The 57,671-nt window shown below is 44.6% G+C and carries 54 protein-coding genes and 1 other RNA gene (2 of these 55 cut by a window edge); 26 read left to right on the forward strand and 29 right to left on the reverse strand.

The window, feature by feature from the left end; translation table 11 throughout:
* From prpB to C9I43_RS14845, 5 genes are all read left to right on the forward strand, one after another.
* On the forward strand, nt 1–278 hold the 3' portion of the coding sequence (gene prpB / locus C9I43_RS14825; protein WP_076500728.1) for a methylisocitrate lyase. 601 nt of this gene lie to the left of the window's left edge; 278 of the gene's 879 nt are visible here — the last part of the coding sequence; the start codon falls outside the window, past its left edge; its stop codon occupies nt 276–278.
* A gap of 134 nt (nt 279–412) precedes the next feature.
* A complete protein-coding gene (gene prpC / locus C9I43_RS14830; protein WP_107884238.1) occupies nt 413–1,540 on the forward strand; it encodes a bifunctional 2-methylcitrate synthase/citrate synthase in 1,128 nt (375 codons plus the stop codon).
* 82 nt (nt 1,541–1,622) lie between these two features.
* A complete protein-coding gene (gene acnD / locus C9I43_RS14835) occupies nt 1,623–4,226 on the forward strand; it encodes a Fe/S-dependent 2-methylisocitrate dehydratase AcnD (protein ID WP_107884240.1) in 2,604 nt (867 codons plus the stop codon).
* Between the two features lie 92 nt (nt 4,227–4,318).
* Nucleotides 4,319–5,524 carry a 2-methylaconitate cis-trans isomerase PrpF gene (prpF, locus tag C9I43_RS14840; protein WP_107884242.1) on the forward strand — a complete coding sequence of 402 codons (1,206 nt, stop codon included), beginning with the start codon at nt 4,319–4,321 and terminating at the stop codon, nt 5,522–5,524.
* A 374-nt stretch (nt 5,525–5,898) separates the two neighbouring features.
* Nucleotides 5,899–10,431: an EAL domain-containing protein gene (locus C9I43_RS14845; RefSeq protein ID WP_107884244.1), complete on the forward strand. Its 4,533-nt coding sequence runs from the start codon at nt 5,899–5,901 to the stop codon at nt 10,429–10,431.
* Between the two features lie 198 nt (nt 10,432–10,629).
* On the opposite strand, the gene C9I43_RS14850 is transcribed toward C9I43_RS14845, so the two are convergent.
* The 3 genes from C9I43_RS14850 to C9I43_RS14860 form a co-directional block, all read right to left on the reverse strand.
* Nucleotides 10,630–11,721, reverse strand: coding sequence for a branched-chain amino acid aminotransferase (locus tag C9I43_RS14850; RefSeq protein ID WP_107884246.1), 1,092 nt, complete (start codon nt 11,719–11,721; stop codon nt 10,630–10,632).
* 193 nt (nt 11,722–11,914) lie between these two features.
* Complete coding sequence (locus C9I43_RS14855) at nt 11,915–12,268, reverse strand: RidA family protein (RefSeq protein WP_107884248.1); 354 nt, start codon at nt 12,266–12,268, stop codon at nt 11,915–11,917.
* A gap of 78 nt (nt 12,269–12,346) precedes the next feature.
* On the reverse strand, nt 12,347–13,840 hold the full coding sequence (locus C9I43_RS14860; protein WP_107884250.1) for a Na+/H+ antiporter NhaC family protein: 1,494 nt from the start codon (nt 13,838–13,840) through the stop codon (nt 12,347–12,349).
* A 179-nt stretch (nt 13,841–14,019) separates the two neighbouring features.
* On the opposite strand from C9I43_RS14860, the gene C9I43_RS14865 reads away from it, so the two are divergent.
* Nucleotides 14,020–14,241: a cell division protein ZapB gene (locus C9I43_RS14865; protein ID WP_076500738.1), complete on the forward strand. Its 222-nt coding sequence runs from the start codon at nt 14,020–14,022 to the stop codon at nt 14,239–14,241.
* Nucleotides 14,242–14,310: 69 nt separating this feature from the next.
* On the opposite strand, the gene C9I43_RS14870 is transcribed toward C9I43_RS14865, so the two are convergent.
* The 7 genes from C9I43_RS14870 to C9I43_RS14900 form a co-directional block, all read right to left on the reverse strand.
* A complete protein-coding gene (locus tag C9I43_RS14870; RefSeq protein ID WP_076500740.1) occupies nt 14,311–14,523 on the reverse strand; it encodes a DUF1107 domain-containing protein in 213 nt (70 codons plus the stop codon).
* Nucleotides 14,524–15,007: 484 nt separating this feature from the next.
* Nucleotides 15,008–15,616: a thiol:disulfide interchange protein DsbA/DsbL gene (locus C9I43_RS14875; RefSeq protein ID WP_076500742.1), complete on the reverse strand. Its 609-nt coding sequence runs from the start codon at nt 15,614–15,616 to the stop codon at nt 15,008–15,010.
* 136 nt (nt 15,617–15,752) lie between these two features.
* On the reverse strand, nt 15,753–16,778 hold the full coding sequence (locus C9I43_RS14880; protein ID WP_107884252.1) for a serine/threonine protein kinase: 1,026 nt from the start codon (nt 16,776–16,778) through the stop codon (nt 15,753–15,755).
* Nucleotide 16,779: 1 nt separating this feature from the next.
* Nucleotides 16,780–17,097 (reverse strand): DUF3630 family protein, encoded by a 318-nt coding sequence (locus tag C9I43_RS14885; protein ID WP_107884254.1) that lies wholly within the window; start codon nt 17,095–17,097, stop codon nt 16,780–16,782.
* 13 nt (nt 17,098–17,110) lie between these two features.
* On the reverse strand, nt 17,111–18,565 hold the full coding sequence (locus tag C9I43_RS14890; RefSeq protein WP_107884256.1) for a protein adenylyltransferase SelO: 1,455 nt from the start codon (nt 18,563–18,565) through the stop codon (nt 17,111–17,113).
* Nucleotides 18,566–18,575: 10 nt separating this feature from the next.
* On the reverse strand, nt 18,576–18,887 hold the full coding sequence (locus C9I43_RS14895) for a hypothetical protein (protein ID WP_107884258.1): 312 nt from the start codon (nt 18,885–18,887) through the stop codon (nt 18,576–18,578).
* A gap of 145 nt (nt 18,888–19,032) precedes the next feature.
* A complete protein-coding gene (locus C9I43_RS14900; RefSeq protein WP_076500752.1) occupies nt 19,033–19,884 on the reverse strand; it encodes a hypothetical protein in 852 nt (283 codons plus the stop codon).
* A 273-nt stretch (nt 19,885–20,157) separates the two neighbouring features.
* On the opposite strand from C9I43_RS14900, the gene C9I43_RS14905 reads away from it, so the two are divergent.
* The 4 genes from C9I43_RS14905 (at nt 20,158) to C9I43_RS14920 (ending at nt 22,803) form a co-directional block, all read left to right on the forward strand.
* Nucleotides 20,158–20,517, forward strand: coding sequence for a DsrE/DsrF/TusD sulfur relay family protein (locus C9I43_RS14905; RefSeq protein ID WP_107884260.1), 360 nt, complete (start codon nt 20,158–20,160; stop codon nt 20,515–20,517).
* A 137-nt stretch (nt 20,518–20,654) separates the two neighbouring features.
* A complete protein-coding gene (locus C9I43_RS14910) occupies nt 20,655–21,053 on the forward strand; it encodes a nitrous oxide-stimulated promoter family protein (RefSeq protein ID WP_076500756.1) in 399 nt (132 codons plus the stop codon).
* Nucleotides 21,054–21,160: 107 nt separating this feature from the next.
* Entirely contained in the window at nt 21,161–22,045 is an 885-nt protein-coding gene (locus C9I43_RS14915) for a hypothetical protein (RefSeq protein ID WP_076500766.1), read from the forward strand.
* Nucleotides 22,046–22,218: 173 nt separating this feature from the next.
* Complete coding sequence (locus C9I43_RS14920) at nt 22,219–22,803, forward strand: YSC84-related protein (RefSeq protein WP_107884262.1); 585 nt, start codon at nt 22,219–22,221, stop codon at nt 22,801–22,803.
* Nucleotides 22,804–22,917: 114 nt separating this feature from the next.
* Here the strand turns inward: C9I43_RS14920 and C9I43_RS14925 are convergent, their stop codons facing one another.
* The 6 genes from C9I43_RS14925 to C9I43_RS14950 all read right to left on the reverse strand — a co-directional run bounded on the left by C9I43_RS14925 (nt 22,918) and on the right by C9I43_RS14950 (nt 27,971).
* Nucleotides 22,918–23,523, reverse strand: coding sequence for a hypothetical protein (locus C9I43_RS14925; protein ID WP_107884264.1), 606 nt, complete (start codon nt 23,521–23,523; stop codon nt 22,918–22,920).
* Between the two features lie 94 nt (nt 23,524–23,617).
* Nucleotides 23,618–24,655 (reverse strand): acyltransferase family protein, encoded by a 1,038-nt coding sequence (locus C9I43_RS14930; RefSeq protein WP_107884266.1) that lies wholly within the window; start codon nt 24,653–24,655, stop codon nt 23,618–23,620.
* Between the two features lie 2 nt (nt 24,656–24,657).
* Nucleotides 24,658–26,055, reverse strand: coding sequence for a hypothetical protein (locus C9I43_RS14935; protein WP_107884268.1), 1,398 nt, complete (start codon nt 26,053–26,055; stop codon nt 24,658–24,660).
* Between the two features lie 193 nt (nt 26,056–26,248).
* Nucleotides 26,249–26,599, reverse strand: a complete 351-nt coding sequence (locus C9I43_RS14940) for a YkvA family protein (protein WP_076500779.1) — start codon at nt 26,597–26,599, stop codon at nt 26,249–26,251.
* Nucleotides 26,600–26,648: 49 nt separating this feature from the next.
* Nucleotides 26,649–27,407 (reverse strand): helix-turn-helix transcriptional regulator, encoded by a 759-nt coding sequence (locus tag C9I43_RS14945; RefSeq protein ID WP_076500782.1) that lies wholly within the window; start codon nt 27,405–27,407, stop codon nt 26,649–26,651.
* Nucleotides 27,408–27,431: 24 nt separating this feature from the next.
* Nucleotides 27,432–27,971 carry a YbhB/YbcL family Raf kinase inhibitor-like protein gene (locus C9I43_RS14950; protein ID WP_107884270.1) on the reverse strand — a complete coding sequence of 180 codons (540 nt, stop codon included), beginning with the start codon at nt 27,969–27,971 and terminating at the stop codon, nt 27,432–27,434.
* Nucleotides 27,972–28,474: 503 nt separating this feature from the next.
* Between C9I43_RS14950 and speFL the strand changes: the two genes are divergently transcribed.
* From speFL to potE, 3 genes are all read left to right on the forward strand, one after another.
* Nucleotides 28,475–28,558, forward strand: coding sequence for a leader peptide SpeFL (gene speFL, locus C9I43_RS19250; RefSeq protein WP_373455356.1), 84 nt, complete (start codon nt 28,475–28,477; stop codon nt 28,556–28,558).
* 319 nt (nt 28,559–28,877) lie between these two features.
* On the forward strand, nt 28,878–31,040 hold the full coding sequence (speF, locus tag C9I43_RS14960; RefSeq protein WP_107884274.1) for an ornithine decarboxylase SpeF: 2,163 nt from the start codon (nt 28,878–28,880) through the stop codon (nt 31,038–31,040).
* Between the two features lie 86 nt (nt 31,041–31,126).
* Complete coding sequence (potE, locus tag C9I43_RS14965; RefSeq protein WP_107884276.1) at nt 31,127–32,446, forward strand: putrescine-ornithine antiporter; 1,320 nt, start codon at nt 31,127–31,129, stop codon at nt 32,444–32,446.
* Between the two features lie 179 nt (nt 32,447–32,625).
* Here potE and C9I43_RS14970 read toward each other — a convergent pair whose 3' ends face one another.
* Entirely contained in the window at nt 32,626–33,150 is a 525-nt protein-coding gene (locus tag C9I43_RS14970; protein ID WP_107884278.1) for a gluconokinase, read from the reverse strand.
* Nucleotides 33,151–33,273: 123 nt separating this feature from the next.
* Here C9I43_RS14970 and gntU point away from each other — a divergent pair, with 123 nt between their 5' ends.
* Entirely contained in the window at nt 33,274–34,617 is a 1,344-nt protein-coding gene (gene gntU / locus C9I43_RS14975; RefSeq protein ID WP_107884279.1) for a gluconate transporter, read from the forward strand.
* Nucleotides 34,618–34,656: 39 nt separating this feature from the next.
* On the opposite strand, the gene gntR is transcribed toward gntU, so the two are convergent.
* The 3 genes from gntR to C9I43_RS14990 all read right to left on the reverse strand — a co-directional run bounded on the left by gntR (nt 34,657) and on the right by C9I43_RS14990 (nt 39,110).
* Nucleotides 34,657–35,655, reverse strand: a complete 999-nt coding sequence (gene gntR, locus C9I43_RS14980; protein WP_107884281.1) for a gluconate operon transcriptional repressor GntR — start codon at nt 35,653–35,655, stop codon at nt 34,657–34,659.
* Nucleotides 35,656–36,033: 378 nt separating this feature from the next.
* Nucleotides 36,034–38,490 carry a YgiQ family radical SAM protein gene (locus tag C9I43_RS14985; protein ID WP_107884283.1) on the reverse strand — a complete coding sequence of 819 codons (2,457 nt, stop codon included), beginning with the start codon at nt 38,488–38,490 and terminating at the stop codon, nt 36,034–36,036.
* Nucleotides 38,491–38,696: 206 nt separating this feature from the next.
* Nucleotides 38,697–39,110 (reverse strand): MAPEG family protein, encoded by a 414-nt coding sequence (locus tag C9I43_RS14990; RefSeq protein WP_107884285.1) that lies wholly within the window; start codon nt 39,108–39,110, stop codon nt 38,697–38,699.
* 157 nt (nt 39,111–39,267) lie between these two features.
* Here C9I43_RS14990 and C9I43_RS14995 point away from each other — a divergent pair, with 157 nt between their 5' ends.
* The 5 genes from C9I43_RS14995 to C9I43_RS15015 all read left to right on the forward strand — a co-directional run bounded on the left by C9I43_RS14995 (nt 39,268) and on the right by C9I43_RS15015 (nt 43,895).
* Nucleotides 39,268–40,488: a threonine/serine exporter family protein gene (locus tag C9I43_RS14995; protein WP_107884287.1), complete on the forward strand. Its 1,221-nt coding sequence runs from the start codon at nt 39,268–39,270 to the stop codon at nt 40,486–40,488.
* Nucleotides 40,489–40,670: 182 nt separating this feature from the next.
* A complete protein-coding gene (locus tag C9I43_RS15000) occupies nt 40,671–42,308 on the forward strand; it encodes a BamA/TamA family outer membrane protein (protein ID WP_107884289.1) in 1,638 nt (545 codons plus the stop codon).
* A gap of 497 nt (nt 42,309–42,805) precedes the next feature.
* Nucleotides 42,806–43,135 carry a DUF883 domain-containing protein gene (locus tag C9I43_RS15005; protein WP_076500802.1) on the forward strand — a complete coding sequence of 110 codons (330 nt, stop codon included), beginning with the start codon at nt 42,806–42,808 and terminating at the stop codon, nt 43,133–43,135.
* A 9-nt stretch (nt 43,136–43,144) separates the two neighbouring features.
* Nucleotides 43,145–43,693 (forward strand): hypothetical protein, encoded by a 549-nt coding sequence (locus C9I43_RS15010; RefSeq protein ID WP_107884291.1) that lies wholly within the window; start codon nt 43,145–43,147, stop codon nt 43,691–43,693.
* Nucleotides 43,647–43,895, forward strand: a complete 249-nt coding sequence (locus C9I43_RS15015; RefSeq protein WP_076500806.1) for a hypothetical protein — start codon at nt 43,647–43,649, stop codon at nt 43,893–43,895. Before C9I43_RS15010 ends, C9I43_RS15015 begins: the two co-directional genes overlap by 47 nt.
* A 222-nt stretch (nt 43,896–44,117) precedes the next feature.
* On the opposite strand, the gene rnpB is transcribed toward C9I43_RS15015, so the two are convergent.
* Nucleotides 44,118–44,469, reverse strand: an RNA gene (gene rnpB, locus C9I43_RS15020) — RNase P RNA component class A.
* A gap of 65 nt (nt 44,470–44,534) precedes the next feature.
* Nucleotides 44,535–45,377 (reverse strand): 16S rRNA (cytidine(1402)-2'-O)-methyltransferase, encoded by an 843-nt coding sequence (gene rsmI, locus C9I43_RS15025; RefSeq protein ID WP_076500808.1) that lies wholly within the window; start codon nt 45,375–45,377, stop codon nt 44,535–44,537.
* 87 nt (nt 45,378–45,464) lie between these two features.
* On the opposite strand from rsmI, the gene C9I43_RS15030 reads away from it, so the two are divergent.
* The 4 genes from C9I43_RS15030 (at nt 45,465) to dolP (ending at nt 48,961) form a co-directional block, all read left to right on the forward strand.
* Complete coding sequence (locus C9I43_RS15030) at nt 45,465–47,372, forward strand: penicillin-binding protein activator (RefSeq protein ID WP_107884293.1); 1,908 nt, start codon at nt 45,465–45,467, stop codon at nt 47,370–47,372.
* The gene (locus C9I43_RS15035) at nt 47,369–47,695 is read left to right on the forward strand and encodes a YraN family protein (protein ID WP_076500812.1); all 327 of its coding nucleotides are present in this window, start codon (nt 47,369–47,371) and stop codon (nt 47,693–47,695) included. Before C9I43_RS15030 ends, C9I43_RS15035 begins: the two co-directional genes overlap by 4 nt.
* A 109-nt stretch (nt 47,696–47,804) precedes the next feature.
* Nucleotides 47,805–48,398: a phosphoheptose isomerase gene (locus tag C9I43_RS15040; RefSeq protein WP_076500813.1), complete on the forward strand. Its 594-nt coding sequence runs from the start codon at nt 47,805–47,807 to the stop codon at nt 48,396–48,398.
* On the forward strand, nt 48,395–48,961 hold the full coding sequence (gene dolP, locus C9I43_RS15045; protein ID WP_076500815.1) for a division/outer membrane stress-associated lipid-binding lipoprotein: 567 nt from the start codon (nt 48,395–48,397) through the stop codon (nt 48,959–48,961). Before C9I43_RS15040 ends, dolP begins: the two co-directional genes overlap by 4 nt.
* Nucleotides 48,962–49,034: 73 nt before the next feature.
* Here the strand turns inward: dolP and C9I43_RS15050 are convergent, their stop codons facing one another.
* Nucleotides 49,035–49,943: a DMT family transporter gene (locus C9I43_RS15050; RefSeq protein WP_107884295.1), complete on the reverse strand. Its 909-nt coding sequence runs from the start codon at nt 49,941–49,943 to the stop codon at nt 49,035–49,037.
* 120 nt (nt 49,944–50,063) lie between these two features.
* Between C9I43_RS15050 and C9I43_RS15055 the strand changes: the two genes are divergently transcribed.
* Nucleotides 50,064–50,936 carry a LysR substrate-binding domain-containing protein gene (locus C9I43_RS15055; protein ID WP_181317921.1) on the forward strand — a complete coding sequence of 291 codons (873 nt, stop codon included), beginning with the start codon at nt 50,064–50,066 and terminating at the stop codon, nt 50,934–50,936.
* Between the two features lie 57 nt (nt 50,937–50,993).
* On the opposite strand, the gene trpS is transcribed toward C9I43_RS15055, so the two are convergent.
* The 3 genes from trpS to rpe form a co-directional block, all read right to left on the reverse strand.
* Nucleotides 50,994–51,992, reverse strand: coding sequence for a tryptophan--tRNA ligase (trpS, locus tag C9I43_RS15060; RefSeq protein WP_107884299.1), 999 nt, complete (start codon nt 51,990–51,992; stop codon nt 50,994–50,996).
* Nucleotides 51,993–52,064: 72 nt separating this feature from the next.
* Nucleotides 52,065–52,745 (reverse strand): phosphoglycolate phosphatase, encoded by a 681-nt coding sequence (locus C9I43_RS15065; protein WP_076500823.1) that lies wholly within the window; start codon nt 52,743–52,745, stop codon nt 52,065–52,067.
* A 2-nt stretch (nt 52,746–52,747) separates the two neighbouring features.
* Complete coding sequence (gene rpe, locus C9I43_RS15070; RefSeq protein WP_076500824.1) at nt 52,748–53,422, reverse strand: ribulose-phosphate 3-epimerase; 675 nt, start codon at nt 53,420–53,422, stop codon at nt 52,748–52,750.
* Between the two features lie 275 nt (nt 53,423–53,697).
* On the opposite strand from rpe, the gene C9I43_RS15075 reads away from it, so the two are divergent.
* Entirely contained in the window at nt 53,698–54,063 is a 366-nt protein-coding gene (locus C9I43_RS15075; RefSeq protein ID WP_076500825.1) for a hypothetical protein, read from the forward strand.
* The gene (locus C9I43_RS15080; RefSeq protein ID WP_076500826.1) at nt 54,063–54,248 is read left to right on the forward strand and encodes a DUF2970 domain-containing protein; all 186 of its coding nucleotides are present in this window, start codon (nt 54,063–54,065) and stop codon (nt 54,246–54,248) included. Before C9I43_RS15075 ends, C9I43_RS15080 begins: the two co-directional genes overlap by 1 nt.
* 19 nt (nt 54,249–54,267) lie before the next feature.
* On the opposite strand, the gene C9I43_RS15085 is transcribed toward C9I43_RS15080, so the two are convergent.
* The 3 genes in view from C9I43_RS15085 to aroB are tightly spaced (at most 48 nt apart) and all read right to left on the reverse strand, a layout consistent with a single transcriptional unit that may run on beyond the window.
* A complete protein-coding gene (locus tag C9I43_RS15085) occupies nt 54,268–55,107 on the reverse strand; it encodes a Dam family site-specific DNA-(adenine-N6)-methyltransferase (protein ID WP_107884301.1) in 840 nt (279 codons plus the stop codon).
* Between the two features lie 48 nt (nt 55,108–55,155).
* Nucleotides 55,156–56,595: an AAA family ATPase gene (locus C9I43_RS15090; protein ID WP_076500828.1), complete on the reverse strand. Its 1,440-nt coding sequence runs from the start codon at nt 56,593–56,595 to the stop codon at nt 55,156–55,158.
* Between the two features lie 18 nt (nt 56,596–56,613).
* Nucleotides 56,614–57,671, reverse strand: the 3' portion of a protein-coding gene (gene aroB, locus C9I43_RS15095) for a 3-dehydroquinate synthase (protein ID WP_107884303.1). 19 nt of this gene lie beyond the right edge of the window; the window shows 1,058 of its 1,077 coding nt (coding positions 20–1,077); its start codon lies beyond the right edge, outside the window — the gene reads right to left on this strand; the stop codon is at nt 56,614–56,616.

Genomic DNA, 57,671 nt, shown 5'->3' on the forward strand with positions numbered 1-57,671 from the left:
TAAAAGCACCGATTTTGGCCAACATGACTGAATTTGGACAAACCCAGCTATTTAATAAAGAAGAACTGGCGCAAGCGGGCGCCGACATGGTGCTTTATCCACTCGGTACTTTCCGTGCAGCCAACCAAGCAGCACTGAACGTGATGCAAGCGCTGATGAATGATGGTCATCAACGCAACGTGTTAGACACAATGCAAACTCGTAACGATTTGTATAAATACTTGGGCTACCACGCCTTTGAAGACAAGTTAGATCAACTGTTTAGCCAAGATAAATAACTGGCTAACTGCACCCTACAATGCAGCGTAAACAGGAAGTACAACCTTAACCAATAAATGTTGGCGCACTAGCACCTTACCTAAACTGCAATGCATCAACGATAACCAAACAGAGTTAACGGAAGGGAAACATTATGTCAGAAGCTAAAAAACTAAGTGGTGCAGGATTACGCGGCCAAAGCGCAGGCGAAACGGCATTAAGCACAGTGGGCGTATCGGGCAGCGGCCTAACATACCGCGGTTATGATGTGAAAGATCTTGGTGAAAATGCCACCTTCGAAGAAGTCGCTTATCTGATTCTTTACGGCGAGCTACCCACTCAAGCTCAGCTTGACGCCTATAAAACCAAACTCAAAGGCATGCGCGGCTTACCGCAAGCCTTAAAAGAAGTATTAGAGCGCATTCCTGCCGATGCTCACCCTATGGATGTGATGCGTACTGGTTGCTCTATGCTAGGTAACTTAGAAGCCGAGCACAGCTTTAGCCAGCAAAGTGAAATATCTGACCGCTTACTGGCTGCATTCCCATCGTTTATTTGTTACTGGTATCGCTTTAGCCACGATGGCGTGCGTATTGAAACCGAAACCGATGACGCTCAAATTGGCGCGCACTTTTTACATTTATTACACGGTAAAGCACCCTCTGCACTGCACGCTAAAGTGATGGACGTATCGTTAATTCTTTATGCAGAACATGAATTTAACGCATCAACCTTTACCGCTCGCGTATGTGCTTCAACCCTGTCTGACATGCACTCGTGCGTAACAGGCGCCATTGGTTCACTGCGTGGTCCGCTACATGGCGGCGCGAACGAAGCGGCGATGGAACTGATCCAAGACATGAAAGATGAAGCCGATGCGCGCGACATCTTAATGGGCAAACTGGAGCGTAAAGATAAGATCATGGGCTTTGGCCACGCGATTTATCGCGACAGTGACCCACGTAATGCCATCATCAAAGAATGGTCAGAAAAACTGGCTGCCGCCAACGGTGACGACCGCCTATACCGCGTATCGGTTGCCTGTGAAGCACTAATGTGGGAACAGAAAAAGCTTTTCTGTAACGCGGACTTTTTCCACGCCAGCGCGTACCACTACATGGACATTCCGACTAAATTGTTTACGCCAATCTTTGTCTGTTCACGCCTAACTGGCTGGGCTGCGCACGTGATGGAACAACGCTCTAACAACCGCATCATCCGCCCAAGTGCCGATTATGTGGGCGTAGCGCCACGCAAAGTGGTACCAATTGCAAACCGTTAAGCAAAATTGACCACACCATGGCGCGAGACCTCTGTTAAAACAAAGTCTCGCGCCAACTTCATTTTCCGAAATGGATGATGTTATGAGCACTGCTATGAATACCCAATATCGCAAGCCCTTACCTGGCACTCAGCTCGATTACTTCGATACCCGTGAAGCAATTGAAGCCATTACACCTGGCGCGTATGCCAAGCTACCTTATACCTGCCGCGTATTAGCGGAAAACTTAGTCCGTCGCTGCCCGCCTGCCGATTTAACCGCCTCACTTAAGCAGCTTATTGAATCAAAACAAGAACTGGATTTCCCTTGGTTTCCTGCCCGCGTGGTCTGCCACGACATTTTAGGGCAAACCGCCTTAGTTGACCTTGCGGGTCTGCGTGATGCGATTGCCGCTAAAGGTGGCGACCCTGCCAAAGTAAACCCTGTAGTGCCAACACAATTAATTGTGGATCATTCGCTAGCAGTTGAGTTTGGTGGTTTTGATAAAGACGCTTTTGCTAAAAACCGCGCCATCGAAGACAGACGCAACGAAGACAGATTCCATTTTATTAATTGGACGCAAAAAGCGTTTAAAAACATTGATGTTATCCCTCAGGGTAACGGCATCATGCACCAAATAAACTTAGAGCGTATGTCACCAGTGATCCACGCCCGCGAAGGTGTCGCATTCCCTGATACCTTAGTTGGCACCGACAGCCACACGCCACATGTTGACGCGCTAGGCGTTATCGCCATTGGTGTCGGCGGCTTAGAAGCCGAAAGTGTGATGTTAGGGCGCGCATCGTACATGCGCCTGCCTGACATTATCGGCGTTGAGCTAACCGGCAGACCGCAAGCTGGCATTACCGCCACCGATATCGTATTGGCCTTAACCGAGTTTTTACGCGCACAAAAAGTGGTGTCTTCTTATTTAGAGTTCTTCGGTGAAGGCGCAGCAGCACTGACACTGGGCGATCGCGCCACGATTTCAAACATGACGCCTGAATTTGGTGCCACTGCGGCCATGTTCTATATCGACCAGCAAACGCTTGATTATTTGACCTTAACTGGCCGCGAAGCCGAGCAAGTCAAACTGGTTGAAACCTATGCCAAAACCGCAGGTTTGTGGGCCGATAGCTTGACTGAAGTGCACTATCCACGCGTATTGCGTTTTGATTTATCCTCAGTGGTACGCACGATTGCCGGGCCATCAAACCCACACGCAAGAGTGCCAACATCAGAACTTGCTGAGCGCGGTATTAGTGGCATAGTCGAAAACGAACCCGGTTTAATGCCAGATGGCGCTGTGATTATCGCAGCAATTACCAGCTGCACTAACACCAGTAACCCGCGCAACGTGATTGCCGCAGGCCTCATTGCCCGCAACGCCAACGCCAAAGGCTTAACCCGCAAACCTTGGGTCAAAACCTCACTCGCCCCAGGCTCTAAAGCAGTACAATTATATTTAGAAGAAGCCAAGTTATTACCAGAGCTTGAACAGCTCGGTTTTGGTATCGTCGGCTTTGCCTGCACCACGTGTAACGGCATGAGCGGCGCGCTCGATCCCATCATCCAAAAAGAAGTCATCGATCGCGACTTGTACGCCACCGCGGTGTTATCGGGTAACCGTAACTTTGATGGCCGTATTCACCCCTATGCCAAACAAGCTTTCTTAGCATCGCCGCCATTAGTGGTGGCTTATGCCATTGCCGGCACCATACGTTTTGATATCGAAAAAGATGTATTGGGATTAGATCAACACGGTAAACCAGTCAGACTTATCGATATTTGGCCATCGGATGAAGAAATCGATGCCGTGATTGCTAAAAGCGTTAAGCCTGAACAGTTCCGTAAAGTGTACGAGCCTATGTTTGATGTCGCAGTGGATTATGGCGAGCAAATTAGCCCACTGTATGATTGGCGCGCACAATCAACCTATATTCGCCGCCCACCTTATTGGGAAGGCGCATTGGCGGGCGAGCGTACACTCAAAGGCATGCGCCCATTAGCTGTGCTAGGCGACAACATCACCACCGACCATTTATCGCCATCCAACGCCATTATGATGGACAGCGCTGCAGGCGAATACCTGCACAAAATGGGCTTACCAGAAGAGGATTTTAACTCCTACGCGACCCATCGTGGCGACCACTTAACAGCCCAACGCGCCACGTTTGCTAACCCTAAGCTTAAAAACGAAATGGCGATTATTGATGGCAAAGTGCAGCAAGGCTCCCTAACGCGTATCGAGCCTGAAGGCCAAGTGACGCGCATGTGGGAAGCGATTGAAACCTATATGCAGCGCAAGCAGCCGCTAATCATCATAGCGGGCGCTGACTACGGCCAAGGGTCGTCCCGCGACTGGGCCGCCAAAGGCGTGCGTTTAGCTGGCGTTGAAGCCATTGTTGCCGAAGGCTTTGAACGTATTCATCGCACTAACTTAGTGGGTATGGGCGTGTTGCCGCTGGAATTTAAAGCAGGTGAGAACCGCGCCACCTACGCCATTGATGGTACCGAAGTGTTCGATGTACTCGGCACGCCAGCGCCAAGAGCAGATTTAACGGTTGTTATCACTCGTAAAAATGGTGAACGCATCGAAGTGCCCGTAACGTGTCGTCTCGATACCGCCGAAGAAGTGTCAATTTACGAAGCGGGCGGAGTGTTGCAACGCTTCGCGCAGGATTTTTTAGAATCGAACCTTACCTAAGCTGACGCTTAATATTCGTTAGCTAAACCGAGTGCCAGCGACTTCACCATTAAGTCGTTGGCGCTCATTTTGAATCCTTTTGGAGTCAATGTATGACTACTACAACAACCCACGCGCCGCAAATTAAAATCGCCGCGACTTATATGCGTGGCGGCACCAGCAAGGGCGTGTTTTTCCGTCTGCAGGATTTGCCTAAAGCCGCACAAGTTGCCGGCCCTGCACGCGACGCCCTATTACTGCGGGTGATTGGTAGCCCAGACCCTTACGCTAAGCAAATCGATGGCATGGGCGGCGCGACCTCAAGCACCAGTAAAACAGTGATTTTATCTAAGAGCAGCCAAACCGATCACGACGTTGATTACCTGTTCGGTCAAGTCGCCATCGATAAACCCTTTGTCGATTGGAGCGGTAACTGCGGTAACTTGACTGCCGCTGTCGGCGCCTTTGCTATCAGCAATGGTTTAATTGATAGCACGCGTATTCCGCTAAATGGCATCTGCACGGTACGTATTTGGCAAGCCAACATAAGCAAAACCATTATCGCCCATGTGCCCATCACTAATGGTGAAGTGCAAGAAACTGGCGATTTTGAGTTAGACGGCGTGACCTTTCCCGCCGCCGAAGTGCAAATCGAATTTATCAATCCAGCCGATGACGATGGCGAAGGTGGCAGTAGCATGTTCCCCACGGGTAATGTGGTCGATGTGTTAGAAGTGTCCGGCATCGGCAGTTTTAACGCCACTATGATCAACGCGGGTATCCCGACTATTTTTATTAATGCCGAAGATTTAGGTTATACAGGCACTGAATTGCAAGATGATATTAATAGCGATAATGCCGCGCTGGCTAAGTTTGAAACAATTCGTGCTTATGGCGCGCTGCGTATGGGCTTAATTAACCACATAGATGAAGCCGCGACTCGCCAACACACGCCCAAAGTGGCTTTTGTTGCTAAACCCCAAACCTATGTGTCGTCGAGTGGCAAAACCGTCAATGTAAGCGACATCGACTTATTAGTGCGCGCCCTGTCCATGGGCAAACTGCACCACGCGATGATGGGCACAGCTGCGGTAGCTATTGGCACCTCAGCAGCTATTCCTGGCACCTTAGTTAACTTAGCCGCTGGCGGAGACACCAAGGGCAAAATAGATGCGGTCCGCTTTGGTCACCCATCGGGCACGTTGCGTGTTGGGGCAGAGGCGTCAATGGTTGGCGGCGAATGGACAGTCGTTAAAGCCATTATGAGTCGCAGCGCTCGCGTATTAATGGAAGGCTCTGTACGAGTACCTGCGGTATAAAACCAGAGTAATTACAAATGTTCAACCAAAGACCTTGCTTCTCCCCCCTTCCGGCAAGGTCTTTTCTTTATTATCTGCATTCAGCTCCAAGCATTATGATTTACAATAACGGTTAAGCTGCCTATAAATCTATACGAGATAATATGTTGGCATCGATAAATAATGCTAAGCTTCTCAGCTTTACTCAACATCATTAATTTGCAGTATTAGATAACAATGTGCGCGAGCATTATCTTAAAAATATTCAGAGTGATATTGGGACGATTTAATTTTTTAAACGACTCCATTGCTTTAGAGTCAACGCTATAAAAATCTTTAATCTCTTGATTGAGCACTAAACTGACTAAATACTCATTGAATTAGGTGGAATTTTTTTGATAGGGATGAATTTAAACCAATTATTCCATAGACTAATTCTATGCTGCCTAGTAGTGCTAAGTGTATTGGGGAGTCCTTCGAATGGATTCGCCGAGCCATTGGCTTCAGTTAATAGCCAACTTAAATTTGAGCATCTTCGCAGTGAAGATGGCTTAAACCAAAATTCAATTACCAGCTTATTTATGGACAAAGCTGGCATGCTTTGGATTGGCACTCAAGATGGTTTACATAGCTATAACGGTTATGATTTCAGTATTTTTACACATGCCCCTAATGATCCAAGCAGTATTTCAGAGAGTTATATTTCCGATATCATCCAAGATCCCGAGGGTTACATTTGGGTTTCAACCTTTAGTCAGGGGATAAATCGGCTCGATCTTAATACTGGAACCTTTCAGCATTTTGGCGAAGAACAAGGCCTCACAGAGCTACGCACGACTAAACTTAACCTAGTAGGTAACACTCTCTGGATAGGTACTAAAGCAGGTTTATTCTCGCTTTCAATTAAAAATCAGCATATTACCCGATTCAATCTCAGCAATGGGAATAACCTCGCCCCTAACATAACCAGCCTTGCCAATGTCGATAACACTTTCTTACTTGCAGGCACTGAAAATAGTGGTGTTTTTGCCGTTAGCGCCGATACCATAACCCATTTAAATCTGCCCCCAAATACTACGATCAATCAAATTAAGGCAAACTCTGCCAGTGAGATTACTTTGGCGATGGGTAATCAGTTATGGCATTACAACCTCGTGACACAGCAAGGTCATATGCTTTGGCAAACCGATGATACCGTGCCTTATATCAAGGATTTCATCCAGACCGAACAAGGAGACTTTTGGGCAGTAGGGCCTGAGGCTGGGCTTATCCAATTAACTCAGAAACAATCCGTATTTGAAGCAAGTTATCACAAATTTGACTCAAAGCGGGCAGACAGTATTAGTGCAAATAACATATTAAGTTTACTGCAAGATCCCTTCGGGAATTTGTGGTTAGGAACCAATTACTCAGGTCTAGACCAGCTCAACAAACGGCATCAATATTTTCAGCATATTTTTGAATATAACGCCGAGTTGCCACAGCAGGGCAATAACATTCGCAGTTTATTTCGCAGTCAAGATAATACCCTATGGGTGGGTACTGAAGGTGCGGGACTAAAACGCCAACGACCTAATGGTCGCTACGAACATTTCACGTCGCTATTTGCCCAAGCATTAGGGCGTGATACACGTAGCTTAGACCTGATTATAAGAGACATTACTCAAGATAAAGACGGTGTGCTCTGGTTTGCCAGTAACTATGGACTAGGGCGGTTTTCCCCAAATGGGCAATTCAGTTTACTTAACATGGCTAAAACCGCCACAAAAGATGTTGATGCTAATTATATCCGCAGTTTAGCTATTGATGATCAAGGCGATCTCTGGATCGCAACCAGCCATGCACTGTATCGAAAAGCCGCTAACTCAAATAAATTTATTGCTATACCGTTAGCTAATATTAAGCATTTTTATCCCGACCAAAATCGGATTTTAATCCTGCGAACACAAAAAAACATACTCTGGCTGGGTACACTTAATGGACTGCTTAAACTGGATATGCAAACTGGGATTGCCCAAGTTTACGCTCACCAATCTTTAGATAAAAAAAGTTTAATCAATAACCGTATCCGCGATATTTTAGTGACGACATCGGGCGATGTGTGGTTTGCCACCCATGGCGGGATCAGTAAACTTTCAGCTCAAGACCCCAATGCAGGCTTTAGCCATTACACCCGAGAACAAGGCTTACCAAGCGATACTATCTATGCCTTACTCGAGGATGACCTACATAATATTTGGTTTAGTAGTAATGCAGGCATAAGCAAACTTAATCCTGCAACAAATCACATCATTACATTCAATGAACAAGAGGGTCTACAAGCACTTGAGTTTAATGGCGGAGTAAAACTAAAAGATAGTAATGGTGCACTATGGTTTGGGGGTATTCGCGGTATTAATCGCTTCGAGCCAACACTGATCCCCGATAAAAGACCCGATGTTAAAGTTGCCCTTACCGGTTATAGCATTGCAGGAAAAGGACACTCGATTCTTAATCTAGGTAGCCCACCCGATATCGTGATGGACTATAGCGAGCAACTGATTAGTTTTAAAGTCACCTCATTAGATTTTAGCTACACAAGCAAAAACCATTTTAGTTATTGCCTCGAAGGATTCGATAGCCAATGGCACAATTTGCCTAGTGGTAATGAAATTACCTTTACCAATATCAATCCCGGTCATTATCGGCTGCACGTCAAACATGCATTGCAGTACAACACGACTGGTGATTATGCATTAGTTGTTAATCTTACGGTGCGACCACCATTTTACCGGACTAAAACGGCATATTTTTTATACACTATTACCAGTATCGGGCTGCTTATTTGGATCCTCCGCTGGCGTAAGAAAAAGCGCCAACAACAAAAAGAGTTTGAAACCAGTATCCGAGCCTCAGAAGAACGGCTAAAGCTCGCACTCTGGGCATCTGGCGATGGAATGTGGGACTGGAATATTAAAGAAAATAAAGTCTACCGCACCAATATGGACTCCTCTATTCCACATGCTGATGGTGATGATTTAGCCCATGAAAATATGCACCCAGAGGACAGGGAAAAGTTCACCATTGAGCTTAATGAGCACCTCCAAGGTCGTACACCATTTTTTGAAACAGAGTACCGTATCGAATGTTCAGCGGGTAACTGGATATGGATTTTAGACCGCGGCAAAGTGGTTGAGAAAGATAATCTCGGCCATCCAATACGCATGGCAGGAACTAACCGTAATATTACCTCTCGAAAATTAATTGAGAACGAGTTAGTTCTTTCATCACAAGTGCTTAATAGCATGAACGAGGCTGTTGTCGTTGCTGATTTAAACTATCGGATCCGCTCGGTGAATCCCGCCTTTTGTACTATTACTGGCTATACAGAGCGCCAAATCAACAACAAGCACTTTATTCATTTGGCCTATAATCAACAGCAGCGAGAGTTATTTACCACCATAGAGCAACAGCTACTGCACCATAAACATTGGGTCGGTGAAATTTGGATCCGTAACAAACATCACCGCGCAATTTTAGTCTGGCTTGAGATTAATCAAGTCATCGATATCAAGGGTGAAACCAGCCATTTTGTCGCCGTTTTTACCGACATCACAGAGCGGAAAAAAGTAGAAGAAGACCTGCGTTTTCTGGCGAGCTTCGATACTTTAACGGGCTTACCTAATCGCACTTTATTCCAAGACAGACTCAGCCACGCGATTTCTCACACCCACAGAACCCAAAATATTGTTGCCTTATTATTTTTAGATCTCGATCGCTTTAAGCACATTAACGATTCGATGGGGCACCCAGTCGGCGACATGCTACTCAAGGCTGTTGCACGACGTTTACAAAATGCGGTGCGGGATGGTGATACTGTTGCGCGTTTGGGTGGTGATGAATTTACTATTATTTTAGAAGGTGTTGCGACAATAAAAGCTGTAACTGTCATTGCAGAAAAAGTACTCAAAGCCTTCCAAGCTCCCTTTTTACTAGATGATAAATCACTCACAATTTCGACCTCTATCGGTATTAGCCTTTACCCCAGCGACGCTGAAGATGCAGACTCACTGATCAAGTTTGCCGATACCGCGATGTACCATGCTAAATCGTCCGGTCGCAATAACTTCCAATTTTATACCCATAAATTAAATCAGATTGCCACTCGCCATGTACAACTCGAAGCAGGCTTAAAGCAGGCAATTCAACGCAATGAGCTCAGCCTAGTTTATCAACCTAAGTTCTGCGTACAAGATGGGTCACTCACTGGACTAGAAGCACTCTTGCGTTGGCATCACAGCGAATTAGGGCCGGTGTCGCCCGTAGAATTTATTCCTCTGGCGGAAGAAACTGGCATTATTACTCAGATTGGCCACTGGGTTATTAATCACGCTTGCCAACAGCTAGCACAATGGAATGATCTGGGATTCGACGGTATCACCATTGCGGTTAACCTCTCTGCGCGCCAGCTCAAAGCCGATATTATCTCTACGATTGAAGTGGCTTTAGCGGTATCAGGCCTACCCGCACAATCGCTTGAACTCGAACTCACTGAATCGATGATCATGGGTAATCCACAGGAGTCGGTCAGTATTTTATCTCAACTTAAGGCCCTTGGATTAACCATCGCCGTGGATGATTTTGGCACTGGTTATTCGAGCTTAAGCTATTTAAAACGCTTCCCGATAGACACTTTAAAAATCGACCGTGAATTTGTTCGAGATATTACCCATGATCCCGACGATGCCGCTATTACCAGCGCCATTATTGCCTTGGCTCACAGCTTAGAGTTAAACGTGGTTGCTGAAGGTGTAGAAACTCAAGATCAACTTAACTTCTTAGCGCTGCAAGGATGCGATCAGGTTCAAGGCTTTTTACTCAGCAAGCCATTAACTGCTGATGACTTTTTAACTTTTCTTAAAAAACAGCCTAAAAAAACACCACGTTAATATGTAACCTGAACTAGGGATAAGCTCTGCTTATCTACAGGTTATTTTTGCGAATAAGGTAATAAGATTAATTAGTTACCACAGCCACTATCCCGAGTTCAGGTTATGCAATAAAACGTTCAGGTTAGTGACTTATCACGCTGAATTTAAGTGAATAAAAAAGGCTCCTAGGAGCCTTTAATCATCAATGTAACCGCCCTACTTTGCTAAACGTTCAACACGCTTAACCCAGCCTGCAGGCCCTTGAGTATGGCCCTTTTGGATATCGGTATACAGTTTATAAATACGTTGTACGTGCTCACCCACTTCGCCATTACCTACGGTGACGATGCGGCCATCTTCAAAAATATAGGAGCCAACCGCCGACACCACTGCTGCCGTACCAAAACCTCCCGCTTCGATAATCTCACCAGATTCAATATCGGCGATAAACTTATCGAGCATAACTGTCTCTTGGCGCACTTCACAACCTAACAACTCACCCAATTCCATGATGGATTGTGAGGTAATGGATTTCAAGATGGTGTCGGTAAAGGTTGGGATAATCACAGTGCCATCTTTCAGGATATGAAAATGGTTCATCGCACCAGCTTCTTCAAGCTGTTGATTGGTAGAATCTAAATACAACACTTGTGAAGCACCAAACTGCGCTGCCGCTTTACCTGCACGCAACGAAGCAGCGTAGTTACCCGCTGCTTTTGAAGCGCCAGTACCACCTGATACCGCCCGGTGGAACGTTTTACTGATAAGTAAACGTATGCCTTTGTTCACACCAGCCGCGTAATAAGCACCACTGGGGCTTAACACCACACAGAAGGTATAACGCGAACTTGGGCTAACAGATAGACGGTCTTCAGTTGCAAAAATAAAGGGCCGAATATACAGACACGCACCTTCTTGCATTGGGAACCACAGACGATCAACATCGATCAACGCATTGATCGCATCCATTTGCATTTGTTCGTTAATATTAGGAATACAGACGATATCAGCGGAGCAATTCATTCGCTCTGCATTTTTATTAATCCGGAAAGTGTAAATCTCACCATCTTCATGCATAAAGGCCTTTGCGCCTTCGAAGATTGACTGGCCATAATGCAACGCCATTGCACCCGGTGCCATTTCAAATGGACCATAGGGAACGATACGCGGATCGCGCCATTCACCATCACTATAATCCATCAAAAACATATGATCGGTTCTGAGGCTACCGAAGCCCACATTACCCTCGGGCTCAAATTGCTCAGTACGGCGCTCGGACGCAGGTTTTAAATTGTAAGTTATTTCCATCGCATACCACCTTATTTACTGAACAAGCAGACTAGGGAGCGACAGGAATAAAGTCAATAGAAGCGCATGCGCTTCAAGGCCTAACCGATAAAAAAATATTATTATACTCATTTTCAACCGTTAATAACTGGTCATAATATCTCGGTATTAGCTATGTCAGCGCCACCGTACTCTGCCCTTTAGCGCGTATTTCTTACTCCGCAACAGCCGCAATAACCGAGACTTCAACTAAATACTCAGGTTCTGCAATCGCCGCTTGTACGCAAGCTCGAGCAGGCGCATGGCCTTTAGGAACCCAAGCATCCCACACGGCATTCATCGCATCATAATCTGCCATATCTTTCAAATAAATAGTCGCTGATAATAAGTGTTCGCGTGAACTGCCCGCCTGCGCGAGCAAGGTATCCACTTCCTCGAGCATAGTGACGGTTTGTTCCGTAATATTTTGGTACTTATCTTTCGCCACTTGGCCACATAAATACACTGCACCTTGGTGGATCACTACGCTACTCATGCGAGCACCAACATCTAAACGGGTAATACTCATATTAATCATCTCTTAAATCAGTACATTTGAATAAAGGGTTCAATTCAAACCTTAGGGCATTCTAGTGATATTTAAGCTTTATGTCTGCGCGATTAACTTAGGCCAAGGCGTGTAAAAACGCGCCATCAAGATAAATAAACCCACACTACAGCTAACCACTCCCAACCACACTAATGGTGTTGGTACGGCTAAATTCACTAATTGAAATCCAATCAAGGCCGAACATGCAGCGATTAACGCAAAGGGCAGTTGAGTCACCACATGGTCATGGGGTGCGCAACCTGAACTGGTGGCACTGAGCACGCTAGTATCTGAGATGGGCGAACAGTGATCGCCAAAAACTGACCCCGCCATCACAGCGCTCAATACCGGCAATAACAGATGAGGGTCAAGGTTATGCGCAATCTCAGCGCCAATAGGGATCATAATGGCGAACGTGCCCCAACTCGAGCCCGTGGCAAAAGCCATAATTGCACAAAGTAAAAACATTCCCGCTACCAGCAAGTGCGGAGAAAGATAAGCCTTAGCCCAAGCCGCCAATAATTTTGCGACACCAAGATCTTGGATCACAGCGCCAATCATCCAAGTGCAGAGTAAAATCGCAATGGCGAAGGCGATCATGCGCACCCCGTGGCTCAAATCCCCCACTAACGCCATTAAACCTCGCCCAGACAAGCCCAACATCACTAGAGTGACCAAGGTCGCCAACAAACAAGCATCACGCATAGAAGCGCCAATATCAGCTTTAGCCAACCATAGCGACACATCCCAACCTGCGACTTGTTGAGCCCCAGACCACAAAGTTAGGCCCACAGATGCCAATAACAGAGTCAGCATCGGGATAGCGAGTAGCCAAGGATTACCCTTGGTCTCGACTGCACTAGAGGGCTCCACCACGGTCGCAGCAACAAAAGGTCGAAACCCGACGCCATACCAAGCAACCAGCACCGACAAACCTAAGGTCACGATCGCGTAAAAGTTAAATAAGGCCACTTCAATAAATGCTTCTAACGGCGATATAGGTAAAAAACTGATCCCTGCGATAAGCGCCATCACATAAGGGCCCCAACTGGAGAAAGGGAGTAACGAACATAGAGGCGAAGCATTTGAATCAACCAAATAGGCAAGTTGTTCATGGCGAATACCATAACGCTGGCTCAGAGGCTGGCAAACATGGCCAACTGCCAAACAACTAAAGATTCCGTCAATAAACACTAACCAACCAAGAAATACGACGCCAAGGCGCGCCTGACGCTCAGTGCGGATACGGCTATATAACCAATCACCAAACTGACCAACTGCGCCACCACGAGATAACAATTGTGTCATGCTGCCGAGCAGTAACATGGCTAACAGCACATTGAGATGCCACGCTTGCCAAGCTCCTTGTGCATAAAATTGCTTAACAGCAATATCAAACAAATACCGTCCCGTTTGCAGCAGGTCATACTGAGCAATCAATAGCGCGCCAGAAACAATACCGACACCTAAAGCCACCAGCGTTCGACGTAGAACTAAGGCTAAAATTAAGGTCAGCAATAACGGCAGTATGGTGAGCAGACTAGATGGCATGAACCATTCCGATAAAAAATAAAACCAAGAATACTAACGAGTTAATAACAAATGCAAAAAAATTTAATTTAGAACGCCGTAATAGTACGTTTTTTAACCAAACGACAAGAATTGCTATTCCTTAAGTTCAAGGCACTGCTAGAATCACAGTCCCATCCAGAAACCATAGGACTCTCCAGATGAGCCTTGAATTACTGTCCAAACTGGAAACCAAAATCCAGGCTGCACTCGAAACTATCGAGCTTCTAAAAATGGAGCTTGAAGAAGAGAAGCAAAAAGCGTCGACCTTAAATGAACGCAATCAGCAATTGAATGACCAAAACCAACAACTACAGGAAGAACTCACTTCTTGGAACGAAAAAGTGACTGGTCTTGTTGGTTTGCTAAACAGCGAAATCTAAACTGTGCGGCGCAAAACTGATACTGATTAAATGAGATATCGGTTAAGCGAGTTCTTAATCGAACCCGTCTTAAATCGAATGAGTTTGATAATTCTGCGCTTCAATGAGTTCGTTCAGTTCTAAAATAGCCTGCTTAACCTTTGGCAGGCTTTTTCTTGGTAGTAAAAACCGTCCCCGCTCAAATTCTAGCCGCCCTAAATCTTTAACCCAAATAACACCAGTAAGAAAAATACGCGCATGTTTAACGATTAGTTTAGGGGCGTAAACGGGGAAAACTCTCATATGACCACCTATAAACATTCTGATTGTTATTGATTCCCCATTTTAGACATGAGCTTTACCGTTTGAGTTGCATCGTTGGCTGACTATTTTTCACTTTTGAGTGCTTAAAAATTTCAATCACCTGATTTAATTAAACTATCAATATTGAACTTAACTACAAAAAAGCTAAAAGCCATAAAAATGACGCTTGCCAATTTTTTGACGCTCTGTTAAATTAACCATGTTACTCAGGGTGAAAAAGAGCCCCTTGGCTCAAGTCCGTACTTTCTTTTACAAGAAGTACGGTTTTTTTTGCCTATTTTTTATCAAAATATTCAATAAATTATGTTCTTAAACGCTTAACTCGACGCCGCCAACTCGCGCCAGTACTCAATATTGGCTATTACGGCAATAAAAAAAGGAGCCATTAGGCTCCTTTAAACAACACTATGGATACGCGACTATCATCCGCTCGTATAACGGCGAAATGATAACGTCATTAGCACTATTTCTTCGCTAGGTAGAATGCGATATCTAATAGCTCATCGTAGGATTTGATTGAACCGGTTTCAACACGATATTTACCATTAACCACTAGAGCTGGTACGCCAGTTAACTTAGCGTTTTCAGTATCACGCTTCATCTTAGCCATTTGCGCTTTTACCATGAAGGATTCTGCAGCTGCATCGAAGGTTTTACCATCCACACCGTTAGCAACAAAAAGAGCGCGAACATCATCACGACTGGTGAAATGCTGCTTCTTATCATGGATAGCTGAAAAGATTGCGCTATCGATTTTATCATCGACATTTAATTGGTGCGCCACAGCAAATGCGCGTGACATTTCTACCCCCATCTCTTTACCAATAAAATCAACGTGTGCTTGGTTAAAAGCTACGCCTTCAGGTTTATCAGCAATAATTTTTGGCACAACCGTTTTAGAAAAGTTATAACAATGTGGACAATAGAAGGAGAAAAACTCAGTAATTTCTGGTTTTGCCGTCGCAGGGCCGTCATTAATCACAGTGTAATGAACACCTTCTTGATAATCTGCAGCGAATACGGCCATTGGCGCCAGTAACAAGGCCGCAGCCATAAGTAATGCTTTTTTCATGAAAATTCCTTAAATCAATCTTATAAATAGGTTCACTAGGCTGGAGACTAACACATTCTCTTTTTTGAGTGTAACTCACGCCTAAGAGTTCAATTTAATATCACTGCGACGATTGTACATGGCTAAATATTGAACATTAATAAGGTACTAAACTCAAAGGGGGTTCGCCCAGTGCATATAGCTGTTCTTTGAACGATAAAATTTGCTGCTCCCAGTATTTCTCACCCCCAAACCAAGGAAAGTTCATCGGGAAAGCTGGATCGTCCCAGCGGCGGCCAATCCAGGCGTTATAGTGCACCATTCGCAGTGCCCTCAGCGGCTCAATCAAGGCAAGCTGCCTAGTATCAAACTCACAGAACTCTTCATAGGCCTCGAGTAAGATTTCAAGCTGCATTAATTGCTGCGCTCTATCGCCAGTTAGCATCATCCATAAATCTTGAATGGCCGGCCCCATACGCGCATCGTCTAAGTCGACAAATCCAGGGCCATCGGGCGTCCACAAAATATTGCCTGGGTGTAAATCCCCATGCAAACGAATTGCCGCAAAACTTTGTCGCTCCCAAATTGCATTCGCCTTAGCTAACACTTGCTCTACCACGGTAAAAAAAGGCAAACGTAAGCTGCTAGGCACGAGATCTGATTGTTTTAACCACGCCAGCGGCTCGGCCCCTAAAATCTGTGGATTTAAGGGTTCACGCTCAGCAAATGAGGTTTGCGCGGCGTACTGGTGTATGCGACCGATAAATCGACCGACTGACTCTAGTTGTTCTAAATTATCGACCTCAAAAGCTCGGCCGCCCAAAGACGGAAACAGCGTAAATCGAAAACCTTGGTACTTATGCAATGTGCGGCCTTCGATAATCACAGGCACCGCCATTGGAATGTCCTCAGCAGCGAGCGCTAACGCATAGTCATGTTCTTCTTGGATCTGTGCGTCGCTCCAACGATCGGGGCGATAAAACTTCACCACATAACGTAACCCTTCATCACTACGAAACTGATATACACGGTTCTCATAGCTATTAAGCGCGAGCAAACCCGTTTCAGGGTACACACCTAAGCTTTCAATGGCATCTAAGATCAAATCTGGCGTTAACGCTTGGAAATGGAATGCTGCACCGCTGGTATTGGTTATCGTCGGCGGCGTCATATTCTGATTCATATTAGTTCACTCTTAGATGAGGTTTAAGCACAGTGGCGAAGTATTCTAACACCTCAAAATCAGCTTCATTTTCAGTTGAAAGCCAGCAAATATTGCCGTAAAACTCATAATTGAGCCATAACAGGCTCCCTTCAAATGCTAATAACCATTGATGCCTATCGGCGCCCCACTGACGCTCACCCACAGTGCAATCGAGTATCGCTGCAAGTGGCTCAGCAAAATCGACAAAACGATCAAAATCAATATCGGCGCTAATTGATAAACTTAACGCCTCTTTATCTAAGCGAATGGCTTGTATCTGAGTGCTAGCTAATTTCATGTTTTTTATCCAATCAACTACTACATGACATAATCAAACCTTGGCCCCAGTCCGGTGGACGTTTAGCTAAGTCTTCATCTTCTATGTGTTCTGCAAAAGGCTGGCTTAAAATTTTCTGCAATCGGTGCAATGGCGCAAGATTACCCTCTTCCACCGCAATTATCGCCTCTTGGGCTAAATAGTTACGCAAAATATATTTTGGATTCACTGCATTACGCTCAGTTTGCCATTCATCCACATCAGCCACTGTACCTAATCGCTGTTGATAGGCTTGATACCAAGTATCAAATTGCGCCACATCAATAAAATCATCCCGTAAACCGCTGTGTTGACTGGTCGGGTCGACCTTACCTAATTGACGCCATGTCTGAGTGTAATCGAGTTGATTTTTTTCCATTAGCACAGTCAAACGACCAATAAGCTCAAGGTCTTGCTTATCCTGCTCTGGCGTTGGTTTAACTAATGTTGGCAGACCTAATTTTGCGCGCATCAAATGTAAATAAGGCTGAACTAGCGCCTCTTGATACTGATTAAGGATGGCAATTAAATCATCAGATGGGATAACAGGTGTCAATGCTTGCGCTAAGCGTTGTAGGTTCCATAATCCAACACCCGGCTGCTGACCAAAAGCATAACGCCCCTCTGAATCAGAGTGATTACAGATAAAATCTTCTTGGAAGGTATCTAAAAATGCAAAAGGGCCAAAATCAAAACTGTCACCCAGAATCGACATATTGTCGGTGTTCATCACCCCGTGGGCAAAACCTACCGCTTGCCAATGGGCAATCATTTTGGCTGTATCTTGCACCACCTGTAAAAACCACGCTTTATAACCTGCAGCATCACAACTCAAATGAGGATAATGCTGAGTGATCGTGAAATTAAGTAATTGAATCAGTTTATCAGCGCGGCCACGTTCGCTATGGCAAAAAAACTCAAAATGACCAAAGCGAATGTGACTACGAGCTAGACGTACAGTAATCGCTGCCGTTTCTTGGCTCTCACGCCAAACGGGTAAGTCTGAGCCAATCACGGCCAAAGCACGCGTAGTGGGAACTTGCAAAGCATACAGCGCTTCTGAGACTAAAAACTCGCGTACCGCTGAGCGCATCACCGCACGGCCATCACCACGGCGCGAGTATGGTGTTGGGCCGCCGCCCTTAAGCGCGACATCCCACGTACCGTTTGGGCCAACCGCTTCGCCGAGGATAATTGAGCGTCCATCGCCTAAGCGCGGCGTATAACCACCAAACTGGTGGCCGCTATATACTTGGGCGTAGTAAGTTGCACCATCGATAGCAGCATTGGCAGATAAACCGAGTAATAGCTCATCGGTTGGCTGAGTTAAGCCAATTAATTGCGCAGCATCGTCACTCCACGCTAGCCACTGGGGATTGGTGATCCCCTGTGGATAAACCTGCGAGTAAAACTCTGGCAGCTGGGTAAAAAAATCCTGTTTAAATTTCATCATTACCCACCTATTGGCTCAAGGTTTTGCAAACCAGCACCGACTTATCGTCAAATTCACATAAATGCCCACACTGGTAGACGCCAAGGCCAAAACCACTCACACCAGAGCTACTTAAACGCTGCATGCCGTGTGCCTTACTTTGGCATTGCTCTAGTGTTTCATAGTAACCATTAATCGCTTCAGCCTGTAAAGGCATCACCGGAATGGCACTCGCATCGGGATAATAAAACAGTGTCCATTCTGCCGTTTTAGTACAACCACTGAGTAGCAGCATTCCAAGCACTAATAAGACATTTGCTAAGCTATAACTTAGTTTCATTTTCCCCTACTTAAGCCCATAAAATAGGCCCATAAAAAAAGCGAACCTTGGTTCGCCTTTTGCGCATCAGTTAAGGAGGATTCTACACTGCCTAGACGAGGTAAATAACCGCTTTTCGCCTAAGGGTTTAATCCACACACTTATGTTAAGTTGTAGCTGCTTTAGTCTGAGCTTTTTCTATTCGAGCAATACGACCTTCAAAGCCCGTTACCGTGCCATCGCTCAGCCCAAATTCTAATGCTTTACGGCATAGGGCAATAGCAGCATCGAACGCTTGAGTATCATTAAGCAGCGTCGCCAAATGGAGGAAACCTGTGGATTTAAGCTCAGCAGTTTTACCTTGCTCAGCAGTTACCGCTTGGAATAATGCAATATATTCCTGTACCAACTGAGCGCCATAATTACGATAATCAGCAGATTTACGCTGCTTGTAGCACTCACCCACCATATTTTGTAATGCACTGTAACGCTCGTTTACTGAGGTTGCCGCTTGGTACTCTTTAAAAGCGCGCATTAAAGTCACATTCGCCCAATCGCCGGGGGCCTGGGCGCCAGTCGCTACTGGCGCAGCAGTTTGAATTTCAGCCTTAAGTACGTCGGCACCTGCGGCTTCGGCTTGTTCATCTACATCTGTTGAACCTAAGATGATTACCGCTTGTTCGTTATGCGTCGCGGGAATATCGACTTCAATAATATCAGTATCAATATCGACCGAAATATTAATAGCACTCTGCACATACTCGGGGTCACGTGGCATCAATTCAGCTTCAACTTCAATCACCGTTTCCACCACTGGAGTCACTACTGCTAGATCAACAGGCTCCATCTGCTCGGGTTCTGCTGCAGGTGAGCTAGGTACTTCTTCGCGAGGAACAACCGGCGTAATTGGCGCCGATTTAGGCTGCGACGCTTCTTGCTCTTCCTTCGCTAATCGCTGTGTGCGACGAAATAAAAACACACCGATTGCGATCAGTATCAATATGACTAAAATCTTCATTGTTATTCACCTTTGATGACGGCTTCTCGACAGAAGCAATGTCAATGGGTATGCCAAAGCCCGTTAACATCGGAACAATGACAACCGAATCCACCTGAAATTGAGCAGAGATTAACCGCTATTAAAGTCCATTGTGTCGGTGTAAATCAAGTGTTTATACTTTTTTATACGATCTAGCACTCAAATAGTTATAGCCAATTACGTTAAACTGCTACACACCAGTTCACTTATAAATCCCATGTCACTGTGAACTACAGATTAAGGACAACCCTAATGCAACGTATTCTTATTGTCGCCCACGCTAGCCCCTACGGAACAGAAAAGTTATTTAATAGCTTACGCATCGCATTAGCACTGAAGGATCAAGATGAGCAAGCTATCGATCTTAAGCTGTTTCTCATGTCCGATGCGGTGTTTGGTGCGTTAAAAAATCAAACCACACCTGATTTAAGTTACAACCTACAACAGATGTTTGAGATCCTCTTGGCGCAGCAAGTCCCTATTTTATCGTGTAAAACCTGCGCGCAAGCTCGAGGTGTGACTGCAGAGATGATGATTGACGGAGCGCACATAGGTACGCTACAAGACTTAACTCGCTGGACACTGGCTGCAGACAAAGTGATGCATATCTAAAGCTTATTTTAGGTGCACGTTTAAGGTTATTTAAAGTTTCATTTTGTGCGCATCTTCATAAATTGACGCTTCTGTTTTGTCAGCACTAACTTCACTGCTTATGATGGGATATCCGAGTAATAGACTAAGGTATTCCAATGGACGCAGCGCAACTGCTAACGGGCAAACTGCTTTACGAGCACCAAACCATAGCTGCGATGATGAAGATACACTGTAAAGCAAAGCATCAAAACCAAGATATAACCGGTCTATGCACTGATTGTATTGAGTTATTGGATTATGCCGCAACTCGTCTAGATCGCTGCCCCTATGGACAGAGTAAACCAACCTGCAATAAATGCCCGATACATTGCTATAAACCCGAGCAGAAGCAAATGGTTAAAGAAATTATGATTTTCTCTGGCCCTCGAATGCTATTGCCACACCCCATCCGAGCAATCAAACACTTACTTGCCGAACGCACACCCGTTCCGAGTGTGGTACCAGAAGCAGCATCAAATCGCCACCAGCGTATTGCTATTCAGCAAAAAAACTAACGTCGTTCTTTTATCGCGTCCAGTTCCCTGATATAACAAGTCTCAAGATATGGGGTGCATTAAATTCCAGCAGCACGCTGCATCTTCAGGTTGTTTGGATATCAAATATGAACGAATTTAATGGCTTTTTTGCTCAAGCCTATTGGTGGTTATCACTATTTGGCGGTTTACATTGCCTCGCATTAGCGATTTATATTCGCTATTTTTACCAAGCAGAGACACATCAAAATTTGCTGGCTAGTTTTTTAAGCCTTATCGCACTGTATTTTCTTACGGGTTTAATTAACCGCGATAACGCCCCGATCCCGATACATATCTTGTTTAATCTTATTAGTCCGATTTACTTTTTACTTATGCCTTTACTGTATTTGTACTGTAAAAACAGCTTAAACCAAACCAATCAACCCATTGCTTTTTCAAAACATTACTGGCCAGCATTACTCACCTTACTCTTCGCTATTATCGATATTGTTATCAAATTAACGGGATATCAAACTGGCAAATGGCCATCTGTTGTTCTGATATTTAGCGAACTAAATATCAACCACTGGAGCGCTCTACTGCCCGCATTGTTATCGATACAAACCTGTTATTACTTTATTGCATTGTGGATGCTATTTCACCGGCATAAACAAAAACAAACAAACATGACATCCTCCCAAGAGACACTCGGCACCATTCGGTTTCGTTGGTTAATAGGATTAACGCTTGCCATGCTATTAAACTGGCTGATACGTGTATTTGTAGTGATTCTGCCTTTTTATTTTGGTGATAATTTATCTTTATTACCCAATGCACTACCAAGGCTCACTTTACTGCTTAGCATGTATATGTTGGCCGTATACGGTTTAAAGCAAATCACTCGTTCAGCCTATTTAAAAGGCCGTATGGCTAAACAACCGTCACAGCCACACGTAATTCATAATGTCCTCACTCCAGAGGAATATGAATTTTTACACCAAGTCCAGCAAGACGATGGTGACCAAAAATAAAGTTCTTGATGATCTAAGAACTAATCAGCACATCAATACTCCAACAAATACCATCACAAGGTTCCGACAAGTGAGTCGAACACTGAACCTAAGCTGACACATAAACGGTTTAGGCTGTCATTTATTTCGATAACGACTAATCTTGATAAACTTAAAACTGAAGAGGCACCACTATGAAATCATTTTTAACAGCCATTGCGGCATCGACATGCCTAATCGTGAGTTTATTTACAGCACCAATAGCACTCGCTGACGAGAGCTACGAGCAGGCTGTGGTTAATTTTCAAAAAGCGAAAGAAACCAGTAAATTTTTCGACACCGCCTATGGCTACGCCTTGTTCCCTACTGTTGGAAAAGGTGGCATTGGTATTGGTGCAGCCTATGGTAAGGGCCGTGTTTACAAAGGCGGCGTCTATGTGGGTGACTCGAGCCTGACTCAATTATCTATCGGGTTTCAATTAGGTGGGCAAGCCTATAGCGAAATCATCTTCTTTAAAGATGCTAAAGCGTATGAAAACTTTACCAGTGGTAGTTTCGAGTTTGATGCTCAAGCTTCAGCAGTGGCGATAAACATGGGCGCGAGCGCACAGGCAGGCACGACAGGTAACTCAGCGGGCGCAGGCCAAGCTGGCAGCAATAGCTCAGCCAAAGGCTCTTATATCAACGGTATGGCGGTATTTACCGCAGCTAAAGGCGGCTTAATGTTTGAAGCTGCACTGGCAGGACAAGCCTTTAGCTTCGAGCCTAAAGTCAACTAACACAAAGCGTTAAACATGTTAATCTAACGGCGAGCCTCAGTGCTCGCCGTTTTTGTCAAAATCTATCTTACTAAAACTGCATTCGATTTTCAGCCCACACAAACCACTTTAAACTTACTCGTGCCCCCAAGGCGCTGGCGGTAATATAACCGGCTGCGTGAGATCAAAGTCGACTTGAAAATCGCGGTTGGCCCGTGTGAGTTGATAGCTAAAAGTCGTTGGCGTAATTGCAATATGCCACACATTAGTGATCGACTGAATTAAACCATTTTTAACAAAGTTATCAATTGAATCTTTATCAATAGGAAAGGACTGCTTTTGTAATGTTCCATCAGTAATCGTATCACCGCCATACATAGTTACGGCATCTTCGCTTCCATCCTGATGACGGTGATCATGTTTCAGCTTTAGCCCTTGCAACGTCTTGGTCAGTACCCAAGTTCGCGAGTGATCATCACCCACATGAAACGGAATGTTAAGCTCTGTATCGCTGCATTCTCGTACGTGCATAATCAGTGGCTTACCACTAAAATCAGCGTCGGCGGCGTCACCCGATACCACTTTTCCAGCAAAGGCTTTGCCACAATAGGATGCGATATTCGCAAAGAAAGCATCTTGGGTTTTCATCGCCTGCGGATAGGTTTGCGTTGCTACTGAAGGAAAGGTAATAAAAGATAAACTCATAAGTCCGAGGGTGAATAAGGTAGTACGAGGTTTCATGGTATTCTCCATTTTTTAGATAGAAACACCCTAACATAAGGGAATAAATTCAAACTGAATTAACCCCTTATGTTAGTTTTAAGCAAATAATGGGTTACCAGCCAATATAAATCCGTGATCGGGTGCCTAAGCGTTTCTTAATAAAGCGCGCCGTGATAATACTGCCTACCATCAAGAAGATAAAAATACCCGCCGAAAATAGTATGCTAGTTACCCAAGAGCCTGGTGGTAAACGGAAACGCATTAAAGTCGCAGTGACGTTAAACATCATGTCGAAAAGTGGATGAATAAAGAAAATTGCAAAACTCATCTCAGCAATTTCAATTAACCAAGGTAGACGACTGCGCCCAGATAACCATTCACAAAAATTGAGTACCAACACACACAAGCTTAACTTTTGAATAAACTGCCAATCAATACCATTATATTCAAACGGTGCTTTATGGTAGTTACCAATATGCTGCACGACGTAACTCTGTTCGACCAAGCTGACGATTAAAAAAATCACTGCTAATGCACTGATAATAGAGCCAAAACGTCTCAAAAAATGCTCGTCTTGGGAGTATAAAATACCAATTAAATAAAAAGGCATAAAATACACCATAGAGTGGATAAAGTTAATATTTCCCACCGGCCTATGCAATAAAATAGCAACAATACAGCTCAGTACAAATAGCGTCCAGCGCATCTGTTGCGAACAACGAATAAACCACAAAAAAATCGGTGAAAATAAAAACACTGCCATAATAAATGGAATATACCAATGTGGATAAAGGATATAACCATTTCGTATCGTATAAAAAATACTCATCAATAGTTTATCAAGCGACTGGTGTTCCATAAAAATCCAGCGCAAGCATAAACAGAATAAGCCAATTAAAGACACAACTAAAAAAGGATAAAGTACGTTTTGTACTTTATTTTTCATAAACTTTTTATAGTCAAAATCCTTATAAAAAATTCGATGAAAAAAGTATCCAGAGATAAACACGAATAATGCCGTACCTCCTCGCAATAAATTTTCCAGTAGTAGCGGGAAACCTTCCCCAGAGTTATAAATACTGTGGCCCAAGACGATAAAAATAATCGCAATGCCACGCATATAGGTAAATTCGAGCTGATTTTTTCTCATTATTAATTCATCGCACAGTAGAGGGTTCTTCCATCAACAACACTTGCAGAAACCCTAATAGTTCCATGGACTTCTGCTTCATTAAATACCAGATACTGACCCTCTCGTTGAAAAGGGAACGCCAAAGGTAACAGAGTTGCAGCCTCAATGCCCTCACAAAAATTTTGCATCGGCACATCGAGTAATGGACTGCCACTCACGGTCAAGTTACTAAATTGTGAACTCATGCCTAAATAGGCTTGAGTCATTTCATCTTGATAAGGTACAACATAAAACCCAGAACGCACCGCGCCAACATCAATAAAACTACTGCCATCACTCACGCTCGGCATCACCAATAACGGCACTTTAGGATCCTGCACATTGAGTAACAGCTGAGACAACTTCTCTTGCGTGGCGGGATAGTAAGCCAACATATCCTGCAAATATTTTTTCTGTTTATTATCTTTTTTATCTGCAGGTTGTACTGCTCTAATGGGATTTAACAACATATCTACCGGCAACATCCCTGACATAACCGACTCTTTCCACAGGTAAGGATCTTGAGTACTATCCAGCAATATACCTGCCAGAGCACCTATATTTTCCGCTTCCGCAGTCCAACCAGCCCACTTTGCCTGCTGTTGATAATAATCATGCACATATTGAGTCAGTATTTGCTGGTAACCGAGTAAAGTTTGATTTCGGCTTAATAAACGTGCGCTAGCAACTAATTCGACATACTTGGCACTGCCTTCAATTAAATCATTGATATAGCTCACACGGTATTCATTGGGCACCATTTGCCGCCACTGCTGCAACCAATAGGCTGCATGACCCAAAAACAAAGACTGCCGCTCAGGTTCTGCTAATGCCGCCATTAAGGCATCAAATAACTGTAAACGGTAATAACGAGCATCGAAGTTGAGTGGAAACACTTCACCTTCATAATGACGGCTATCTTCTAGTACCCGCCATTCGGATTGGGCATAAAAATGAAAAGCCTCATGTAAGGCACTACCCGCCCAGATGAGAAAAGTGAGATCTGTAGATTTAGTGTCGGCGTTAAATTGAATATTTGGTGTTTCAAGCTGGATCAACACCCCAGGTTGACCCTGATACTGCGGAAAACCAAAGTTGACTGACAGACCTGAATGCAGGTTAACGGACTCTAAGACACTATTGTCTTGAATGACCTCGCCCCCAGGTTGACGCAACCAAACGTTACCACCATAGCTGAAAAGGTGTACTTTATCTTCAAGGCGAAATCCCGGCCACAAAGCTTCACTCTGGCGACTATTTTGCGCCATAAAATCGAGGTAAAGACGGGCGAGTTGTTCCGGAGATGCCTCATTGGTAAACGCGGGAGTAGCGGCAGAAACACCTAAAAACCATAGGATTACTACCATAATATTTTTCATTTATCTGCCTAAACAAACACAAGGAGTTTACAAAACAGCGCTAGCATATAGCGCAATCAAGCAATAGTGAAACGTTTGCAAAAAAATATTTTTACCCTCAAACATTTTAATAAAACCCCAATCGATGAGTCTTAATAAAATCATATTTTTAGCGTGACTTTATACCAATTAAACCATGGCATACGCAGGATCCTTAAATCTTAGGCTCAGGCGGTTTATCGCCAAACCACAGTGCGAGTTTATCCGCAGCACGAGATTTAACCTCATCGTCAATATATAAACTCACCATAGTTAGCGCCGCGGCAAGAGCCCCCAAATCGTCAGTAAAACCAACTAAAGGCGTCAAGTCAGGAATCGCATCTAAGGGGGAAATAAAATATGCCAGAGCACCAAAAATAACAGATTTAGCCCATTTAGGTGTATTCGGCTGCTGCGACGCATAATAAAGCCACAGAGCACGCTCAATGACTTCTCTGCCTGCCTGACGACTAAAGAGTTTAATCTTGTTCCAAAATCCGCTGTCGGTAAATTGTTCGTCCGCCATTATATTGCTCCTGCAACTTGATATTGTTTCAGTATCAATTTATTCCTTCTCACAGTGTACGACGATAAGCGGCGGGAGTCAGGCCAAATTGTTGCTTAAAACGTAGAGAAAACTTTTCCGCTGATTGATAACCACAGGCTAAGGCCACTTGCAATAATGGCTCGCCCGAGTTTTGCAGCAGGGCCAAACCATGACTTAGCCGGACTTCGACTAATAATTGCCTAAAACTCGTATCTTCTAACGCCAATTTACGCCTAAGGCTAGCTGTACTCATGTATAACTTGTCGGCAACCTCTTCCTGCTGCCATGGCGCCGAAGGCCTCACACTCATCAAAGCCAAGGCGGCTTGAGTCACGCTGCGTTGCGTGTGGCCATACAGCCAGTTCACACTGCGTTTATCGGGCAAGCTGAGCAGTAATGCGGCCAAATAATGCAGCTGCACAGAATCTGCCAGAGACAAACTCAAACTCTGCAATAACGCATTCCAAGCTAAGTCCACGGCTCGCGATATGTTTTGAACTGGCATTGGGTCACGCCAATCAGCAGTGTTCGATAAAATGCCTTGGGGTAAATCGTGGGGGAGTAACAACTGCACCGCACGATAGCGCCCAAGAAAAGGTCGGTTTACAAAGCTAATATGCGAACCCGCAGGAATTAACAGTAACTGGCCTTGGCTCACCAAAACCGATTCATCTTGCCAGAGTAAAGACTTTTCCCCATGAATAACCCGAATAATCGACGGCTGGTGCACAGGCACTTGAGATAACGATTGTGCCTGCTTCGAATCATATTCAAACAAACGGATCATGACACCTGCCTAATTATCAATGGGTTATCTGTTATATACCGCAGTCAACTTGGCGCTGCTTAATGCTTGTGCTCTGAGCATAAAGCCTAATAATGCAGGGCTAGCGTCCTTTGGCAGCTCTAATGCACTAGGCAATGCCCACACAGTAAATTCATACCTGTGCACACCATGACCTTCTGGCGGACAAGCGCCACCAAATTCAGTGGTGCCAAAGTCATTTTTCAAGGCAATAGCGCCTTTGGGCAATGCATTAGCATGCGAACCAGCACCTTGCGCCAGTGATGTTTGTGCTGCGGGTAAGTTATATACGGCCCAGTGCCACCAACCGCTGCCCGTTGGCGCATCAGGATCATAAACCGTCACCGCAAACGCTTTCGTCCCCACAGGTATTTCAGTCCACGTCAGTTGCGGCGAAATGTTTTCACCTTGGCAACCGAACCCATTAAATACTAATTGCGATGTGAGTTTATTGCCCTCGCTCATATCTTTGCTCGTTAACGTCATAGCATGTGCTTGCCCAAATAAGCACAATACTAAACTCGCCCCTAGCCACCATTTATTCATGCCTAATCTTCCATTAATGTTTCGACCTGACTAATCTACCTCAATCCAAAAGATAACATCTGCCCTAAAATGGCAACTTTCTGCCCAAAATGCTCAAATTTGAGAAAAAAACTATCATTTTTGCAATCTCTGAGCATGCCGGTGATTTTGTAAATAGAATGAATGCATAACCATGAAAGTGCACCATGCGGTATAAACCAAGATACTTATTAACACAGCGTTTTAATTAAAATCATAGGAAAAAATAATGTTAATTATTCAAATGTAATATTTTAAATAACATTGACAATATTTACTTTCATAATTTAGATAACGATACTTAAGTGCGATTGACTCGATTTAATATTTATTAAATAGGTTGAATTTTAATATCTGGTATTAAAAAGTAAGACATAGATCATGATTTTATTTACAACTCACATATAAACTTCTCTTTGTAATAAAAACCTAATTGTTTTCTCTAAGTCATAATGGAGTCGTATATGAAGAGGAAATCTAAAATCATGGCGCATATCCGGCGTACAGGGCATATCATGATGCCAAGTCAACGTGACTATTTCGATCACTCCTTTATCTTCCTTCGCTAATTTCAGCGCAGTTAGTAGGCCAACGAACAGGTCTAAAGTGCTATTACTCTAATTTCTGCAAACACTTAATGTACTGTCTTTGTTAGTTTATTAACTTGCATCACTATCAAAGTATTCTTTTATCAGTGCAGTTTACTGCGGCTAAACTATTTGCGCGGCTAATAAATATATTTTAACTTTTATTTATTCCGCCAAATAAGCAAAGCCACATCTAATCTGCGCACGTAATAGCTATATCTAATTTTTATGCCATTAATGTTTTTAATTAGGCATAGGCACTCTTGTATCTATTTTTTAAAAAGTAAAAGGGAAATTAACTATGAAATCATTAAAAGTAGCCGCTAGCTTATCTGTTAGATCTTGTTTCGATATCGACAGAGAAGTCGTCAACGTATTAACCACAGATTTTTGCGATGTGGGCGCGGCTGTAGTCTCTGTTGATGATGTTAGAAATGGTATTGTTGAAAAGATTAAAAATACTGGGTTGAAACTACCGATTTTCGTTTCAGTTTGTTGCGAAGAAACTTTCCCGGATGATGTTTGCTCATCTATTACTGGGGTATTTGAACTCTGTGGCGATAACACTGACTTCTACGGAAAACAAGTTGAAACCGCCGTCGATAAATATGAGCAAGCACTGCTACCTCCTTTCTTCGGCACATTGAAAAAATACGTTGAAATGGGTAATTCCACCTTTGCTTGCCCAGGCCACCAAGGCGGACAATTCTTCCGTAAGCATCCTGTTGGTCGTCAGTTTTTCGACTTTTTTGGCGAAACGATTTTCCGTGCCGATATGTGTAATGCCGACGTAAAATTAGGTGATTTACTGATCCATGAAGGCGCGCCGCTTGCAGCACAAAAATATGCAGCCAAAGTCTTTAATGCTGATAAAACCTACTTTGTACTTAACGGGACTTCATCTTCAAATAAAGTGGCGACCAATGCACTATTAGCTAAAGGCGACCTGGTATTATTTGACCGCAATAACCACAAATCAAATCACCATGGCGCGTTAATTCAAGCCGGTGCAACACCGATTTATTTAGAAACCGCGCGTAATCCCTTCGGTTTTATTGGTGGCATTGACGCTCATTGCTTCCAAGAGTCCTATTTAAGAGATCAAATTCGCGAAGTAGCCCCAGAAAGAGCCGATGAAAAACGCCCATTCCGCTTAGCGATTATTCAACTCGGCACCTATGATGGCACTATCTATAATGCTCGCCAAGTTATTGATAAAATTGGTCATCTGTGTGATTACGTCTTGTTTGACTCGGCTTGGGTCGGTTATGAACAGTTTATCCCTATGATGAATGACTGCTCGCCACTCTTGCTCGAACTGACCGCTGAAGATCCTGGCATTATCGTGACTCAGTCGGTGCATAAACAGCAAGCTGGCTTCTCACAAACATCACAAATTCATAAAAAAGATAAACATATCAAAGGTCAAGATAGATACTGCAACCATAAACGCTTCAACAATGCTTTTATGATGCATGCCTCTACTAGCCCCTTCTATCCTCTATTTGCGGCGCTAGATGTGAACGCGAAAATGCATGAAGGCGCAAGCGGACGTTACCTTTGGCGCGAAGCGGTAAAAGCCGGTATCGAAGCACGTAAGCTACTGTTGAAAAAGTGCAAATATATCAAACCATTCGTTCCGACAATGATAGATGGCCGCCTATGGCAAGACTATGAAACTGAACAAATGGCCGATGACTTACGCTTCTTCGAATTCGAACCCGGTCAGAAATGGCACTCCTTCGAAGGTTATGAAAAAGGTCAATACTTCGTTGACCCTTGTAAGTTCCTATTAACAACACCTGGTATAGATGCAGAAACCGGTAGATATACCGACTTTGGTATTCCAGCAACTATTTTGGCTAACTTCTTACGGGAAAATAATATTATTCCGGAGAAGTGCGACTTAAATTCGATTTTATTCCTGATGACGCCTGCAGAAGATATGGCCAAGATGCAACATCTGGTCTCGCAAATATCTCGATTCGAGAAATTAGTCGATGAAGATGCGCCATTATCTGAAGTTTTACCTAACGTCTATAACGCAAATAAAGAGCGTTATCAAGATTATACCATCCGCCAACTCTGCCAAGAAATGCACAATCTTTATGTCAGTCATGACGTAAAACAACTGCAGAAAGAAATGTTCCGCAAAGCGCATTTCCCAATCAAAGTCATGGATCCACAGGAAGCAAACCTAGAATTTATTCGTGGCAAAGTTGAATTAGTCCCGCTATCTAAAATTGAGGGAAGAATTGCCGCGGAAGGCGCACTGCCTTACCCACCAGGAGTGCTATGTATGGTACCAGGTGAAATATGGGGTGGATCTGTTCAACGTTATTTCCAAGCACTCGAAGAAGGTATCAACTTATTACCTGGATTCTCGCCAGAACTACAAGGTGTTTATCTCGAAAATACTCCGGACGGCAAAATTCAAGCAATGGGCTATGTACTAAATAAATAATGAATACTGACTGCAGAGTTTATTAACCCCGCTCTGCAGTCAATTTCATACTCTCTATAATAAGTCACCTACATTAGGTTATTAGTATGAGTAAATCAGAAAATAAAATTGGCGTCGTCCAATTAACCATTATCACCATAGTCAACATGATGGGTTCGGGCATTATTATGCTGCCAACCCAATTAGCTCAAGTCGGTACTATTTCGATTTTATCTTGGTTAGTCACGGCCGCTGGTTCAACTGCCCTCGCCTACGCCTTTGCCAAGTGCGGTATGTTCAGTAAGAAATCCGGTGGTATGGGCGGTTATGCCGAATATGCCTTCGGCCGCTCTGGCAACTTTATGGCCAACTACACCTACGCCGTTTCGCTGCTCATTGCCAACGTCGCAATTGCTATTTCGGCTGTAGGTTATGCCGCTGTGCTGCTAGATGTAAACCTAAGCCCTATGGCCATTTGTCTTGCAACCATTGGCGTACTTTGGCTGGCAACGATTGCTAACTTCGGTGGTGCTCGGATTACAGGTCCCGTGAGTAGCGTGACTGTGTGGGGGATTATTCTGCCCGTGATTGGCGTGTCGTTAATTGGTTGGTTCTGGTTCGACATCGATCTCTATAAAGGCGCATGGAACCCGCATGATATGCCATTCTTCAAAGCGTTAGGCGGTTCTATCGCCATGACTTTGTGGGCATTCCTTGGTTTAGAATCGGCCTGTGCTAACTCAGAAGCCGTCGATAATCCAGAGAAAAACGTCCCTATCGCAGTAATGGGCGGTACCTTAGGCGCGGCTGTAATTTATATCGTCTCTACCAACGTTATTGCCGGCATTGTGCCAAATGCCGAACTTGCTATGTCAAACGCGCCCTTTGGTTTAGCCTTCGCACAAATGTTTAACCCTGTGGTCGGTAAAATCGTGATGGCGTGCGCCATTATCTCTTGTACTGGTTCACTGTTAGGTTGGCAGTTCACTATTGCCCAAGTGTTTAAAGCCTCTGCCGATGAAGGATTCTTCCCTAAAATCTTCTCTAAAGTCAGTAAAGCCGATGCACCAATTTGGGGTATGACCATTATCGTTTGTATTCAAACCGTTTTATCTCTGATGACCATTAGTCCATCACTGAGTAAACAGTTCGAAGCACTCGTTAACCTTGCCGTCGTCACCAATATTGTGCCTTACATACTGTCGATGGCCGCCCTTGGCATAATGCAAAGACAGCAAAAAGTACCTTTTAATAAAGCCCGTATTGCCAACGTGATTGCCGTGATCGGTGCCTTGTATAGCTTTTATGCCCTGTATAGCTCAGGCGAAACCGCAGTAATGCTTGGCGCTATGGCCACCTTCTTCGGCTGGACTATCTTCGGCGTAATTTCAAATAAAGCGCCCGTTGCCGATACACGTCCAGCCTAAATACGGTTAATACATTATCGAAAACAAATAATTAGGGGTCATAGGCTAGCCTATGACCCCTAGAGAATACCTGCTTATGGGTTATCAATAAGACTCGCCTCGCTTTTTAAAGCAAAGATCAATCCCCAAACGTCATCACCAATAACAGGCCTTATGCTCTACTCCAATGTTAGGTATTACTATTTCTCGCCATTTATCGCCTGAATACAGCGCTGCACCACTTCTGCAAAAGAGCCATCAATGCTCACTTGAATAACATCAGCTTCATCAGTAGCGGGCATTTCAAGCGTGTCGAACTGACTTTTGAGCAACTCAATCGGCATAAAGTGAGCTTTTCTCGCAAACATGCGTTCTTTAACCAATTCAAAATCCCCGTATAGATGAATGAATACGACCTTACTGTTGTTCTGACGAATTAAGTCACGGTAATGGCGACGCAGCGCAGAGCAGACAATAACCCCTCGTTCAGCTTTTTGCTCAATGCTATACACAGCGTCATTAATACGCTCTAGCCAAGGGGCACGATCCGTGTCGTTAAGCGCAGAACCTGATTTCATCTTGATAATATTGGCTCTAGGGTGCAGGTCATCACCATCAATAAATTTCGCCTCTAACGCTTTTGCTACCGCTGCACCAATCGAAGATTTACCACAACTAGAGACGCCCATAAACACATAGCTATTGCCTTCTTCTGTCTTAGTCATTTTTATTAACCTCGGGCTCATTTTCAATTTTTGTTACTTCCCACCTTATCATATTACGGGTAACATGTTACCGGTAACCTCGAAAAATGTGGACAACTTAACGAACAAGGAAAAGTATCTATTATGTCTGATATGTCATTGATTCTAACTGCGCTCGGTTCAATCGCCTTACTACTATTCTTAGTGATGAAAGTAAGATTACACGCCGTGGTATCACTGATACTGGTATCGATAGTGGCAGGGCTTTTCTCTGGCATGAACCCCGCCGATATCACTAACACGATTCAACAAGGCATGGGAGGCACCTTAGGTTTTGTTGCTGTTGTGGTCGCTTTAGGTGCGATGTTTGGACGGGTAATGGAAGAAACCGGCGCGCTGGATCAGATAGCCCATACCCTGTTAAATAAATTTGGTAACGACAAAGCTCACTGGGCGATGACCTTTACGGGCTTTATCTGTGCGCTACCCCTCTTTTTTGACGTTGCGGTGGTACTACTGATTGGTATCGCCTTTGCTGTAGTTCGTAAAGGTGGTGGCAGCGTAGTTAAAATAGGGATTTCGCTACTCGCGGGTATCGCAACCTGTCAGGCGTTTCTAATTCCCGCACCAGGGCCCATTTTGGTCGCTTCCCAACTCAATGCTGATTTTGGTTACATGATAGTGTTCGGGTTGTTGGCATCCATTCCCGCGATGATTTTAGGCGGTCCACTCTTTGCCAGTCTTATTGCCAAAAAAGTCCATGTTGAGCTGCCAGCCCACGAGCAACTTGATAAAGGTGAACGAGAAGGTGGGCCGATTCCTTCATTTGCTCTATCAATCAGTATTGTCGTTTTTCCACTGCTGCTTATCGGCTTAAAAACGATTGCTTCGCGCTTTATTGATGAAAAATCCGATCTACATAATTGGCTCGCATTAATTGGCCATCCGTTTACCGCCATTTTGCTCGCCTGTTTAATCGCATTCTATGTACTGGGTGTTAGGCGTAATATCCCCAATGACCGCATTATGGAAATCTGTAGTAGTGCGCTCCAACCTGCTGGAGTCATTATTCTAGTAACGGGTGCTGGCGGCGTGTTCAAGCAAGTACTGATTGATTCTGGTGTGGGTGATGCCTTAGGGAATATGCTGGCAGGTTCGGGTTTACCGATTGTGATACTGGCATTTATTTTGTCGGCTTCTGTGCGCGTTATTCAAGGTTCGGCCACTGTGGCGATGTTAACCGCTTGTGGCCTTATCATCCCGATACTTGAGCCATTGAGCTTAGGTGGCGCTCAATTGGCGGCAATTACGATTGCCATTGGCGGTGGCTCGATTGTGCTCTCGCACGTCAATGACTCCGGCTTTTGGCTCGCTAACCGTTTTCTCGGATTATCAGAAAAACAAACGCTGCAAACGTGGACTGTGATGGAAACCATTATTGGTACGACGGGCGGCATAGTCGCAGTCATCATCTCTGCGTTTCTTTAATCACAAATAGATACATTGAATCAAAAACTCTAGGGGTGACTACAAGGTTTCCCCTAGATCAATGCGATAACCTAGCTCGATGACGGATTGTTCGATCTCTTTGCCATTTAACCTATCTAATAACTCAGTTGCTGCTATGCGACCAATATCATTTCTTGGGGTAATAATACTCGCCAATTTTGGCGTCATGGATTGGCCAATATCATGGCCATGAAACCCCGCAACACCTATCTGCTCAGGCACTTTAATCCCTTGTCTTTGGCACTCAAAAATAACCCCTGCGGCCAAATCATCGTTAGTGCAAAAAAAACTGTCCACATAGGGGTATTTCGCTAAGGTTTGTTGCAATAACGACGCTCCCAACGAAAATGACGAAGCATCATTGGTGGTCATCGCCAAAGGTGTGAGCTTAGCTTCTGCCATTGCTAACTCGTAGCCTTGCATCTTAAGTTGGGTGCGTACATCCATGCGAGCACCTAAGTAGGCAATGTGTCGATGGCCTTGTGCAATCATGGCTTGCACCATCTCATAAGCGGCAGCTGTGTTATCAAAACCGACACATTGCTGAATCGCAGGCGACACACTGTCCATCATTTCGATTACCGGAATACCCGCTGTTTCAATCATGCGTACGGTACGTGGGGTGTGGTAACTCTCAGACAAAAGTAATCCATCAATATTATAAGAGAGCAATGATGCAACCCGCTCCTCTTCTACTTCAGCCTGATAACCGTAGTGAGCCAGCATGGTTTGATAACCGCGTTGACCGGCCACATTCTCGATACCGCGCAGCACCTCTGCAAATACTTGGTTAGTTAAAGAAGGCACTAACACACCAATGGCGCGGCTAGTTGATTGAGCCAAGATTTCTGGCGCACGATTAGGGATATAGCCTAATGTTTCTAGCGCGATAGCAATCTTTTCTTGAGTACTTTGTGCCACTCTTGTTGGATTTTTTAAATAGCGGCTCACCGTCATTTTGGTTACACCAACTTGATCGGCAACATCTTGAAGAGTGGGTCTACGCTTTTTATTCATAGTATCTAATGTTAGTTAACGAACTACAGATGTGGGTGAGATGTATAGCTAAAATATCGAGTATAAACAAACAGTAGGCATAATCATCACTCAGAGATCTTATAATAGTTCATCTAGTGATACCAGCTACGGACTATTTTATCGTCTGCTTCTCGTTTTTGATAATTTACCGATAAATAGTAACTGGTAGTATTAGGCACAAAGCTCAGACGATAACGCGCCTGTATCTGCTTATTTAAGGCAAAGCATGGACATATTTCAGCAAGGCAGACTCGCGGTAAAAAAGTGATTAGATAGGGTGTTGCGGGATAATCATGCTACAAGGCCACTCCACGTTCTGAAATGGCCTTGTTATATTGGTCGGCAGCTAAAAAGTGATTACTTAACCTGTTGATTACCTTGAGAGGGTTTACCCGCAGCTTTACCACCACTTCTTGATGGATTTGTACCTTTTATCCCAGCACCGCTCTGGGTTTGAGTACCGTCTTTAGCTTGGGAGTTTGACTTAAAACCTGACTGACCAAAGGGCGCTTTAGCGCCAGGACGGCCCGAATTGGCTCCGCTGGGCTTAGCTCCACTAAGTTTAGATCCCGCTGGCTTAGTGCCATTCGCTGCGGGTTTTCCACCTTTAATGACAGGTTTTGATTCTGCGTTAGCGTTAGCCTGAGCACCACCTTTAGCCGAACCTTTAGATTTACCATCGCCTTTACGGTCATCAAACTGATTACCCGAAAAGCGCGTGAAGGCTTTTTGACCTTGGTTAGCGTCTTTCATCCACTTAGGCCCGCGTTCATTACGGCCTTCTGGCGGCACTAGTTGATGCGGACTATTGCCAATTAAATCCTCACGCCCCATGGCGGTTAATCCTTCACGGATCAATGGCCAACCCGCCGGATCGTGATAACGCAGCAAGGCTTTGTGCAAACGACGTTGGCGACCTTTTTTCGGCACTGAGACTACTTCACTGGTGTGCTTGACGTTTTTCAGCGAGTTTAACTCGGTATGATAAATCGTGGTCGCATTGGCCATGGGTGACGGATAAAAATTTTGTACTTGATCGAGCTTGAACTTACGTTCCTTCAACCACAGCGCTAAATTCACCATATCTTCGTCAGTCGTGCCCGGATGCGCCGAAATAAAGTACGGGATTAAAAACTGCTCTTTGCCCGCTTCTTTCGAGAACTTGTCGAACAGTTCTTTAAACTTATTGTAGGCGCCCATGCCAGGTTTCATCATCTTATTGAGCGGCCCTTCTTCGGTATGCTCAGGGGCAATTTTTAAATAACCGCCAACATGGTGTTGCACTAATTCTTTGACATACTCTGGATTTTCAATCGCCAAGTCATAACGCACACCCGATGCAATTAATACCTTCTTAATACCTGGCACAGCGCGCGCCGCACGGTACAAGTCGATAGTGTGTTTATGATCTGTGCCTAAGTGGCCACAAATTGATGGGAATACACAGGATAAACGGCGGCAGGTTTTTTCAGCTTTCTCGCTAGTACAACCTAAGCGATACATGTTAGCAGTTGGACCACCTAAGTCAGAAATAACACCTTTAAATCCCGGGATTTTTTGTTGAATATCTTTGATTTCTTTAACAATCGACTCTTGTGAGCGACTTTGAATAATTCGACCTTCATGCTCGGTAATCGAACAGAAAGAGCAGCCTCCAAAGCAACCACGCATGATATTAATTGAGGTTTTAATCATGTCGTAAGCAGGGATTTTATCCTTGCCATAAATCGGATGTGGTACACGTTGATAGGCTAAATCAAATACCGCGTCCATTTCATCGGTATTAAGCGGCCATGCAGGCGGATTGACCCAAACAGCGCGGTCGCCGTGGGGCTGAAATAGCGCACGAGCACAGCCTGGGTTTTGCTCTTGATGTAAAATCCGCGAAGCATGGGCGTATAAATATTTGTCTTCAGAGACTTTTTCAAATGCTGGCAGCAACACATAGGTTTTATCCCATGGCTTAGGGCGCGGAGGTTGTACACTAATAGCTTTAGGCGCTTCGTTGTCAAAAATCTTTACATCCGATGGGCCAGATAAGTTAGTACAACCTACATCATCGCCACCATAAGGGTTTTGCAGTGGTTCGATTTTATGCAGTTGGTCAATCTTGCGCGAGTCCATACCACGCCATTCTGGTAATGGCTCTTTACGGATAACGGCTGTGCCACGCACATCGTGCAGCGAACTAATCGGTTCACCTGCTGCTAAACGACGCGCGACTTCAACTAAAGGACGCTCGGCATTGCCATACATCAGCAAATCGGCCTTTGCATCAAAAATCACACTACGACGCACTTTGTCAGACCAATAATCGTAGTGGGCGATACGGCGTAAACTAGCCTCGATACCGCCGATGATCACCGGTACATCTTTAAAGGCTTCTTTACAACGCTGGGTGTATACGGTTACAGCACGATCGGGGCGCTTACCGCCAATATCTCCGGCGGTATAAGCGTCGTCAGAACGTAAACGGCGGTCAGCGGTATAACGGTTGATCATTGAATCCATGTTGCCAGCGGTTACGCCGAAAAACAGGTTTGGTCGGCCCAGTTGCATAAAGGCATCTTTACTCGACCAATCGGGCTGAGAAATAATTCCCACACGATAACCCTGCGCTTCTAGCATTCGGCCGATCACTGCCATACCAAAGCTTGGATGATCCACATAAGCATCGCCTGTGACTATGATAACGTCACAGCTATCCCAGCCTAGCTTATCCATCTCCTTGCGAGACATAGGTAAGAAAGGCGCAGTACTGTCGCCTGTAGCCCAATACTTGGGATGACTAAAGAGTGTGGATTCAACTTGCATCGTGTATGACCCGAAAACGTAATGTCAAATAAAGGCAGCACAGAAAGAGCGATGCCAATTTAGGGACGCGGAGTATAGCAGGCAACGAAGGATAAGTACGATTAAAAAAACATCAACCAAGGTGTGTTGGAGGGTATTTAAGCCCTAAGTGTAATACCCTTAAATCCGCTATGGATATGGCCTAGGGCGAATCCCACCCTGTAAGACTACCATCCTCCCCTTGCCAGCCCTTGGATAAAATACAACATATCCACCAACGCTAAACTGATAATCACTAGCCAAGTGAGTAACACGCCCCAAAAACGACCAAAATGATAACCACCTTGGCCGTGAGTTAACCCAATAGCATGCAGTAAGCGTGCGACTATCCACACAGTACCAAAGCAATGCAAATAGAATACAGGCAAACCAGCCGACTCAGCCACCAGCATTAAAATCAATACAATAGGCGCATTTTCCATCAGGTTAGCATGGACTCTGCACGCTAAAGAGAGCGCGCTATTACCACTATCCCCAAGGCCAATCTTGTGGCTTCTTCTTAATTTTACGACTCGATAAGCTAAAGCTACGGTGAGTAATCCCGTAAGGCCAGCGTAAAGGCCAGTTACCATCATCGACATAGATATCTCCCTGTATCAAAAAACAGACTATAGCCCGAGCGGTAACAATTCAGTAATTTATTTATATTTTCGCTAAAAGGCATTAACCTTTTAACGAAAATATCGGTTAATATGCGCGCGTCATTCCCGACAATTTTTTATACAGTGAATACCCCGATTGGATAACGACGAGTTTATCGAAAAACGCAGATTTATCATCAAGCTAGGCAAGGCTTTACATAAATTTGGCACCCCCGCCTATCGGCTAGAAACCCATTTACAAACCGTCGCCCGCACCTTAGGTATCGAAGGCTATTTTTTGATTTCGCCCACATCGATGACTTTTGTATTGCAACACGATACCGATCAAGAATATAACCACGCGGCTCGAGTCAAACCCGGCGAGCTCGATCTCGGCTCACTCGCCCGTACCGACGAATTAGTTGATGAATTGACGTCAGGCAAACGCACCTTAGCAGAAGCCTTAGATCGCCTCGAAGAAATTGCCAATAAGCCTAATCCCTATGGCCCAGTATTAACTTGTTTTTCTTTTGGTACGGCAGCCGCAGCCTTTGCCATGTTGATGGGCACTGGCTGGAACGATGTGTTTTGGTCAGGACTGTTAGGTTTGTTGGTTTATGGCTTGGTATACCGCGCCGAACGTTCAGCGCGCATGGCCGAGGTGCTCGAACCCTTTGCGACTATTCTTTGTGCCGTTGCCGCCTGTGGTATAGCGCGAATCGATCCCAATATTAATATCCCAGTGGTGATCCTCTCCTCCATCATTATTTTTATTCCCGGTTTAGCATTAACCCTAGGTTTAGCCGAACTCGCCGCCCGAGATTTAATTTCAGGAACGGCACGCATCATGGATGCGACTATGCAATTGTTTAAGTTGTACTTTGGTGCAGTACTCGGCATGGCAATGGGTATCGCCGCATTTGGTGAAGCAATTCATATCGAGCCAGAAGGCTTGCCACGTTGGGCTATTTGGTCAGCGGTGCCCATTTTATCTATGGCATTAGTGTTTATCTTCAAGGCACGTATGCAAGATTCGCCTTGGGGCGTATTAGCGGGAATTGTTGCGTTTTTCTCTGCCATGCTGGGTGGACATTATTTTGGTGATTCGGTGGGGATTTTTTTTGGCGCTTTAGCCGTAGGGATATACTCCAACCTTTTTGCCCGCTGGATGAAAGCGCCCGCCTCCATTGCATTGCTGCAAGGCATCGTCATCTTAGTGCCTGGCAGTAAAACCTATATCGGACTCAATGCGTTGATTTCTGGTGAGACTATGCTCAATCAATCACACATTGGATCGCAAATTTTCCTAATTTTTATGTCACTGATTGCGGGGCTTATCTTTGCTAATGTCGCCGTACCACCTAGACGAACCTTGTAACAAAGTTTGAATATAGCGGCAGCGTACTACCCTGCAACATTCTTAAGCTAACATTAAGTAAAATAAGAAACTTATTTTACTATTTCCTTGACGAGCTGCCACTTTCCGTGTGTTATTAAATTGTAAATTGCAGAGTAAAATTATTTTTACTGCAGTCGCCAATTTCATCGGAGTGGCCTTTTATGCAGAAATTCGTCCAGTATGCATGCATTCTACCTTACTGCATTAGCAGCTGTCTCAATGTAGCCCTAGCAGAAGCCATTAAGTCTGAACCAAAAATTCCAGAAACTAAAAAAATCAGCAAAATAGTCGTGGTTAATAACCCCATTTTTGATGAATCCGCTCCCGATGCTTTTTTTATCCACCGCTGGGCTAACGCCTTACATATTAATACTAAAGAATATGTGGTCCTCGATAATCTGACGTTTAACGAAACTGATAGTATCAGCCAAAAAGATCTCGACGAATCCCAACGGCTTCTACGTGCAGTTCCCTACATTCGCGATGCTAAAATTTATGTTGCCGAAAAAGATCCCGAAGCCGATACCGATCCGGCAGTTGAATCTGTTGTCGTCGAAACTTGGGATAACTGGTCCTTACTCCCGACTGCAAGTTTAAGTAGTTCAGGCGGTGATACTCGTTATTCTTTTGGCGTCAAAGAAGATAACTTATTTGGAACAGGTATCCGCACCCGCCTCAAATACCAATCTAATGAATCACGTAACGGCTATGCCTTTGCCTTTGAAGCCCCACTCAGCATTATCAAGCACGGTATCCTTGCAGCCGAATTTTATGATAATAGTGACGGCCAAGCCAAACACGTTTATGTCAGTAAGCCATTCTATTCACTTAATACTAATACCATGTATTCAGCAGAGTTTTTAGATGAGAACCGTATCGATACGCTGAAGCAAAATGGTGAGGATGTGAACGAATTCGAGCACACCATTGATTATCTAAATCTACAATATGGCTGGTTAATTAATAAAAATAGTGAACATCTGTCCCGCATTATTACTGGCGTGACACAAGATAAACATGAGTTCGCCAACACTGAACTCTATCCTGCATCCATGCTCCCCCAAGATAGGGACTTTATGTATCCTTGGGTCGGCTACGAGTTTATTCAAGACGATTTCTATGTACTCAATAACGTGCATCTCATTACTAATAATGAAGACTTTAACCTAGGTTGGCACCACTACGTACAACTCGGCCTAGAAACCAATGACGTTGACAACAATAGCCCCCTTGGCTATCACTTTAAGTGGCAAAGTACTGGTGGTTATAAGTTTGATGATCAGCTATGGCTATTAGAAATGGGCGGTACAAGTACCATCGCCACCAGCCAAAAAGACACTTACACAGTGGATATTCAAGCTGAATATTTCTATCAAATTCATCCTAAGTGGACGGCTTACGGTAAAGCTTGGGCTAGCCTTTCACAAAATACTTATCTGGATCTCACCAAAGGACTAGGAGATGAAACTGGCATACGCGGTTATCCTAATGAATATCAACAAGGGGATAATCAATGGTTGCTCACCGCTGAGATACGCAACTACCCCAATATTAATTTATACCAACTGGCTGAAATCGGCTGGGCAGTATTTACCGATTTGGGCCAAGCCTCTGGTGGTCAACTCGCCGATAATAACGAGGTCAGCGGCCCACTGGGTAGTATAGGCATTGGTGCACGGATTTATTCTTCACGGTCTAGCTATGGCAACGTTGCACATATTGATTTCTCAGTCCCTTACACTGGAGGGGAGGCAACCAATAGCTGGGAATGGCGATTCTTAGTAAAGCAGAGTTTTTAAGTATTAACGCGCCCAGCCTTAATCAGGCCGACAAAAACTGTCTGATTAACAGCTAAAGCATTAACTTTAAAGCATTAAATTAACTGTAAATAAAAGCGCTGCATTAGCACACTATGCCAGAGGCACGACCGATTCACTTAAATTAATAAAGCAAAACATTGCTGACATTTTTCACGATAAATGATGATCGCAGACGAGATATTGAAACTGACCCAATTTATAAGCATGCCTTAAGCAAAAAATTGAACATATTGTCGTCATGTCTTAGTTACAGTACAAAGTACAACCACTATTGATGACGTCCTTCACTTATCATTCGATAGGTAAAAATTACCCAAAATAGGTAACTTCTACAGTAGCAGGGCAACATCCCTCAAGGAACAACCAAGCTAAGTAACTGTTATTAAACACTTATATAATATGGCACATCGATTGCTATTATTAAAATCAAGTACAGTATGTTGCTGTATTTTTAAGTGTTTTCCAAGGAGGCTCCTATGGCCAGCTCAAAAAGTACAACAAATGACGCTAACACCACTGCCACTGTAGATTCACTCGTTACCGCACCCGTTACAGCAAAAGCCACTGAAGCAACGCACCATGCCGTTGATGCTGTAGCAGTAAAAGCCGCCTCCGCTGAAGATGCATTGCGGAAAACAGCCGCGAGCTCACAAGAAACTCTTGCTCATAAGCAAGAAGAAATCAAACAACAGCTACACGATTCATACAGTAAAACACGTGAGTTTGCCGTACAAAACCCACTCGCTACTGCAGGGATCGCATTTGCAGCAGGTGCGCTGTTAACAGCTTTATTACGTCGTCGCTAAGATTACATTATGCATAGCCGTGAAAGCTCTACCGCTCCTGCGCAAAAACCAACCCAACCTATTTATACGGGTCCGGGGCAGGCTGCACCTACGCAGTCGCCCCAAAATAGCACGGTAGAGCAAGCCATAGAGCAACTATCATTGATAGCTGCGCTAGGTCATTCAGTAAAGCAAAACTATATTAATCAGTTAATGCTGGTTGAGAAAATAGCTAGCGCAGAGTGGCAACTTAGCGGCCGCAGCCTTATCATCGCTGCGGCATTAGTAGTTTGCTTTGGTGCTGGCATAATCCTATTTTGGGGCAGCATATTGTTAGTGCTAGGTTATTTGCTATTTCAGCTAAGCAACTCAGTATTAATCACCGCGTCTACTTTAGTGATATTGCAATTTATTCTATTATTCTGGTGCTGGCGCAGCCTTAGCTATGTGCTTTCACAAGTCGGCTTTTCAAATACTTGGCAGCAGCTACGCCTTTTGTTCTTTACCACACCACAAGAACAGGAAACTCAACATGCTCATTCAACGCTTACTGAAAAAGCAGCAGGTAACACTCGCTGAGCTAACAGAGCAAAGCCGGCTGCAAAATGAACAGCTACAGGCAAATAGCCAACGACTGACGCACCATATTCGTACTTTTATGGGGTCAACGCCTGGTTTAGTGATGAGTTTTGGTCTTGGTTGCTTGTTTCAGCTGCGCCATAACAGCACCGTCAAGTTAGTACGTAGCCTGTTTGGTTTGCGGTGGATAACCAAACTCTAAACATCTAACAAAAAGTATCTCAAAAATATGTGAATACGGTTCTAGAGAAGGCTTTTTGAAGTATCGCTGTATTAAAATAGGTATACAGCACCAGTCGCATAATTGTGACGATAGGTATAATAGGCTGGAATGATCCCGCTAAGATATTGAGTGATATGAATTGTTATTTAAGTAATAAAAAGCCCGTTTGTCTTTTAAAGACAAACGGGCTTTTTATTGAATGAGGTGAGTTGGCCGATAAGCCGGGTCCTGTCTTGGACAGTCATTCATCTAGGCCTGCAATCGCTCACAGGCTCAAGCGACCTACCCGGTTCCAACGCGAGCCACGCCATACGGAACCCTATTTGGTCTTGCTCCGGGTGGAGTTTACCTTGCTACGAACTATTGCTAGCCGCACGGTGCGCTCTTACCGCACCCTTTCACCCTTACCGACCTGATAAATCAGGCAGGCGGTCTACTCTCTGTTGCACTTGTCGTCGGTTCACACCGCCCAGGCGTTACCTGGCACCCCGCTCTTTGGAGCCCGGACTTTCCTCCCCGTTCTATTGAACGCGGCGACTGTCTGGCCAACTCGGCGCGGATTATAGCCTAAGCCACCCTGATGCACCACAGATAATCCGTTCATGGTAGTTTTAGCGCTTATAAATCAGACTCTAGGCCATATTTATACAGAGCATTCTTTTTAAGTCCATGAATTTGCGCGGCAATTGCAGCGGCTTTCTTGAGCGGCAATTCTTCGCACAAGAGTTTAAGCGTATTAATAGCTACCGTAGGGATGCCTTCGTCATCACTCACATGGTGACCATGCACCATCAGCACGATTTCTCCCTTCTGCTGGTTAGGATCTGTGCTCACTTTAGCGAGCACTTCTGACACTGGGCCAGATAAAAAGGTTTCAAAGGTTTTAGTCACTTCACGCGCCATCACCACATGGCGATCGCTGCCCAGCACTTCAACCATAGTCGTTAAGCTATGCTCTATGCGATGTGGTGACTCGTAAAAAATCAACGTGCGTGGATCTTCTTTTAATGCCAATAACTTATCAGCACGGGCTTTTTCTTTTGATGGCAGAAAACCTTCAAAGGTGAAACGATCTGATGGTAAACCAGATGCACTCAGAGCTGTAATTGCCGCACAAGGGCCAGGTAAAGGGATCACATTAAAGCCTGATTGACGCACATGGGAGACTAAATGGTATCCAGGATCGGAAATCAACGGCGTACCCGCATCTGAAATTAGGGCGATCGATAACCCAGCGGCAAGCTGATCCACTATCCACTGCGCGCGCGCGCGCTCATTGTGATCATGCAGTGCCGTAGTTTTTGTGGTAATACCGAAATGACTCAATAACTTACCGCTGTGGCGAGTATCTTCACAAGCGATCAATGAAACCCGATTCAGCACCTCTATTGCCCGTGAGCTCATATCGCCCAAATTACCTATGGGAGTAGGAACTATGTAGAGTGCGACGCTTTGGTCCATATATACCTCTGTAATGACATGCCAAGACTTTCGTCAAGCGCGAGAGAAGGTTAAACTAGAGGCCGCATCTTACCAGAGTGAAGCCCAGTGTTAAAAAGCCTGAATACAACTAAGTTCGTTTCCGTGGCCATTTTATCGGTAATCTTGGCGGGTTGTGGTGTTTCATCGCCCAATTCCACTGGAACGACCACAACGGTTGCGACCTCATTAGCAGCTGCACCCTTGGCGGCAAATGTCTATTTAGCTCAAGCAGCTAATAGCAAGGAGGCGCAGCAACGCGATACCAACTTGCTGCTGGCGGCTCATGCCTATATAAATGCCAATGACTACGCCGCAGCGCAGAAACTGCTTAAATCAATACAGCCAAGCTTGACTCAAAGTCCAACACTACTGGCCGAACATAAATACTTAACGGCGCGTGTGCTTGAACACACATCTACCTATAGTGATGCTCTTAAAATCTTAAATTATCCAAGCAATTGGAGTCTACCAAGCTGGCAGATGACGGCCTATCACCAGTTTAAAGCGCATTTATATCAATTAAATAAACAACCAATTGAACAAGTGCGTGAGTTGAGTTTACTGGCGACTTACTTACCCCCTGCCCAAGCTAGCGAAGTGAACAATACTATTTGGCTAGTGCTGCAGCCGATGCACGAACAAACACTAAAAGCTTTTACCCAAGAGGCTAAAAATCCGGTATTTACCGGTTGGTTACAACTGGCTTATATCGCTAAGCATTACGCCGTTGACCCCTCTCAATTAGTGCGCTACTTAGGCGAATGGCAAAAGCAAAACCCTTATCACCCTGCTGCAGCCAAATTACCTGCCGATTTAGACCGAGCTTTAAATGCGAAGCCGTTTACACCGAAAAACATTGCTGTGCTATTACCACTGACTGGTTCAAGAGCTAACGCCGCTAATGCGATTCGCCAAGGCATACTCGCCAGTTATATGGCGAAGCAAAACGATCACGTCGCTGTTAACTTTTTTGATACCGCCGACGATGCCGCCAGAGCTTATCAACAAGCCGTTGCTGCAGGTGCCGAGTTTATTATTGGCCCATTACTACCAACTGAAATTGAACAACTGCAAGTGATGAATGCGACGAACGCTGCCACCATTAATGCAGCGGCCAACGCCGCTAATACTACCAATCCAGAAAAAATAGCCAATACCGTGGCTATCGCGCCGCCGGTGCCACAATTATTTTTAAATCAAGTGGATAAGTTTACCCCAGATCCAACGAAGTTTTACTTTGCACTATCACCCGCACAAGAGGCGGCCGATGCGGCGGAGCATTTATATCAAGATGGCGTAACAAAGCCATTACTACTCGCCAGTAATGATGCACTGGGCAAGCGTATGGCCGAGAGCTTTATTCAAGCGTGGAAAAAGAAAAGCGACAACGCGGTCGAAGTCTATTACTACGATGGCGGCGACCAAATGAAAACCACAGTGCAAGATGCCCTCGGTGTGCGTGAGAGCCAAGCCCGCATTGCCCGCATTAAAGAACTGGTGGGTAGCTCTGTACAAGCAGACTTCCGCTCGCGCCAAGATATCGATGCCATTTATATGATTTCGACGCCGCAAGATCTTACCTTATTAAAGGCATTTATTGACGTTAATTTCAGTGTGTTCACTCAGCCTGTACCGCTATACACATCAAGCCGCAGTCGAGTTGAGAACGAAAGTACCCAAACAGCACAAGATTTAAATAATTTAACCTTAAGTGATGCGCCGTGGTTGATGCAGAACGGCGAAGAAAACCTGATGGTCAAAACCTTATTCCCTAGCTGGAATAACAACCAGAAGCGTTTGTTTGTAATGGGTTATGATGCAATGGACTTGATTGGCCGTTTGGCACAAATGCGATCCTTTACAGGTTACCAATACAATGGCCGTAGTGGCGCATTATCGGTGAGCCCTGATGGCATAGTTAACCGTCAATTAAGCTGGGGACGTTACCAAAGAGGCAGTTTTCGTCAGTTATGACACTCGGACAGCAGGCAGAAGCACACGCCCAACATTACCTTGAACAACAAGGTTTAACGTTTGTCGAACGCAATGTCCGCTATCCGTTTGGCGAAATTGATCTCATCATGCGCCATAAAAGCCATTGGGTATTTGTCGAAGTGAAGTATCGCTCGGCAAATCTATATGGCGGTGCATTACAAGCATTAAGTCGTGCACAAATGACCCGAATTCGTAAGGCTGCCAGCCATTATTTACAACTTAATCGGCTCGATGTGCCCTGCCGTTTTGATGTCATAGCGATAGAGACCGAGCAAATTCATTGGCTGATTGATGCTTTTTAAACAGCAAAAGTCAGAAAGTGATAATACAAATTATTTTTAACGTCTGTGCCTCAACTCCCGCGCGGAAATATGGCATGATAGCAATACTTTATCCCGAAAGGATTTATCCATGTTAGAACGCATTAAAGACAGCTTTACTGAATCTATCCAGACAAAAATCGATGCAGCCGAAGCACTGCCAGAATCTATCGCCAAAGCGGCAGAGATGATGGTGCACTGTCTTTTGGGTGGCCATAAAATTCTTGCCTGTGGTAACGGCGGCAGTGCTGGAGATGCACAGCACTTTTCTGCTGAGCTACTCAATCGCTACGAGATTGAGCGTCCACCCTTACCGGCTATCGCCCTGTCTACCGACACATCGACCATTACAGCCATCGCCAACGACTATAGCTATGATGAGATTTTCTCAAAACAAATCTTAGCCTTAGGTCAACCTGGTGACATTCTGCTGGCAATTTCTACCAGCGGTAACTCAGGTAACATAATTAAAGCCATGGAAGCCGCATTAAGCCGCGACATGACGATTGTTGCGCTAACGGGTAAAGATGGTGGCGCGATGGCAGGCCTGATGAGCGTGGGTGATGTGGAAATACGTGTACCCTCAAACGTCACCGCACGTATTCAAGAAGTGCATTTATTGGTGATCCACTGCCTGTGTGACAATATTGACCGCACACTCTTCCCGCAGGACGAGCAGCAATGAGATACGCTGCCCCACTGTTAATAGTTTGCTTGCTGCTACAAGGCTGCGCCGGTGCTGTTATGGTGGGCGCAGTGAGTGGCGCTATGATGGCCAATGACGAACGCACCGTTAAGACTCAGATCGATGATACCAATACAGATTTTAGGATCACTAGTGCACTGCTAGAACAAGAAGATCTTAAAAAACAAACGAATATCACTGGTGTGTCAGTCAATGGCAATGTGCTTATGATAGGCCAAGCGCCCAACTCTACGTTAAGAGATAAAGCGATTAAGGTTGTACAAGATCTAAAGCTAGGCGGCAAGATCCATAATCAGATCCGTATCGGTAACCCGACTTCGTTCACCACACGCAGCAACGACACTTGGGTTACGACCAAAGTAAAAGGCCGCATGCTTAACGAAAAGGATTTAGATGTAACACGGATTAAAGTCATTACTGAAAACGGAGAAGTTTTCTTGCTCGGTGTTATCCATCGTTCGCAAGCAGACCTAGCCGTTGATATTGCCCGTAATACCGCTGGTGTACGTAAAGTGGTTAAAGTATTTGAATACACAGAGTGATTTAATAATTTGGTACTTTTAAACTTAAGCCTAAGTGCTGAGCTTGCTCACGTACTTAGGCTTAGTACGTTAGTCATGATTTTAGCGTAATGGTATCTGCCACTTTAGGTACCGAGGTTAATACTTTAGGCGTCGATTTTAGAAATAGTGAGCCTAGCCAAGGTAAAAATAACGAAGGCAATACAATTAAAGCCGCGCCGAGCCAACTTAAGTTATCCAACCACTCATCAAATAACAGCCAGCCTAAAAATACGATAAATAATAAACCCGTATATTCAGCAATAGCGATATCACTGGCCTGTGCCTTACGATAAGCCAGTACGCACAACCAATGGTATATGAGTAAAAAGACATTGCTCAATAAAGCCACGCCCACCAGCTCCCAACTTAAACCCGCAACGCCTTGAAATGCCACAATCACTATCGTTGCCGGAATACCCAGCAAGTTATATAGCATTAGTGTTAATACGGGATGCTCGGTATGAGGAACCTTTTTTAGGGCTAACTGGTTTACCGCAAAAGTAAAAGCAGAAAATAATACCGCAACGCCATACCAGTTCATTTCGCTCGGACGCAGGATAATCAAAATACCCGCAAAACCTAAGCCAGTACAGATAGTTTGAGCGGTGGTGATCCGCTCCCTCAGGAAAAAATACCCCATTAAGATGATCATTAAAGGTGCCGAGTAAAATAACGAACTCACGGTTGCTAGCGGCAAAGCCATTAAACCAATAATTAAAAAAAGCGCGCCAACTGAGCCGATGTTGGCACGCCAAAGGTGAACTGAAATATGTGTCGTCATCGGCCGCTGTGAATATAGCCATACTGGTAACAACATAAATACTGAGGAAATCTGTCTCACAAGGAGAAAAGTCGAAGCACTGGTATCGCTTGGTAACCACTTGATCGACACATCATAGAAGGCACTAAATAGATTACCCACTATCAATAAAATTAAACCGATCATGACTGGGCGCTGCATTATTTAACATCCATAAATCTCAATGGCCGCATAATAAAGCTCGCAAGACTTAAGCTAAAGTGATGCTTTCTCATGCTAGATGAATTAGATTCATACTAAAGCCTTTAGATATTGAAAATAATGAGAAAGCTACCACCACTGCGTGCACTACAAGTGTTTGAGGCCGCCGCCAGACAACAGCATTTTTCTAAGGCCGCCGATGAGTTATGTATTACTCAAAGCGCCGTTTCGCACCAAGTGCGAGTATTAGAAGAATATTTTGGCGAGCTGCTGTTCAACCGCCAGGGACGTAAGCTCCAGCTAACCCCTAAGGGACACGGATTATTTCTAGAGTTAGAACGGATATTCAATGAATTAAGCGACCTTAATTTTAAGGTTGCCGATACGCACAATCAACAGCTCTGCCTAGCCGTTTATAGCTCATTCTCGGTGAAATGGCTGATCCCACGACTGGCCGATTTTCGTCGCCAATATCCGAGCGTGAAAATCCGCCTCGAAATGATTACCCAAGATCCGGACCTCAGCACCAGCACGGCAGATATCTTTATCGCCGGTAAACTTAATCAACGCGGTTATTGGCAACAGTTACTGCATAAAGAACGACTAATTCCTGTGTGCAGCCCAAGCTTTTACCTTAAATGGCGTGACATTAATCTGAATAATTTTCAGCAGCAAGCCCTGCTCGTTGTCGATGAAGGGCCGTTAGGGCTCGACTGGCACAAATGGTCATCAGCACATCAAATCCCACTTGATAATGAACAACAACATGTGTTTAGCCATATTGTGATGGCAATTGAAGCTGCGATTGCAGGCCAAGGTTTAGCTCTAGCGCCAGATTTTATGGTGACTGGCGATATCGCCACCGGACGTTTAGTCGCCTTAAACCTCCCCGATGTACATACCGGATTTGAATTTACTTTCTTTTGTAAACAGCGCCGTTTATCGGAACCTGCAATTGCAGCCTTTTCCTCTTGGCTTAAATCACAGGCCTAAGGGAATTTTTGAGCATAAAAAAGCCGACGCAGGCGTCGGCTAAATAATTGATATAAATTAAATTAATAAACCAATTTTTTCATAAACTTTTTTCAGTGTCACTTCAGCGCGTGCTTGAGCATTTTCGGCCCCCGCCCTCATCACTTGGTCCAAGTAAGCGTTATCGCTACGAATTGCGCGATAACGCTCTTGCAGTGGCTCTAACATGCTCACAACCGCTTCGCCCGCGGCGCCTTTTAAATGGCCATACATCTTGCCTTCAAATTCGGCTTCTAAACTTGCAATACTCTGGCCCGTCACACCCGACATTAAACTGAGTAGGTTAGATACTCCTGGCTTATTGTCCACATCAAAACGTACCACTGGCGGCTCTTCGCTATCTGTCATAGCTTTTTTCAGCTTCTTCAGCACTGATTTAGGATCTTCCAGCAGGCCGATAACGTTGTTACGGTTCTCGTCTGACTTCGACATCTTTTTCAGCGGCTCCTGCAGTGACATCACTTTAGCGCCATGCTCTGGAATAAATGGCTCAGGGATAGTGAAAGTATCACCATAGGCATTATTGAAACGAGTGGCGATATCACGAGTTAACTCAAGGTGTTGCTTTTGATCTTGGCCTACGGGGATTTCGTTGGCTTGATAAAGCAAAATATCTGCCGCCATCAGTACCGGATAGTCAAACAAACCCACGTTAATGTTGCTTGCGTGCTTTTGTGACTTATCTTTAAATTGAGTCATACGGCTCAGCTCACCCATTTGGGTGTAACAGTTTAATGCCCAAGCTAATTGAGTGTGTTGCGGCACCTGTGACTGAATAAACACTGTGCTTTTTTTAGGATCAACACCACAGGCCAAATAGAGAGCTAAGGTATCTAAACACGCCTCGCGCAGTACTTTAGGATCTTGACGTACGGTAATGGCATGTAAGTCGACCACACAATACAGACAGTCATGACTATCTTGCATCGCAACCCATTGACGCAATGCACCCATGTAGTTACCTATGGTTAATTCGCCGGACGGCTGCGCACCGCTAAATACTATGGGTTTGGTCATTACGTCATTGCTCCACTATTGTATAAATGATAAAGAAAAAGGCATTAAAAAAGACTAAATACGGGTCAACACTTATTGCTTAGCAGGATTTACCCAGTTCAAAATGTCGCTAAACTGCTCACATACGGCGTCTGGGCCGCTGAGCCCAATATCTTCACCGTAGTTGTAGCCATAGGTCAAGCCGATTGATGCTATCCCCGCTGCTTTCGCGGCTAAAATATCATTTCTAGAGTCACCTACCATCAATAACTGACTTTTCTCTAATTGCCATTCACGTAATACATGCTGCAGCGGTAAAGGATCAGGTTTCATTTTGGCGAGCGTATCGCCACCTAACACTAAACTGAAAAAGTCGTTAATACCAAAGGCATTAAGTAACGGTAAGGTAAAACGGTAGGGCTTGTTCGTCACCACCGCCAGCTTATAACCAGCATCGAACAAAGTTTGTAGTACTGAGTGTACATCAGCATAAAGCACACTGTGCTTTTCAAGATTCTCTTGGTAATGATGCATAAAAGTTGGCATCGCAGCATCGAGAGCGGTTTGCTCAACATCCAATCCCAAGGCATGAGTCATAGCGCGGCGCATTAACATTTCTGCGCCATTCCCCACCCACGTCCGTACCTGAGCTTCTGTGCAACTACTTAACCCCAACTCAGCCAAGGTCGCTTGAGTTGCCACAGCTAGATCGGGCACGCTATCAATCAGCGTGCCATCAAGATCAAATGCAATCGCTTTAATTTGATCCCACATATTTACGCCCCAACTTTAGCAAGTTCAGCGCGCATTTCATCTACTACGGTTTTGTAATCAGGCTGACTAAAAATAGCCGAACCCGCGACAAACATATCGGCACCAGCGGCAGCAATTTCGGCAATGTTATCAACTTTAACGCCGCCATCGACTTCTAAGCGAATATCAAAACCACTAGCATCAATGCGCGCCCGCACTTGGCGTAATTTATCTAATGTTGATGGGATAAAAGATTGCCCGCCAAAACCTGGATTGACTGACATCAACAAAATAACATCAAGCTTATCCATCACATGATCGAGGTAATGTAGCGGAGTCGCAGGATTAAACACCAGGCCCGCTTTACAGCCGCACTCTTTAATCAACTGTAAAGTACGATCAACGTGTTCGGAGGCTTCTGGATGGAAAGTAATAATAGAGGCTCCGGCTTTAGCAAAATCAGGCACGATACGGTCAACTGGTTTCACCATTAAATGCACGTCAATATCAGCGGTAATACCGTAATTACGTAACGCTTGGCACACCATAGGGCCAATCGTTAAGTTAGGAACATAATGGTTATCCATCACATCAAAATGCACTACGTCGGTTCCCGCATCTAACACGGCTTTTACATCATCACCTAAACGGGCAAAATCGGCAGATAAAATCGATGGAGCGATCAAGAATGGACGCATAGGGCACTCGCTGCTATTTGAATAAAAGTACTTTATTTTACCCTGAGCTAAGCTAAGCCTCTATAGCTAAAGCCACATTTCGAGTAATTGATACGTTATCGCAATATAAGCAATACTGCATTTTTTGTAACGGTGGGAGTCGATTGTGATCTCTATTAGGTTATACAGGCTAATCTTTCATCGCGCTTTGGAGAGTATTGCTAAATTTTTGTTCATAAACTAAACGAGTTTGTTATACTCGAGGCGCAGTAACTGGTAATTTGAAAGGAAATGTTATGAATGGGCGTTTTAGTCAACTTTTACACTATGTTAAGTCAGTGACATTTAAATCATCGATGATGCTAGCCTTTACTGTCGCGGTGGTGGCAACATTAGCCTTTGGTGTTGAAAAAATCACCGAAAATACCGAAACAGCCTCTTGCGCTTGTAACCCCGGGACACGTTACAACACGACTCTACCTAGTAGTCATCCCAATAATCGCTGCACCGATCAAGCACAAACCTTAAGCTGGAAAACATGGTTTACCGGTAAAAACCGTTCGAGTCAGTTCCACTTCGTTGATCTACTTGAGTTATTACAGGGTCATCAGGATAAACCGATGGATGATCTTAAGCCCACTACCTCACATCTTGCCTATTGATGCTTAACCGTCTTTGGCGAGTATTTCACAGTACCCTTGCCGCCTTTTTCGGTGTGCAAACTCACAACAATCGCCAGAAAGATTTTCAAGCTGGGTCACCAATACCTTACATCATCATGGGTATTGTACTGGCTATTATCTTAGTAGCGAGCCTAATGTTCCTCGTAGGACAAGTGCTTAACTAACCGCATTAATCTGCCGTAACTAATCCTCTTTAGGATCATAATTTTCATCATACAATGCCATCAATTCATCCACCTTATGACGACCATTGCCATTTTGGCTGATATTACGCTGCACCTGAATTTTAGCTAAGTGGGCACCACGATATAATTCACGGGTTAATGGAATATCATGATTGCTGATCAATACTGGAATACCACGCTCTAAAGCGGTATGACGAGAATGACGCGCCAGCAATGCTTGATCATCTAAGCTAAAACCCGCGCCGACATAAGTCGTAAAACTGGACGTAGTCGATAATGGCGCATAAGGCGGATCGCAATAAACAACATCGCCACTGCGCGTCTGCTCAAAAGCTTTTTCGTAACCAATGCATTTAAACTCGGCACGTTGTGCTTTTTCAGAAAAAGCCCAAATTTCTTTTTCAGGAAAATAAGGTTTTTTATAGGAGCCAAAAGGTACGTTGAAGCCGCCTTTACGGTTATAACGACATAGACCATTAAAACCATGACGATTTAAATAGAGAAAATACACGGAGCGCTGGAAGGGATCGCGACATTGATTAAAATCGCTCCGTACTTGGTAGTAAGCTTCTTTTTGATTCATCGAATCCACAAACAAAGCCTTCGCAGCGGCAATGTAAACTTCTGGTTGATGCTTCACAATTTGGTATAGCTCGATCAAGTCTTGATTAATGTCACAGAGTAAATAGTTAGCGTAATTAGTATTTAAAAAAACCGATCCTGCACCCACAAATGGCTCAACTAAACGGTCTCCGGTGGGTAAATAATTGGCCAACTCATCCACCAATTTAAATTTACCGCCTGCCCACTTGAGGAAGGCTCTGTGTTTTTTTATCATTTAACTTGATGAATGCCGACAAAAATAAAGGTCATGATTGTACTCTGTTTATTCTGAAATTTCACGACTTGGGAGGCTTTCTTGTAATCGATAATCTTTCAAATCGGCCCACTTTCGAACCCAAGGCTGGTCGAGGTGATACGTTTTAACCAGTTGAGTTGCCGCATTTGACGCTAATTTACTGTTGCTATAGTTGCCGACGAGGATCACCCAACGTTGTTTATATCTAGCAATCCGAACGCCTTCGACATTACCAATACTATTTAATGTAGTGCGCAAAGTATCAATCTGAGTGACGCTCGCAATCTGTATGGTGTAACCTTTTGTTGGTTTTTTCGTATCAAAAACAGCTTTAGATATCCGTCTGCTAACCTTTTCTGCCCCCGAAGTTAAAGGCTGAACATCAGTTATTTTTGCTGGCGGCGCAGAGTCTTCAACCGGTTTATTCTCAGTAAAAGACTTACTGCTCACTTCGCCAATGTGTGTGAGGGCTGCAGCATCAGGCTCTGCATTGGGTGCTTCACCGTGGAACTGGCTCAGAGGATCAACAACTTGGTCTGCTTTTACTTCAGCTATATTGAGAACCTTCTCAATCTCAGCCTTCTTTAGTCGCTCAGCTCGCAGGGTAAAATAGGGCGCTAACACTTGCTGCCCAAAAGATAAAAACGCGGGTGAATCTATTGCCGGAAAAGTCACTGTTTCTAGCGCAGGCCGTTTAGAGAAAGGCTGAGTCACACCAAGCCATATAGCAAGGGCCAATAACACACTCACTGCGGCAATAATTATCGTCTTATATTGCTTCCAGGAAGAAACTTTCTCCGGCGGATGATGCAGGGCTTTTTCTAACAAAGTGACCACTTCCTGTGGCGTCCCCGTTTGTTTTTCAAGCTGACTGCGTACGATTTCCCTTGGGGTAAAAGGGTTTTCATCGCTATATCTCAGTAAAGTTTGATACAGTGCCTCACGTTCAGGCATGCTCAGTGGCTCAATACTGATGGGTAATATTTGTCGCCGTAATTGCTCAGGTAATTGTGGTAATAAGTCAGCTAGAAAACTTGGTGGCACCGTAAGCGTCACCGCAATATTCTTACCCGCACACTGAATTTGATTGAGGATGATGCACTCAGCCCACAGGGATTTTGGCAATAAATGCGCATCATCGATAATGATGTGTAAGGGTTTAGTTTGCGTGCTGGCAAGCCGCAACAGAGTATCGGCTAGTGGAATATCATCATCAAAAATGGGCGATGAAATTAGCTGAACCAAAATTTTACGCCGGATCTCAGCGTTATCGGCATGCATAGGACAAATCACGAATGCCGCATTGGACTCATCAAAATCAGTCGTTAATCCAGTGACTAAAGTGGTTTTACCTGAACCGCTGACACCAGAAAGCACCAGCAACTGATCACTATAGCTGGCAATATGATGCATTCTTTGTATGATGGCTTCCTGAGAAGGAAGTAAGACAGAACCTTGAAATGTCACTCGCTCACCACACAATTTTTATGCGCTGCGAATAACCTGCTCAAGAGTCGATTCAGTGACTTGGCTAAAAACATCCGCACTACCTATTGCCGTTGGAAGCACCAGTCGAATCTGACCGCTTAATACTTTTTTATCGCGTCGCATATGTTGAATGAAACTGTCGAAATCCATCGATTTCGGCGCACTCACTGGAAGATCAAAAGCTTGCAATAACTGTATGATACGACAAACTATTGACTCGTCGATAAGCCCCAGCGTCTTAGCTGTTTGAGCAGCAAGGACTGTGCCAGCTGATACCGCTTCACCATGCAACCAATTACCGTAGCCCATTTCTGCTTCAATCGCATGACCAAAGGTATGACCCAGATTCAATAAAGCACGTACTCCCTGCTCAGTTTCATCTTGGCTAACCACATCAGCTTTAATTTCACAGCAACGAGAAATAGCATAAATTAATGCTTCAGTATCTAACGTTTTTAGTGCCGTTACATTATTTTCAAGCCATTGAAAAAAATCAGCATCCCACATGATTCCATACTTAATGACTTCCGCCATTCCCGCTGAAAATTCGCGTGCAGGTAACGTATGTAAACATTGGATATCGATAAGCACGATTTGTGGCTGATAAAAAGCCCCTATCATGTTTTTACCAAGCGGATGATTTACAGCAGTTTTACCGCCAACCGAAGAATCTACTTGCGACAATAAGGTTGTTGGAATTTGAATAAAATCGATCCCACGCTGGTAACATGCCGCTGCAAAGCCGGTCATATCACCAATCACGCCGCCACCCAAAGCCACCAGCACAGAATCTCGACCATAGTTTTGCTGCAGCAATGCAGTGAAGATAGTATCTAGATGCGCTAAGTTTTTGAATTGTTCGCCGTCGGGGAGGATAACACTCTCTACTTCACCAAACGAAGCCATCGTCTCTTGTACCTGTTTAAGATACAAAGGCGCGACAGTTTCATTGGTGACGATAAGAATACGTTTTTTAAGCAGGTAGCGAGACAAGGTCTCGCCATCACTCATCAAATTCTGGCCAATATAAATGGGATAACTACGTACACCTAAAT

It is taken from the genome of Shewanella morhuae (assembly GCF_003028295.1).
Lineage (GTDB): Bacteria > Pseudomonadota > Gammaproteobacteria > Enterobacterales > Shewanellaceae > Shewanella > Shewanella morhuae.

Excerpts from the sequence above, each read along its gene's own strand:
- prpC (WP_107884238.1), top strand. The coding sequence starts at position 413 with ATGTCAGAAGCTAAAAAACTAAGTGGTGCAGGATTACGCGGCCAAAGC.
- acnD (WP_107884240.1), top strand. The coding sequence starts at position 1,623 with ATGAGCACTGCTATGAATACCCAATATCGCAAGCCCTTACCTGGCACT.
- prpF (WP_107884242.1), top strand. The coding sequence starts at position 4,319 with ATGACTACTACAACAACCCACGCGCCGCAAATTAAAATCGCCGCGACT.
- C9I43_RS14850 (WP_107884246.1), bottom strand. The coding sequence starts at position 11,721 with ATGGAAATAACTTACAATTTAAAACCTGCGTCCGAGCGCCGTACTGAG.
- C9I43_RS14855 (WP_107884248.1), bottom strand. The coding sequence starts at position 12,268 with ATGAGTATTACCCGTTTAGATGTTGGTGCTCGCATGAGTAGCGTAGTG.
- C9I43_RS14860 (WP_107884250.1), bottom strand. The coding sequence starts at position 13,840 with ATGCCATCTAGTCTGCTCACCATACTGCCGTTATTGCTGACCTTAATT.
- C9I43_RS14865 (WP_076500738.1), top strand. The coding sequence starts at position 14,020 with ATGAGCCTTGAATTACTGTCCAAACTGGAAACCAAAATCCAGGCTGCA.
- C9I43_RS14870 (WP_076500740.1), bottom strand. The coding sequence starts at position 14,523 with ATGAGAGTTTTCCCCGTTTACGCCCCTAAACTAATCGTTAAACATGCG.
- C9I43_RS14875 (WP_076500742.1), bottom strand. The coding sequence starts at position 15,616 with ATGAAAAAAGCATTACTTATGGCTGCGGCCTTGTTACTGGCGCCAATG.
- C9I43_RS14880 (WP_107884252.1), bottom strand. The coding sequence starts at position 16,778 with ATGAATCAGAATATGACGCCGCCGACGATAACCAATACCAGCGGTGCA.
- C9I43_RS14885 (WP_107884254.1), bottom strand. The coding sequence starts at position 17,097 with ATGAAATTAGCTAGCACTCAGATACAAGCCATTCGCTTAGATAAAGAG.
- C9I43_RS14890 (WP_107884256.1), bottom strand. The coding sequence starts at position 18,565 with ATGAAATTTAAACAGGATTTTTTTACCCAGCTGCCAGAGTTTTACTCG.
- C9I43_RS14895 (WP_107884258.1), bottom strand. The coding sequence starts at position 18,887 with ATGAAACTAAGTTATAGCTTAGCAAATGTCTTATTAGTGCTTGGAATG.
- C9I43_RS14900 (WP_076500752.1), bottom strand. The coding sequence starts at position 19,884 with ATGAAGATTTTAGTCATATTGATACTGATCGCAATCGGTGTGTTTTTA.
- C9I43_RS14905 (WP_107884260.1), top strand. The coding sequence starts at position 20,158 with ATGCAACGTATTCTTATTGTCGCCCACGCTAGCCCCTACGGAACAGAA.
- C9I43_RS14910 (WP_076500756.1), top strand. The coding sequence starts at position 20,655 with ATGGACGCAGCGCAACTGCTAACGGGCAAACTGCTTTACGAGCACCAA.
- C9I43_RS14915 (WP_076500766.1), top strand. The coding sequence starts at position 21,161 with ATGAACGAATTTAATGGCTTTTTTGCTCAAGCCTATTGGTGGTTATCA.
- C9I43_RS14920 (WP_107884262.1), top strand. The coding sequence starts at position 22,219 with ATGAAATCATTTTTAACAGCCATTGCGGCATCGACATGCCTAATCGTG.
- C9I43_RS14925 (WP_107884264.1), bottom strand. The coding sequence starts at position 23,523 with ATGAAACCTCGTACTACCTTATTCACCCTCGGACTTATGAGTTTATCT.
- C9I43_RS14930 (WP_107884266.1), bottom strand. The coding sequence starts at position 24,655 with ATGAGAAAAAATCAGCTCGAATTTACCTATATGCGTGGCATTGCGATT.
- C9I43_RS14935 (WP_107884268.1), bottom strand. The coding sequence starts at position 26,055 with ATGAAAAATATTATGGTAGTAATCCTATGGTTTTTAGGTGTTTCTGCC.
- C9I43_RS14940 (WP_076500779.1), bottom strand. The coding sequence starts at position 26,599 with ATGGCGGACGAACAATTTACCGACAGCGGATTTTGGAACAAGATTAAA.
- C9I43_RS14945 (WP_076500782.1), bottom strand. The coding sequence starts at position 27,407 with ATGATCCGTTTGTTTGAATATGATTCGAAGCAGGCACAATCGTTATCT.
- C9I43_RS14950 (WP_107884270.1), bottom strand. The coding sequence starts at position 27,971 with ATGAATAAATGGTGGCTAGGGGCGAGTTTAGTATTGTGCTTATTTGGG.
- speFL (WP_373455356.1), top strand. The coding sequence starts at position 28,475 with ATGGCGCATATCCGGCGTACAGGGCATATCATGATGCCAAGTCAACGT.
- speF (WP_107884274.1), top strand. The coding sequence starts at position 28,878 with ATGAAATCATTAAAAGTAGCCGCTAGCTTATCTGTTAGATCTTGTTTC.
- potE (WP_107884276.1), top strand. The coding sequence starts at position 31,127 with ATGAGTAAATCAGAAAATAAAATTGGCGTCGTCCAATTAACCATTATC.
- C9I43_RS14970 (WP_107884278.1), bottom strand. The coding sequence starts at position 33,150 with ATGACTAAGACAGAAGAAGGCAATAGCTATGTGTTTATGGGCGTCTCT.
- gntU (WP_107884279.1), top strand. The coding sequence starts at position 33,274 with ATGTCTGATATGTCATTGATTCTAACTGCGCTCGGTTCAATCGCCTTA.
- gntR (WP_107884281.1), bottom strand. The coding sequence starts at position 35,655 with ATGAATAAAAAGCGTAGACCCACTCTTCAAGATGTTGCCGATCAAGTT.
- C9I43_RS14985 (WP_107884283.1), bottom strand. The coding sequence starts at position 38,490 with ATGCAAGTTGAATCCACACTCTTTAGTCATCCCAAGTATTGGGCTACA.
- C9I43_RS14990 (WP_107884285.1), bottom strand. The coding sequence starts at position 39,110 with ATGTCGATGATGGTAACTGGCCTTTACGCTGGCCTTACGGGATTACTC.
- C9I43_RS15000 (WP_107884289.1), top strand. The coding sequence starts at position 40,671 with ATGCAGAAATTCGTCCAGTATGCATGCATTCTACCTTACTGCATTAGC.
- C9I43_RS15005 (WP_076500802.1), top strand. The coding sequence starts at position 42,806 with ATGGCCAGCTCAAAAAGTACAACAAATGACGCTAACACCACTGCCACT.
- C9I43_RS15010 (WP_107884291.1), top strand. The coding sequence starts at position 43,145 with ATGCATAGCCGTGAAAGCTCTACCGCTCCTGCGCAAAAACCAACCCAA.
- C9I43_RS15015 (WP_076500806.1), top strand. The coding sequence starts at position 43,647 with ATGCTCATTCAACGCTTACTGAAAAAGCAGCAGGTAACACTCGCTGAG.
- rsmI (WP_076500808.1), bottom strand. The coding sequence starts at position 45,377 with ATGGACCAAAGCGTCGCACTCTACATAGTTCCTACTCCCATAGGTAAT.
- C9I43_RS15035 (WP_076500812.1), top strand. The coding sequence starts at position 47,369 with ATGACACTCGGACAGCAGGCAGAAGCACACGCCCAACATTACCTTGAA.
- C9I43_RS15040 (WP_076500813.1), top strand. The coding sequence starts at position 47,805 with ATGTTAGAACGCATTAAAGACAGCTTTACTGAATCTATCCAGACAAAA.
- dolP (WP_076500815.1), top strand. The coding sequence starts at position 48,395 with ATGAGATACGCTGCCCCACTGTTAATAGTTTGCTTGCTGCTACAAGGC.
- C9I43_RS15050 (WP_107884295.1), bottom strand. The coding sequence starts at position 49,943 with ATGCAGCGCCCAGTCATGATCGGTTTAATTTTATTGATAGTGGGTAAT.
- C9I43_RS15055 (WP_181317921.1), top strand. The coding sequence starts at position 50,064 with ATGAGAAAGCTACCACCACTGCGTGCACTACAAGTGTTTGAGGCCGCC.
- trpS (WP_107884299.1), bottom strand. The coding sequence starts at position 51,992 with ATGACCAAACCCATAGTATTTAGCGGTGCGCAGCCGTCCGGCGAATTA.
- C9I43_RS15065 (WP_076500823.1), bottom strand. The coding sequence starts at position 52,745 with ATGTGGGATCAAATTAAAGCGATTGCATTTGATCTTGATGGCACGCTG.
- rpe (WP_076500824.1), bottom strand. The coding sequence starts at position 53,422 with ATGCGTCCATTCTTGATCGCTCCATCGATTTTATCTGCCGATTTTGCC.
- C9I43_RS15075 (WP_076500825.1), top strand. The coding sequence starts at position 53,698 with ATGAATGGGCGTTTTAGTCAACTTTTACACTATGTTAAGTCAGTGACA.
- C9I43_RS15080 (WP_076500826.1), top strand. The coding sequence starts at position 54,063 with ATGCTTAACCGTCTTTGGCGAGTATTTCACAGTACCCTTGCCGCCTTT.
- C9I43_RS15085 (WP_107884301.1), bottom strand. The coding sequence starts at position 55,107 with ATGATAAAAAAACACAGAGCCTTCCTCAAGTGGGCAGGCGGTAAATTT.